At 60.9% G+C, this 57,194-nt stretch carries 54 protein-coding genes (1 of these 54 running past the window's edge); 42 read left to right on the top strand and 12 right to left on the bottom strand.

All coding sequences use genetic code 11. The features are described 5' to 3' along the window. The 3 genes from APH41_RS16715 to APH41_RS16705 form a co-directional block, all read right to left on the bottom strand. Positions 1–349, bottom strand: partial view of a hypothetical protein gene (locus APH41_RS16715; RefSeq protein WP_034128339.1) — the 5' portion only. It extends 134 nt beyond the left edge of the window; 349 of the gene's 483 nt are visible here — the first part of the coding sequence; the start codon lies at positions 347–349; its stop codon lies off the left edge, out of view. A 278-nt stretch (positions 350–627) separates the two neighbouring features. After that, entirely contained in the window at positions 628–852 is a 225-nt protein-coding gene (locus APH41_RS16710; protein ID WP_034128340.1) for a hypothetical protein, read from the bottom strand. A gap of 443 nt (positions 853–1,295) precedes the next feature. Beyond that, complete coding sequence (locus tag APH41_RS16705) at positions 1,296–1,601, bottom strand: hypothetical protein (protein WP_034128341.1); 306 nt, start codon at positions 1,599–1,601, stop codon at positions 1,296–1,298. A 457-nt stretch (positions 1,602–2,058) separates the two neighbouring features. Between APH41_RS16705 and APH41_RS16700 the strand changes: the two genes are divergently transcribed. Both APH41_RS16700 and rmuC read left to right on the top strand, forming a co-directional pair. After that, positions 2,059–2,382 carry a hypothetical protein gene (locus APH41_RS16700; RefSeq protein WP_034128342.1) on the top strand — a complete coding sequence of 108 codons (324 nt, stop codon included), beginning with the start codon at positions 2,059–2,061 and terminating at the stop codon, positions 2,380–2,382. A gap of 175 nt (positions 2,383–2,557) precedes the next feature. Next, positions 2,558–3,922, top strand: coding sequence for a DNA recombination protein RmuC (gene rmuC, locus APH41_RS16695; RefSeq protein ID WP_169918249.1), 1,365 nt, complete (start codon positions 2,558–2,560; stop codon positions 3,920–3,922). 107 nt (positions 3,923–4,029) lie between these two features. Here rmuC and APH41_RS16690 read toward each other — a convergent pair whose 3' ends face one another. The 3 genes from APH41_RS16690 to APH41_RS16680 all read right to left on the bottom strand — a co-directional run bounded on the left by APH41_RS16690 (position 4,030) and on the right by APH41_RS16680 (position 8,611). Continuing rightward, on the bottom strand, positions 4,030–7,500 hold the full coding sequence (locus tag APH41_RS16690; RefSeq protein WP_054899071.1) for a PAS domain-containing hybrid sensor histidine kinase/response regulator: 3,471 nt from the start codon (positions 7,498–7,500) through the stop codon (positions 4,030–4,032). Positions 7,501–7,619: 119 nt separating this feature from the next. Continuing rightward, positions 7,620–8,003: a YbaN family protein gene (locus APH41_RS16685; protein ID WP_019818414.1), complete on the bottom strand. Its 384-nt coding sequence runs from the start codon at positions 8,001–8,003 to the stop codon at positions 7,620–7,622. A gap of 20 nt (positions 8,004–8,023) precedes the next feature. Continuing rightward, positions 8,024–8,611 (bottom strand): YecA family protein, encoded by a 588-nt coding sequence (locus tag APH41_RS16680; protein ID WP_034128344.1) that lies wholly within the window; start codon positions 8,609–8,611, stop codon positions 8,024–8,026. Between the two features lie 276 nt (positions 8,612–8,887). Between APH41_RS16680 and recQ the strand changes: the two genes are divergently transcribed. Then, a complete protein-coding gene (gene recQ / locus APH41_RS16675; RefSeq protein ID WP_014719373.1) occupies positions 8,888–11,017 on the top strand; it encodes a DNA helicase RecQ in 2,130 nt (709 codons plus the stop codon). Between the two features lie 121 nt (positions 11,018–11,138). Beyond that, the gene (locus APH41_RS16670; RefSeq protein ID WP_003193007.1) at positions 11,139–11,573 is read left to right on the top strand and encodes a MarR family transcriptional regulator; all 435 of its coding nucleotides are present in this window, start codon (positions 11,139–11,141) and stop codon (positions 11,571–11,573) included. Positions 11,574–11,703: 130 nt separating this feature from the next. On the opposite strand, the gene APH41_RS16665 is transcribed toward APH41_RS16670, so the two are convergent. After that, positions 11,704–13,893, bottom strand: coding sequence for a patatin-like phospholipase family protein (locus tag APH41_RS16665; protein WP_034126768.1), 2,190 nt, complete (start codon positions 13,891–13,893; stop codon positions 11,704–11,706). Between the two features lie 83 nt (positions 13,894–13,976). Here APH41_RS16665 and APH41_RS16660 point away from each other — a divergent pair, with 83 nt between their 5' ends. Next, positions 13,977–14,264: a SelT/SelW/SelH family protein gene (locus APH41_RS16660; RefSeq protein WP_014719371.1), complete on the top strand. Its 288-nt coding sequence runs from the start codon at positions 13,977–13,979 to the stop codon at positions 14,262–14,264. A gap of 2 nt (positions 14,265–14,266) precedes the next feature. On the opposite strand, the gene APH41_RS16655 is transcribed toward APH41_RS16660, so the two are convergent. Together APH41_RS16655 and APH41_RS16650 are read right to left on the bottom strand one after the other, a co-directional pair. Continuing rightward, positions 14,267–15,148 (bottom strand): DMT family transporter, encoded by an 882-nt coding sequence (locus APH41_RS16655; protein ID WP_034126769.1) that lies wholly within the window; start codon positions 15,146–15,148, stop codon positions 14,267–14,269. A 101-nt stretch (positions 15,149–15,249) separates the two neighbouring features. Then, the gene (locus APH41_RS16650) at positions 15,250–15,999 is read right to left on the bottom strand and encodes an AraC family transcriptional regulator (RefSeq protein ID WP_054920192.1); all 750 of its coding nucleotides are present in this window, start codon (positions 15,997–15,999) and stop codon (positions 15,250–15,252) included. A gap of 137 nt (positions 16,000–16,136) precedes the next feature. Between APH41_RS16650 and APH41_RS16645 the strand changes: the two genes are divergently transcribed. Beyond that, positions 16,137–16,946, top strand: coding sequence for a UDP-2,3-diacylglucosamine diphosphatase (locus APH41_RS16645; protein WP_014719368.1), 810 nt, complete (start codon positions 16,137–16,139; stop codon positions 16,944–16,946). 179 nt (positions 16,947–17,125) lie between these two features. Here APH41_RS16645 and APH41_RS16640 read toward each other — a convergent pair whose 3' ends face one another. From APH41_RS16640 to phhA, 3 genes are all read right to left on the bottom strand, one after another. Next, complete coding sequence (locus APH41_RS16640) at positions 17,126–18,319, bottom strand: amino acid aminotransferase (protein ID WP_054920190.1); 1,194 nt, start codon at positions 18,317–18,319, stop codon at positions 17,126–17,128. Continuing rightward, the gene (locus tag APH41_RS16635; RefSeq protein ID WP_003192995.1) at positions 18,319–18,675 is read right to left on the bottom strand and encodes a 4a-hydroxytetrahydrobiopterin dehydratase; all 357 of its coding nucleotides are present in this window, start codon (positions 18,673–18,675) and stop codon (positions 18,319–18,321) included. Before APH41_RS16635 ends, APH41_RS16640 begins: the two co-directional genes overlap by 1 nt. 98 nt (positions 18,676–18,773) lie before the next feature. Then, positions 18,774–19,565 carry a phenylalanine 4-monooxygenase gene (gene phhA, locus APH41_RS16630; RefSeq protein WP_003192992.1) on the bottom strand — a complete coding sequence of 264 codons (792 nt, stop codon included), beginning with the start codon at positions 19,563–19,565 and terminating at the stop codon, positions 18,774–18,776. Positions 19,566–19,821: 256 nt separating this feature from the next. On the opposite strand from phhA, the gene APH41_RS16625 reads away from it, so the two are divergent. The 36 genes from APH41_RS16625 (at position 19,822) to APH41_RS16445 (ending at position 57,168) form a co-directional block, all read left to right on the top strand. Next, the gene (locus tag APH41_RS16625; protein ID WP_003192990.1) at positions 19,822–21,387 is read left to right on the top strand and encodes a sigma-54-dependent phenylalanine hydroxylase transcriptional regulator PhhR; all 1,566 of its coding nucleotides are present in this window, start codon (positions 19,822–19,824) and stop codon (positions 21,385–21,387) included. Between the two features lie 700 nt (positions 21,388–22,087). Next, complete coding sequence (locus tag APH41_RS16620) at positions 22,088–22,828, top strand: flagellar basal body rod protein FlgF (protein ID WP_003192988.1); 741 nt, start codon at positions 22,088–22,090, stop codon at positions 22,826–22,828. Positions 22,829–22,890: 62 nt separating this feature from the next. Next, positions 22,891–23,676 (top strand): flagellar basal-body rod protein FlgG, encoded by a 786-nt coding sequence (flgG, locus tag APH41_RS16615; RefSeq protein WP_003192986.1) that lies wholly within the window; start codon positions 22,891–22,893, stop codon positions 23,674–23,676. A gap of 53 nt (positions 23,677–23,729) precedes the next feature. Then, a complete protein-coding gene (flgH, locus tag APH41_RS16610) occupies positions 23,730–24,425 on the top strand; it encodes a flagellar basal body L-ring protein FlgH (RefSeq protein WP_034126774.1) in 696 nt (231 codons plus the stop codon). A gap of 6 nt (positions 24,426–24,431) precedes the next feature. Further along, positions 24,432–25,541 (top strand): flagellar basal body P-ring protein FlgI, encoded by a 1,110-nt coding sequence (locus APH41_RS16605; protein WP_161793221.1) that lies wholly within the window; start codon positions 24,432–24,434, stop codon positions 25,539–25,541. Positions 25,542–25,545: 4 nt separating this feature from the next. Then, entirely contained in the window at positions 25,546–26,805 is a 1,260-nt protein-coding gene (gene flgJ / locus APH41_RS16600) for a flagellar assembly peptidoglycan hydrolase FlgJ (protein WP_054898649.1), read from the top strand. A 10-nt stretch (positions 26,806–26,815) separates the two neighbouring features. Further along, positions 26,816–28,861 (top strand): flagellar hook-associated protein FlgK, encoded by a 2,046-nt coding sequence (flgK, locus tag APH41_RS16595; RefSeq protein WP_034126776.1) that lies wholly within the window; start codon positions 26,816–26,818, stop codon positions 28,859–28,861. Between the two features lie 14 nt (positions 28,862–28,875). Then, entirely contained in the window at positions 28,876–30,480 is a 1,605-nt protein-coding gene (locus tag APH41_RS16590) for a flagellar hook-associated protein 3 (RefSeq protein ID WP_034126777.1), read from the top strand. Positions 30,481–30,756: 276 nt separating this feature from the next. Beyond that, a complete protein-coding gene (locus APH41_RS16585; protein ID WP_054920187.1) occupies positions 30,757–31,686 on the top strand; it encodes a ketoacyl-ACP synthase III in 930 nt (309 codons plus the stop codon). A gap of 398 nt (positions 31,687–32,084) precedes the next feature. After that, positions 32,085–33,509 (top strand): flagellin, encoded by a 1,425-nt coding sequence (locus APH41_RS16580; protein ID WP_054920185.1) that lies wholly within the window; start codon positions 32,085–32,087, stop codon positions 33,507–33,509. 74 nt (positions 33,510–33,583) lie between these two features. Then, positions 33,584–33,934 carry a flagellar protein FlaG gene (locus APH41_RS16575; protein WP_054920183.1) on the top strand — a complete coding sequence of 117 codons (351 nt, stop codon included), beginning with the start codon at positions 33,584–33,586 and terminating at the stop codon, positions 33,932–33,934. Between the two features lie 80 nt (positions 33,935–34,014). Continuing rightward, a complete protein-coding gene (gene fliD, locus APH41_RS16570) occupies positions 34,015–35,406 on the top strand; it encodes a flagellar filament capping protein FliD (RefSeq protein ID WP_054920181.1) in 1,392 nt (463 codons plus the stop codon). A 139-nt stretch (positions 35,407–35,545) separates the two neighbouring features. Next, positions 35,546–35,950, top strand: coding sequence for a flagellar export chaperone FliS (fliS, locus tag APH41_RS16565; RefSeq protein WP_054898643.1), 405 nt, complete (start codon positions 35,546–35,548; stop codon positions 35,948–35,950). 25 nt (positions 35,951–35,975) lie between these two features. Further along, on the top strand, positions 35,976–36,272 hold the full coding sequence (locus APH41_RS16560; protein ID WP_034126783.1) for a flagellar protein FliT: 297 nt from the start codon (positions 35,976–35,978) through the stop codon (positions 36,270–36,272). Positions 36,273–36,441: 169 nt separating this feature from the next. Continuing rightward, positions 36,442–37,914 (top strand): sigma-54 dependent transcriptional regulator, encoded by a 1,473-nt coding sequence (locus APH41_RS16555; RefSeq protein ID WP_034126784.1) that lies wholly within the window; start codon positions 36,442–36,444, stop codon positions 37,912–37,914. Positions 37,915–38,024: 110 nt separating this feature from the next. Further along, positions 38,025–39,236, top strand: a complete 1,212-nt coding sequence (locus APH41_RS16550) for a PAS domain-containing sensor histidine kinase (protein ID WP_054898642.1) — start codon at positions 38,025–38,027, stop codon at positions 39,234–39,236. Positions 39,237–39,243: 7 nt separating this feature from the next. Next, on the top strand, positions 39,244–40,620 hold the full coding sequence (locus tag APH41_RS16545; protein WP_032897832.1) for a sigma-54 dependent transcriptional regulator: 1,377 nt from the start codon (positions 39,244–39,246) through the stop codon (positions 40,618–40,620). A gap of 261 nt (positions 40,621–40,881) precedes the next feature. Next, positions 40,882–41,211 carry a flagellar hook-basal body complex protein FliE gene (gene fliE / locus APH41_RS16540; RefSeq protein WP_003192959.1) on the top strand — a complete coding sequence of 110 codons (330 nt, stop codon included), beginning with the start codon at positions 40,882–40,884 and terminating at the stop codon, positions 41,209–41,211. A gap of 16 nt (positions 41,212–41,227) precedes the next feature. Further along, the gene (fliF, locus tag APH41_RS16535) at positions 41,228–43,003 is read left to right on the top strand and encodes a flagellar basal-body MS-ring/collar protein FliF (RefSeq protein ID WP_014719351.1); all 1,776 of its coding nucleotides are present in this window, start codon (positions 41,228–41,230) and stop codon (positions 43,001–43,003) included. Then, entirely contained in the window at positions 42,996–44,012 is a 1,017-nt protein-coding gene (gene fliG / locus APH41_RS16530; RefSeq protein WP_003192957.1) for a flagellar motor switch protein FliG, read from the top strand. Before fliF ends, fliG begins: the two co-directional genes overlap by 8 nt. 10 nt (positions 44,013–44,022) lie before the next feature. Beyond that, positions 44,023–44,787, top strand: coding sequence for a flagellar assembly protein FliH (gene fliH, locus APH41_RS16525; protein WP_054920178.1), 765 nt, complete (start codon positions 44,023–44,025; stop codon positions 44,785–44,787). Beyond that, on the top strand, positions 44,777–46,135 hold the full coding sequence (fliI, locus tag APH41_RS16520) for a flagellar protein export ATPase FliI (RefSeq protein WP_034126786.1): 1,359 nt from the start codon (positions 44,777–44,779) through the stop codon (positions 46,133–46,135). Before fliH ends, fliI begins: the two co-directional genes overlap by 11 nt. A gap of 3 nt (positions 46,136–46,138) precedes the next feature. Beyond that, positions 46,139–46,588, top strand: coding sequence for a flagellar export protein FliJ (gene fliJ, locus APH41_RS16515; RefSeq protein WP_003192954.1), 450 nt, complete (start codon positions 46,139–46,141; stop codon positions 46,586–46,588). Positions 46,589–46,771: 183 nt separating this feature from the next. Continuing rightward, positions 46,772–47,077 (top strand): STAS domain-containing protein, encoded by a 306-nt coding sequence (locus tag APH41_RS16510; protein ID WP_034126788.1) that lies wholly within the window; start codon positions 46,772–46,774, stop codon positions 47,075–47,077. Next, the gene (locus tag APH41_RS16505) at positions 47,074–48,792 is read left to right on the top strand and encodes a fused response regulator/phosphatase (protein WP_054920176.1); all 1,719 of its coding nucleotides are present in this window, start codon (positions 47,074–47,076) and stop codon (positions 48,790–48,792) included. Before APH41_RS16510 ends, APH41_RS16505 begins: the two co-directional genes overlap by 4 nt. A gap of 30 nt (positions 48,793–48,822) precedes the next feature. Beyond that, positions 48,823–49,170, top strand: a complete 348-nt coding sequence (locus tag APH41_RS16500) for an Hpt domain-containing protein (protein WP_014719347.1) — start codon at positions 48,823–48,825, stop codon at positions 49,168–49,170. Between the two features lie 84 nt (positions 49,171–49,254). Beyond that, positions 49,255–50,556, top strand: coding sequence for a flagellar hook-length control protein FliK (locus tag APH41_RS16495; protein WP_054920174.1), 1,302 nt, complete (start codon positions 49,255–49,257; stop codon positions 50,554–50,556). Positions 50,557–50,809: 253 nt separating this feature from the next. After that, positions 50,810–51,310: a flagellar basal body-associated protein FliL gene (gene fliL / locus APH41_RS16490; protein ID WP_019818373.1), complete on the top strand. Its 501-nt coding sequence runs from the start codon at positions 50,810–50,812 to the stop codon at positions 51,308–51,310. Between the two features lie 9 nt (positions 51,311–51,319). Continuing rightward, entirely contained in the window at positions 51,320–52,288 is a 969-nt protein-coding gene (gene fliM / locus APH41_RS16485; protein ID WP_014719344.1) for a flagellar motor switch protein FliM, read from the top strand. A 43-nt stretch (positions 52,289–52,331) separates the two neighbouring features. Continuing rightward, a complete protein-coding gene (gene fliN, locus APH41_RS16480) occupies positions 52,332–52,799 on the top strand; it encodes a flagellar motor switch protein FliN (protein ID WP_003192941.1) in 468 nt (155 codons plus the stop codon). Between the two features lies 1 nt (position 52,800). Continuing rightward, positions 52,801–53,235: a flagellar biosynthetic protein FliO gene (gene fliO / locus APH41_RS16475; protein ID WP_034126791.1), complete on the top strand. Its 435-nt coding sequence runs from the start codon at positions 52,801–52,803 to the stop codon at positions 53,233–53,235. Further along, positions 53,235–53,978, top strand: coding sequence for a flagellar type III secretion system pore protein FliP (gene fliP / locus APH41_RS16470; RefSeq protein ID WP_003192937.1), 744 nt, complete (start codon positions 53,235–53,237; stop codon positions 53,976–53,978). The genes fliO and fliP overlap by 1 nt, the downstream gene beginning before the upstream one ends. 4 nt (positions 53,979–53,982) lie before the next feature. After that, positions 53,983–54,252, top strand: a complete 270-nt coding sequence (gene fliQ, locus APH41_RS16465) for a flagellar biosynthesis protein FliQ (protein WP_003192936.1) — start codon at positions 53,983–53,985, stop codon at positions 54,250–54,252. Between the two features lie 4 nt (positions 54,253–54,256). Then, positions 54,257–55,042 (top strand): flagellar biosynthetic protein FliR, encoded by a 786-nt coding sequence (fliR, locus tag APH41_RS16460; RefSeq protein WP_034126792.1) that lies wholly within the window; start codon positions 54,257–54,259, stop codon positions 55,040–55,042. A 3-nt stretch (positions 55,043–55,045) separates the two neighbouring features. Further along, positions 55,046–56,182: a flagellar biosynthesis protein FlhB gene (flhB, locus tag APH41_RS16455; protein ID WP_054920172.1), complete on the top strand. Its 1,137-nt coding sequence runs from the start codon at positions 55,046–55,048 to the stop codon at positions 56,180–56,182. 782 nt (positions 56,183–56,964) lie between these two features. Next, positions 56,965–57,168 (top strand): cold-shock protein, encoded by a 204-nt coding sequence (locus APH41_RS16445; protein ID WP_054920168.1) that lies wholly within the window; start codon positions 56,965–56,967, stop codon positions 57,166–57,168. Positions 57,169–57,194: the final 26 nt, after the last annotated feature.

Here is a 57,194-nt window from a genome sequence, read left to right as displayed (position 1 = left end):
CAGGGCGTTGTTGTTCCACCAGTAACCAGGCGATGGCCGTGGCGTAGCGCAGGTTCACGGTCAACTCCAACTGAGGCGCGCTGAGGAACGCATGTTGGCTGGCCAGCCCGCGCACCAGGCTGGCGCGTTCCGGGTCAAGGGCCAGGTAGTCATCCCAGAGGGCGCGGTGACGTGGTTCGGTGATGCTGTAGAGGCCATGGCCGCGCCGGTCATGCAGCGCCGAGCCCAGTTCTGACTGGCTGGCGGCAATGCCCAGCAGCAGGGATTCGGCTGTCGAGCTGTGACGGCCGAGGTACATCAGCGTCGGCCGGATCACATAGCGACACAATTCACTGGCGGCAATACCCATACGAGCCTCAGTCCTTACAAAGAGTGGACGAGCCTGAGAAGGGGGGCTTGGCAGCAATGAATCGGATCTCAGGCCCGTCGTAAGCGGATCATGCCGCTTGACTTGAAGTGTAGTGTCATATTCCTGATGTAAAGGACTGTTTTTAAAACATCTTCTGCAATCGGTTATAACGTTTATATCGATTTGTACTTAGCGCCACGGACTCAAGGCCAAATTCCAGGCAATAAAAAACCCTGTTGTTCAAACAGGGTTTTTGAGGTTTCAGCGACGCGGGTCGATCAGGCGGTCAGTGCCTGACGGGTACGATCGATCACGGCCTGCAGCGGTTCTGCGCTGGAGTATTGATCGGGGTACAGGCGTTCGCTGTGACGAGCGATGCCGTGTTCGTTGACCAGGGTGAAGCTGAAGCAGCCTTTGCGAGCAGCCATGATCAGGCAGTTCATTGGGGCAAAAGCGTTGGTGAGGGCGCGAATGGCATCCTGAGTGTGGATTTGAGCGTTCATATTATTGGTGTTCCTACAAATGACACGGATAAGAACCGTGCAACGTTAAAACGTTCCAGTAACGCTGATCACCATTGATCAAACGAAGAACCCGACTGGAACAAAGCAGCCAGTTTGAAGCGCTATGGAATTAGGCGCGCTTGGGCTGGCAGGTAGGTACTTAGGAGGGCAGGCAACACAACAGGGGCAAAGGTTCTGGGCCCGGGGTGAAGATCCTGATCAATTTGCAGGTTGGTTCGGTCAGAGTATTGGAACTTCGCGACACCCTTTGCTTGTTCAAAGGCAGTGTCGTCGCAAGGAATACCTGGAAACCATCGAGGTGGCCGATCCCATGTGGTTCAGGGGACGTATTCGACCAGAATTGACTTTCAGCTTGGTACTAACGCCGCGGATAGTAACGGATTGAAACAGGGAAGGGAAGGCCGATTGCAAAAAAACTTCGATCAGCCGCCGAGCAACTCGCGATAGACCAGTACGGTCATGGACGCGGCCAGGGCGCACCCCAGCCCATAGGCGGCGAGCGTCAATCGCAAGGACTGGCCGGTCTCGATCATGTGGATCACTTCGCGCATGTCATTGATCTTTCCGTCACTGAGTTCGATGCACAGGACCACGGCGGTAAAGGCGGCTGACAGCAAGATAGCAATGGCGAACAGTGCGCCGTCCGGAGAGGGGAGCGCAGCATTGATTCCCAGGGAGGTCGCGCAGATGGCCAGTAGCAGCCCGGCGAATAACAGAATTCCTTTCATCGGCCCTACTGGTTTGCATTGTCGGTGGCGCAGTGTGGCGAGCCGAGGCGGATTTGAAAAGCCCTCGGGTTTGCCCGGTCAGTAACATGTTTAACCGGTGTTGAATCAAAAAACGCCGCCGATATAACCAGTCGATCGGGACTTGTGCACATTTGTGGCCAAGGGTGTAACCCTGCTCTCACTGGTGTGCAAGTGCGCCCATTTGCCTGTAATCAAAATTTAAGTCAATGAAAAATCTCGCTTTTTTTTATTGGTGAAAAAATCGTCAGTTTGACTGCGGCCCCCGTTCCATGGGGCTTTGCGCCTGTTCTAGGGGGGTTGTCCACTGAGTTATCCACAGCTTCTGTGGATTGTCCCGAGCGCTTGCTCTAGGACGGGCGTGCACGGTTTTTTCAGCTTTACCTGTACGAAAAAAAGAGTAGAGTGGCGCGCCTTCCGTTCTGCCCCACAGTGCTTTATGAAGTTTCGCTCAGTATCACCTTCTGTTACCGACACGCCCCAAACTGTTACCGCACCCAAGCGTTTTTCCTTGAAGGTCGCATTGTGGCTGCTCGACAGCCCGCGCCTGGGGCAGAGCACCAATATCAAGCATCTCGCCGGACGCTTGCTCAAGCAGCCCGCCCGCGAAGGCGTGGTGGCCGCTCAGAGCCGTCTTGGCCAACTGATGTGCCGCGAGTGCGGAAATGCCCGTGACCGGCGCATCGGCCACGATTTGTTGCGTTCGGCTGCTCGCGCCGGCGACCGTCGCGCCCAGCGCGAACTGGGCCAGGTCGAAGACTGAGCTGTCCTCCGGCCTTAGGCTTGGTTAACCTTGATCTTTTTCGGTGATGGCAGAAATGGCTATGGTGTTTGACTGGACCAGTATCGCCTTGGGTCTTGTGGGTGCAGCCGTGCCGCTACTGGCGCTGTGCTGGCAACTCCAGCGGCGTCTGACCGCACGCACCACCGGTTGGGAGCTGCTGGAAGAACGCCTGGCAACCGCGCAACTGGCCCAGGAAGGGCTCGCCGCGCAACTGGACGCCAGTCGCGATGAGATCAGTGACCTCAGCCAGGCCAATGCCGCCAAACAAGCCGACCTGGCGGCGCTGCGCCGTGAAGTCGAGTTGTTGCAGATCGACCGCGATAACGCCCGCGATGCCGCGCACGCCTGGAACCTCGACCGCAGCGCCAAGGAAACCGAACTGCGTCGCCTTGACGCCTTGGCCGCTGCCCTGAGCGCCGAATTGCGCGAGCAGCAAGAGAGTCATCAGCAACGACTCACCGACCTGCAAGGCTCACGGGACGAGCTGCGTGCGCAATTTGCCGAGCTGGCCGGCAAGATCTTCGACGAGCGTGAGCAACGCTTCGCCGAAACCAGTCAGGAGCGGCTGGGCCAACTTCTGGACCCGCTCAAGGAACGTATCCAGTCCTTCGAGAAGCGTGTCGAAGAAAGCTATCAGAACGAAGCCCGTGAGCGCTTTTCCCTCGCCAAAGAGCTTGAGCGCCTGCAGCAATTGAACCTGCGTCTGTCGGACGAAGCCACCAACCTGACTCGCGCCCTCAAGGGCCAGAAAACCCAGGGCAACTGGGGCGAGTTGATTCTTGAACGGGTGCTGGAGCACGCGGGCCTGGAGAAGGGCCGTGAGTACCAGACCCAGGTCAGCCTCAAAGGCCCGGATGGCGAGCGTTTCCAGCCCGACGTGCTGATCATGTTGCCGGGCGACAAGCAGGTGGTGGTCGACTCCAAGGTCAGCTTGACCGCCTATCAACAGTACGTTGCGGCGGATGACGAGGTGATTGGCCAGGCCGCCTTGAAGCAACACGTGCTGTCCCTGCGTAATCATGTCAAAGGCTTGGCCGGCAAGGACTACAAGCGCCTGGAGGGTTTGCACAGCCTGGATTTCGTCCTGCTGTTCGTACCGATCGAGGCTGCCTTTTCTGCGGCATTGCAGGCCGAGCCCAACCTGTTCCAGGAAGCCTTCGACCGCCATATTGTAATCGTCAGCCCCACGACCCTGCTCGCCACCCTGCGCGTGATCGACAGCCTGTGGAAGCAGGAGCGCCAGAGCCAGAACGCACGGGAAATTGCCGAGCGTGCCGGTTGGCTGTATGACAAGTTCGTGCTGTTTATCCAGGACCTGGACGAAGTGGGCAACCGGCTACAACAGCTGGACAAGGCCTACAGCGCGGCGCGCAACAAGCTGACGGATGGGCGTGGGAACCTGGTCAGCCGTACCGAGCAACTCAGGTTGCTCGGTGCCCGCGCCAGCAAGAGCTTGCCGGCGGATCTGCTGGAGCGGGCGATGACCGATTCGGATGGCGTGGCGCATCTCCCGGAATAAAAGGGGCTAAATTGTAGGAGCGAGCTTGCTCGCGAAAAACTCATAGGCGCCGCGTTTATTCAGGAAACACGCGTTATCATTGACGTTTTTCGCGAGCAAGCTCGCTCCTACAGGGGCAAATGTCTGCTCAATAGCGCCCGCAACGCCGCCGGCTTCACCGGCTTGGCCAAGTAATCCAACCCCGCCCCATGCACCTCGGCCACCATCTCCGGTCGCCCATCGGCACTGATCACTACGCCGGGAATCGGCTCGGCCAGTTGCGCACGCAGCCAGCCCATCAACTCGGTACCGGTTTCGCCGTGGTCCAGGTGGTAATCCACCAACGCCAGTTGCGGGCGGATACCCTCGGCCAGCAATGCCGCGCATTCGGCCTGGTTGGCGGCCGTCCAGACTTCACAGCCCCAGCGCGTGAGCAGGCTGCGCATGCCGATCAGGATGCTGTCTTCGTTATCCACACACAGCACGCGTGCGCCACTCAAGGGCAGGCCGGTTTCTGCGGGCGCCTTGGGTTGCACGCTGGTCTGGTTACGGGCCAGCGGTACGCACACGCTGAAGACGCTGCCTTTGCCCGGCCAGGAGCGCACGCTCAGGCGATGGCCCAGCACGCGGCACAGGCCGTCGGCAATCGCCAGGCCCAGCCCTAGGCCCTTTTCGGCACGGGTCTGGTGACTGTCCAGGCGCTTGAACTCTTCGAAGATCACCTTTTGTTTATCGGGCGCAATACCAGGCCCGCGATCCCAGACCTCCAGGCAGAGTTCGCCCTTGCGACGACGTACGCCCAGCAGCACCGGGCCGTCGGCATAACGGAAGGCATTGGTCAGAAAATTCTGCAAAATCCGCCGCAGCAGCTTGATGTCGCTGTCCACTCGCAAACGGCTGCCGCGCCAGCGGAAGCGCAAGTGTTGCTCTTGGGCCAGCGCCTTGAATTCTGCTCCCAGGGTGTCGAACAGCTCGTTGAGAACAAAGGGCTGGCGTTGTGGGTTGATCTTGCCGTTTTCCAGGCGCGAAATGTCCAGCAAATCGCTGATCAGGTCTTCGGCCGAGCGCAGTGAGCTATCCAGATGCTGCACCAACTGCCGTGCCTCGCCGGACAGGCCATCGGTCTGGTGGGAGAGGGCGGCGGAAAACAACCGCGCAGCGTTCAGCGGTTGCATCAGGTCATGGCTCACGGCCGCCAGGAACCGCGTCTTTGACTGGCTGGCGGATTCGGCCACGCCCTTGGCGTCGGTGAGGGCCACGTTCAGTTGCGACAGTTCATGGGTGCGCTCGGTCACCCGCTGCTCCAGGCCCTCATTGGCCTCGGTCAGCGCTTGTTCGGCTTCGCGGAACGCGGTGATGTCGGTGAAGCTCATGACAAACCCGCCGCCGGGCATCGGGTTGCCGATCAACTCGATCACCCGGCCATTGGGGAACAGGCGCTCGGAGGTGTGCGCACGCCCCTGGCGCATCCAGTGCAGGCGACGCGCCACGTGCACTTGCGCTTCACCGGGGCCACACAGGCCGCGCTCGGCGTTGTATCGAATGATGTCTGCAATGGGCCGGCCGACGCTGATCAAGCCGTCCGGGTAGTTGAACAGTTCCAGGTAGCGCCGGTTCCAGGCCACCAGCTTGAGCGACTGGTCCACCACGCTGATGCCCTGGGTGATGTTCTCAATGGCACCTTGCAACAGAGCGCGGTTGAACTGCAGCACTTCCGAGGCTTCGTCGGCGATACGGACCACGTCCTCCAGTTGCATTTCCCGCCCTTCAATCGCCGCTTTCACCACCGCCCGCGTCGATGAGGCTCCGAGTACGCCGGCCAGCAAGCGTTCGGTGTGGGCGATCCAATCGTTATCAGCATTCTGGTTGGGGTTGAAGCCTTTGCCCTGGCGATAGGCGAAGCGAATAAAACTCTGCTGGGCCCGTTCTTCCCCGACGAAGCGTGCCGCCAGGCTGAGCAGGTCGCTGATCTGCACCGACAGCATGGAGCGCGCACTCGCACGCTGGCTGATTTCCTGGCCGATAAAACGGCCTGCCTGCCAGTGCTCGGAAACCCGTGTGCGCGACAGCATCGACACCCACACGAAGAGGGTGAAGTTACCTGCCAGGGAGAACACGGTGCCCAGGGTCAGCGAGGTGACCGACAGCCCGAACGGGTGGGAGTGCATCCATGTCAGGCCGGGGAAAAGGTTGAGCGACCAGCCCAGACTTTTCGCCGTCACTGGCAAGACCAGCGTGTAGAACCACAGGAAAGTACCGGCGGCCAAGCCGGCAAACACCCCACGCCGGTTGGCCTGCTTCCAATAGAGGGCGCCGAGCATCGCCGGGGCCAGTTGGGTCACAGCGGCAAAGGCGATCTGGCCGATGGTCGCCAGGCTGGCGGTGGAGCCCAGCAAGCGGTAGCTCACGTACGCCAGCAGCAGGATGATCACAATGCTCACCCGGCGAACCGACAGCATCCAGTGACGGAAGACTTCGAATGGCCGCTCGGCGCTGGATCGGCGCAACAGCCAGGGCAGCAGCATGTCGTTGGAAACCATGGTCGACAAGGCGATGCTCGCTACGATGACCATGCCAGTAGCCGCCGATGCACCGCCAATGAATGCCAGCACGGCGAGGGCAGGATGGGCCTCGGCCATTGGCAGGCTGATCACATAGGAGTCTGGCAGCACCGAGCTGGGCAACAGCATCTTGCCGCCCAGGGCGATCGGCACCACAAACAGTGCCGCGAGGATCAAATAAGCCGGGAACACCCACTTGGCCAGGCGCAAATCCTGGGGGTCGATGTTCTCCACCACCGTCACATGAAATTGTCGGGGCAGGCAGATGATCGCCATCATGGCGACGCCGGTCTGTACCACCATCGAAGGCCAGTTGATGGTCTCTTTCCAGTATTCCTCAAGGCGCGGGGCGAGCATGGCCTGGCTGAACAGATCGCCGAAACCGTCGTACAAGCCGTAGGTGACAAACGCACCGACGGCGAGAAAAGCGAACAGCTTGACCAGCGACTCAAAGGCAATCGCCAGCACCATGCCGCGGTGGTGTTCGGTGGCGTCGAGGTTGCGTGTACCGAACACGATGGTAAACAGCGCCAATACCAGCGACACAATCAAGGCCGTGTCCTGGGCGCGGGTGCCGGTGGTGTCGGGGCCGGCGCCGATCAGCAGGTTCACGCCCAGCACGATGCCTTTGAGCTGCAGCGCGATATAGGGCAGCACGCCGACCAGGCAGATCAACGCCACCACCACCGCCAGGGACTGGGATTTGCCGTAGCGGGCGGCGATAAAGTCGGCGATTGAGGTGATGTTTTCCTGCTTGCTGATCAGGATCATCTTTTGCAGCACCCAGGGTGCCAGCACCAGCAACAGCACAGGTCCCAGGTAGATCGGCAAGAATGCCCACAGTTGTTCCGCCGCTTGGCCTACGGCGCCGAAGAAGGTCCAACTGGTGCAGTACACCGCCAGCGACAGGCTATACACCCAGGCACGCACGCGCGGCGGCAGCGGCGCATGGCGGCGGTCGCCGTAAAAGGCGATGGCAAACATAGTGGCCATATAGGCCAGGGCAACGGCGGCGATCAGCCCGCTGGACAGCGTCATGGTAACTCCGAGCATAAGAACACCCGGGCATTCCAGGCCCGGTTGGACAGTCTCGCATGATGCCTGGTGTTAGTCAGTGTCGACCAAGGTCGTGTGGGATCGAATGTCGCAGGCGGCGCTCAGCGTGGCGGCAGGGTTTTCTGGCGCAGGATGTAGATCGTCACCAGCACCGCACTGGTCAGCATAAAGCCCCGTGCCCATGGCAGTGGTACCAGGTAGCAGGAAATCGAGATGCTCAGCCACATCAAGCCGATGGCGTAGACCTTGCCTTTGAGCGGGATGCCATTGCCGTCCAGGTAATCGCGCACCCAGGGCCCCAGGCGCGGGTGTTCCACCAGCCAGTGGTAGAAGCGCGGGGAGCTGCGAGCGAAGCAGGCGGCGGCGAGTAGCAGGAAGGGTGTGGTCGGGAGTACCGGCAGGAAAATACCGATGACTCCCAGCGCTACGCTTAGCCAGCCGATGGCCAGCAGCGCATAGCGCAGGAGCAGTGGACGGTTGCCCATGGGTTCCACGGGCAAGCGACTCAGTGGTGACGTGGCTTGAGGATCGCCGGTTTTTCGTCAGGCGCGTTGCACAGCAGGTACAGCGCGGTCAGGGCTTCCGGGATCTGCACGATCATGTCGTCCATCAGGTTGGCGTCGGCGGCGATGTCGGAGAACTCTGCCTCCTCTTCGAACAGGCCCGAACCGACCATGATCGGCAGCAGCATTTCGCTGACTTCCTCTTCGGCGGTTTCGAACCAGGCGGCTTCGCGCAGAAATACGCCTTCCATGAAACCGATGCACCAGCCGCGCAGGTCGGAGTCATCCGGATCGTCGCCCAGGTCCAGCTCGCACGGCAGCTCGAACTCTTCGTCGGAGGCCAGTTGGCGCGCGATGTGGGCCTTGAGGGCGATCAGGGTGGATTCGATTTCTTCGCGATGGGCGGCGTCGCTGTAATGAGGCTCTTCAGCGAACAGCGCGTCGATCCATTCACGGTCCGGGACGGGGTCGGAGCAGATCGACAGGGCGGTCAGGTAGCCGTGGGCGGCCACGTAGTCCAGCGCCTCGTCATGCAGCTCATCGGCGTCGAGGAAGGCTTGCAGGCGGGTTAGTTGCTCAGCGAAGGACATTGAAGGGCTACCTTGGGAATAAACGATGCTGAATTCTAGGCTTTCTTGAGCGCCCAGGCCAGCCGCACGGCATATTTGCCCGGTTTTAGCCTGGTGCGTCTATTCGTCAGTCGCGCCCTTTGGTGGATAACGCTCGGGTATACTGCCGCGTTTTGTGATGCCCCTGCAGGCCCAGCGCCAATCCGGGAAAACTTCGCTTACGGATTATTTTTCGTGAGCGCGGATATTTTCGGCCAGCCTGTATTGAGGGATTTCGGCACCATTTTGGAGTTTTACATGCTCGAGCAGGCTCAACGCGTCCTCAAGGACATCTTCGGCTACGACAGTTTTCGTGGCCGCCAGGGTGCGATCATTGAGCGCGTGGCCAGTGGCGGCGATGCCCTGGTGCTGATGCCTACCGGTGGCGGCAAGTCGCTGTGCTTCCAGGTGCCGGCGCTGTTGCGCAATGGCCTGGCCGTGGTGGTGTCGCCGCTGATCGCGTTGATGGACGACCAGGTCGCCACCCTTGAAGAACTCGGTGTCGCCGCCGCGTCGTTGAACTCCACCCTCAGCGCCGAGCAGCAGCGCGACCTGGCTGCACGCATCAAGCGGGGCGAGGTGAAAATGCTTTACCTTGCGCCGGAGCGCCTGGTGCAGCCACGCATGCTGGCCTTTTTGCAGAGCCTTGAGATCGCTCTGTTCGCCATCGACGAAGCCCACTGTGTGTCGCAATGGGGCCACGATTTCCGCCGCGAATACCTGCAGCTTGGCCAATTGGCAGAACTGTTTCCCGATGTGCCGCGTATCGCCCTGACCGCCACCGCCGACAAGCGCACCCGCGAAGAGATCGTCGAGCGCCTGCATTTGCAGAACGCCGAGCGCTTCCTGTCGAGTTTTGACCGGCCCAATATTTTCTACCGCATCGTGCCCAAGGAGCAGCCGCGCAAGCAGTTGCTGGCGTTCCTGTCCGAGCGGCGCAGTGACGCGGGCATCGTGTATTGCCTTTCGCGCAAGAAAGTCGACGAGGTCGCGGCGTTCCTCTGTGAACAAGGCTACCCGGCGCTGCCTTACCATGCCGGCCTGCCCAATGAAACCCGATCAGCGCACCAGAAACGCTTCCTGAACGAGGAAGGCCTGATCATGGTGGCGACCATTGCCTTTGGCATGGGCATCGACAAATCCAACGTGCGTTTCGTGGCGCACATGGATCTGCCCAAGTCCCTTGAGGCCTATTACCAGGAAACCGGGCGTGCCGGCCGCGATGGCCTGCCGGCGGATGCCTGGATGGTCTACGGCCTGCAAGACGTGGTGATGCTCAAGCAGATGCTGCAGAACTCCGAGGGCGACGAGCGCCACAAGCGCCTGGAGCAGCACAAGCTCGATGCCATGCTTTCGTTGTGCGAAGAGACCCGCTGCCGCCGCCAGACCCTGCTGGCGTATTTTGACGAAGACATGCCTGAGCCCTGCGGCCACTGCGATAACTGCATCGACGGCGTGCAAACCTGGGACGCCACCGAACCGGCGCGCCAGGCGTTGTCGACGATCTATCGCACCGGCCAGCGTTATGGCGTGGGCCATCTGGTGGATGTTCTGCTGGGCAAGGACAACGAAAAAATCCGCAGCTTCGGCCACGAAAAACTCTCGGTGTACGGTGTCGGTAAAGCTCGCGCCGAAGGTGAGTGGCGTTCGCTGTTTCGCCAGATGGTTGCCCGTGGGCTTGTCGACATCGATATCGAAGGCTACGGCGGGCTGCGGCTGAATGACAGTTGCCGGCCGTTGCTCAAGGGCGAAGTGAGCCTGGAACTGCGCCGTGACCTCAAGCCGCAGACCACCGCCAAAAGCAGCAGCACCAGCCAGGCCAGCCAACTGGTGCGGGGTGAAGAGCGCGAACAATGGGAAGCCTTGCGCACCCTGCGGCGCAAACTGGCGCAGGAGCACAGCGTGCCACCCTACGTTATCTTCCCCGACTCCACCCTGCTGGAGATGCTCCGCGAGCAGCCCACCACCATGGCCGAGATGGCCCGGGTCAGCGGTGTGGGCGCGCGTAAACTGGAGCGCTACGGCCAGGCCTTCCTGGAAGTGCTCGGCGGTCAGGCCGAAGCGCCGAAGGAAATCGCCGATATTCGCCACGAACTGATCAGCCTGGCCCGTGCCGGCATGACCCCGATCCAGATCGCAGGCCAACTGCAATGCTCGGAAAAAAACGTGTACACCTTGCTTGCCGAAGCCATCGGCAAGCAGCAATTGTCCCTGGAGCAGGCCCTTGATTTACCTGAGGATTTGCTCGGTGAAATCCAGGACGCCTTTCTCGATGGAGAAGGCGAATTGCCAGCTGTCACCGAAATTGCGCCGTTGTTTACCGGGCGTGTTCCGGAAGGCGTTTTGTACTGCGTGCGTGCCGCTTTGCAGTCTGAATTCGAAATTTAGTGTGCCAATTACGACAATGTAACGAATCAGTACATAGCGGGCCTTGCCTATGGGCAGGCCTCATGCTTAGCTGACTAATAATTAGCCATACTTTATTTTCAGTCTTAAACACGAGTTTTTTATGCCGTTAACCGATCAACACCGTTTTGGCATGCAGTTGGCGCAAATGTCGCGAGGTTGGCGCGCCGAACTGGACCGCCGCCTGGCGGGGCTGGGCTTGTCCCAGGCGCGCTGGTTGGTGCTGCTGCACCTGGCCCGTTTTGTCGAAGCACCCACCCAGCGTGAATTGGCCCAAAGTGTCGGCGTGGAAGGGCCCACCCTGGCTCGTCTGCTCGACAGCCTCGAGGGCCAGGGCCTGGTGCAACGCCAGGCCGTAGTGGAAGACCGTCGTGCCAAACGTATCCTGCTGTGCGACACCGCCCAACCGTTGATCGACCAGATCGAAACCATTGCCACGGCGTTGCGCCATGAATTGTTCGTGGGCGTAAATGAAGAAGACCTGCGGGTGTGCATGCGGGTGCATGAGCACATCCTGGCGAACCTGGAAAAGTCCTGATCTGCAAAATGTAGGAGCGAGCTTGCTCGCGAAAAACGCCAACGATAACGCGGGCTTCCTGAATAAACGCGGCGTCTGTGGGTTTTTCGCGAGCAAGCTCGCTCCTACAAAAGTCCTTGGCAATCCTTTCCTAGAACGTCTGGCCCAGGTTCAAGTACACCGCCTTCTGATTATCATCATTGAACCCATAGCTGAAATTCAGCGGCCCCAGTGGTGTATCAAACCCCAGGAAAATACTCGCGGCGTTGATATAGCCGCTGTCGAACTCGTTATCGTTGTTCCACGCCCGGCCCCGTTCCAGGGATGCACCCAGGTACAACGGGAAGTCCAGCGGCAGGTAAGAGCGTGGGGTGAGCCTGCGGAAGTACACCGCGCGCATGAGGCTGATGTTCTGCCCCGAAATCGCATCCTGGCGGAAGCCCGACAATTGCCGTGCGCCCCCCAGCAGGAAGCTGGAAATCACCACATCCGAATTATCCAGTGTGCGACCGTAACGACCGCCCAGTATCAAGGTGTCCGGCCCGTGGCTCATGGCCTTGTCCAGCTTGAATTCCCACTGGCGATAGCGCTGGTCGGAGCCCAAACCGGGTTCGAACTCGCGAAAGGCCAGGCCGATGTCTTCGCCGCTGTGGGGGAAGTACACGTTGTCCAGGGAGTCGAAGGAATATTTGAGTTCATAGAAGCCTTCGCTGAAGCTCACGCTCGGCAGGTCGCGGTCGCCAATGCGCACGTCCGCCTTGCCCCAGGCTTCGCCCACGCCAAAGCGGATCTCGCCGCTGTTGCCGATCTGCCGGCCCACATTCAAACCAAAGCCATAGCGTTCCAGGCGGTATTCGGAGATGGGGTCGTTGTCCAGGATCAGCTCGACATTCTGTGCCTCGGCCCTGATATAGGGGGCCACAAAGTAGCGTGAGCCGGTGTCCATGGGCTGGTAGAACTCGCTGTAGAGCTCCTGCCGGTCACCAATCTGCACCCGTGTGAGCCATTCCGCGCCGAGGCGGTTGATGCCGTTCACACGGTAACTGGCGCCGAGGTTGAAGGCGCTATCACCGCGCATGTCATCCGAGAGGTTCAAGCCCAGTCGCAGGTAGTCGGTGCCGCTGCGCTTGCCGCGTGCGCTGATCACTAGGGTGTTGTCCTGGCCCTTTTTCACTACGCGGTATTGCACCTGCTCGAAGTAATCCAGGCCGTACAGGGTGCCCATGTCCGATTGCAGGCGGCCCAGATTCAAAGGTTCTCCCAGGCCCTGGCGAATGTAGTAGCGGATGACGTCATCGCTGACCTTGGAGTCGTTCTCCACCTGGATCGCGGTGATCACCGGGGTGCGTTCGCCCGGCGTGCGCGCGGCTACCAGGTCGGCGTCGATGGGTTCGGCAGGGCGCAGGTGTGCCAGGCGTACGTCGAGGGCACGGGTGGCGCGGTAGCCAGCGTCGATCATGTCCTTGGCGCGGCCAAAGTCGGTGACGCCATACGCGGCCAGCGGTGGTTGGATCAACACATCCTTGGGGTTCAGGGCCTTGAGCTGCTCTTCGGAGTTGCGCCGGGTCATCAGGGTGATGGACTGGTTGAGCACATCCACCACGGTTGCCAATTGCTTGCGCGAGCGTAGCGGGGTGCCGATGTCGACCACGATGGCGATATCGACGCCCATCTCCCGCGCCACATCCAACGGAATGTTGTCGGTCATGCCGCCATCTACCAGCAGGCGGCCATCCAGCTCCACCGGGGCGAACACCGCGGGGATCGACATGCTGGCGCGTATCACCTGGGGCAGGTGGCCTTTGCTGAACACCACTTTTTCGCCGGTGGTGATGTCGGTGGCCACGGCGCGGAATGGGATCGGCAGCTTGTCGAAATTACGTGTGTTGCTGCTGTGGGCGAACATGCTTTCCAACAGCAGTGCCAGGTTCTGGCCCTGGATCACGCCCAGCGGCAGGCCGAGGCTGCCATCGTCGCGGAAACTGAGTTTTTGTTTGACCAGGAAATCCCGGTCATCCTGTTTGCGCCGAAACGGTACGTCTTCACGTGGTGGCGCGTCGGACAGGGCCTGCTGCCAGTCGATACCCAGCGCCAACTTCTCCAGCTCGTCGATCTTGTAGCCTGACGCGTACAACCCGCCAATCACCGCGCCCATGCTGGTGCCGGCAATCGCATCGATATGAATACCTTGCTCTTCAAGCGCCTTGAGCACACCGATATGCGCCAGGCCACGGGCAGCCCCGCCGGACAGCACCAGGCCGATTTTCGGGCGGGGGGCTTCTACCGCGTCGGCAAGTAGGGGGACAAGGCACAGGAACAGGCAAGACAGCAGGCGGCGCATCATCAATCTCGTGGCTGGGCGACAAAGGCCGCTATTATAGCCACCCGATCCGCTGAGCCTGTTACGCCAGGAGCCGCTTAATGATGTCTGCATGCAAACCCGAGATCGTTATCACCTATTGCACCCAGTGCCAGTGGTTGCTGCGCGCCGCGTGGCTGGCCCAGGAGCTACTCAGCACCTTTGCCGATGACTTGGGGCGCGTGGCACTGGAACCGGCCACCGGCGGGGCCTTTCGCATTACCTGCGATGGCGTGCAGATTTGGGAGCGCAAGGCCGATGGCGGTTTTCCCGAGGCCAAGGTGCTCAAGCAGCGAGTGCGCGACCAGATCGACCCGCAGCGCGACCTCGGGCATAACGACCGTACCGTCTGAAGTCAGGCCGGCGCCGGTTGCTTGGCCTGGCTGGCGCTGCCCATCAGGCCGGAGAGCACGATGGCGACGATGATCAAGGCGCCGCCCAGCAGCATGCGCAGGGTCGGGGTTTCGGCAAACAGCAGCCAGGCCACGGTGATGCCGTAGACGGGCTCCATGGCAAACACCACCGAAGCGGTGCGCGCCTTGATTACGGCGAGGCTGGCGACAAACAGGCTATGGGCCAGGCCGGTACAAAACACCCCCAGCAGCCCGATCCACAGCCAATCTATCCCTCGCACATCCGCCAACCCCGGCGCGGCCACGGGCAGCAGGAGCGCGGCGACCACGACGTTCTGGCACAGCGCGGCCTGTACCGCAGGAATGCGCCCGGAACTGGCGCGATTATTCAGCGACAACAACGAGAACAACAGGCCCGAGACGATGCCCCACAGCAGGCCGCCCGTGGCTTCGCTGGCGAGGTTGAAATCCGGGGTCACAAGCACCAGGCCAACGGTGACCAGCACCACCAGCAGCACTTCATTGGCCCGAATACGCTCGCGGAAAATCAGCCCCTCAAGGATCACCGTAAAGGCCGGAAAGGCGGTGAACCCCAAGGTCGCCACGGCCACGCCGGCGACTTTGACGGCGATAAAGAACGTCACCCAATGGGCAGCCAACAACACGCCGCTGACCAGCAGCCGGCGCCAGTCACGCATCTCCAGTTTTTTCCAGGGAGCGTTGCTGGCAAAGCGCGCAAAGACCGCCAGCGCCAGCACGGCAAACGCCGCCCGGCCAAATACGATGATGGCGGGGGAGGCCGCCGCCAGCTTGCCGAACACGCCGGTGAGGCCAAACATCAATGCGCCGATATGCAGGGCGCCGAGGGCTGAGCGGGGAGTCATTGCGATCCTTGATCCAACAGGGGGGTGACAGCCTCGCAGTCTAGAGGGTTGGCGGGTGGGCGTCTGTCGCGGGTGGGGTGATTTTTAGCGCAAGACTCTTGCTAGCCCGCTCGACGCAATGCACCGGGCGAGGCGCCAAACGCCCGAAGCATGGCCGCGCAAAATGCACTTTGCGAGGCGTAGCCGACGCGCTCGGCAATCTCGCCGATGGGTAGGGAGGTTTCGCGTAAAAGCCTGAGCGCCAAGTGCAAGCGGCGACTGCGTAGATAGTCCATCGGCGTTTGCCCGCACTCCGCCATGAACCGCGCATGCAGGCGCGGCACGGACAAATCGGCAATCCGCGCCAGGTCGGCCACCTGGAGCGGACGCGCCGCATGGCGCTCGATATGGCTATTGAACGCGGCATAAGGCAGACGCCGGCCAGGCAGCGGTTGAGCTTGAGGGTGGTTGAGGCTGGCCAGTAACAACACAGCGCCTTGCTGGACGATCAGTGGGTCGTGCACCGGGCTCTGTGCCAGCCACTGCACCAACTGGTGTTGCCGGGCATCCAACACGAGGCGCGCGGGTTGGTCGAGCAAGCGGCGGCTGGCGTCGGCATGTTCGCCCAAGGATTGCACCACCCAGTGCTCAGTCGGTACATCCAGCACCAGGCAGCGGCTGCCATCGCGGCTGATGCAGGCGTGGTGGGTGGAGAAGGGCAGCACCATCACGCTGCTTTCGCGCACCTGGCTGCCACGGCCATCGACTTCCAGGTCCAGGTGCCCGGAAAGGCCGAACACCAACTGCGCATGGTCATGGCTGTGGGCAATGGGCGCTTCGAGGTAGTGGCGTAGCGTGAGGGTCGGGCTCATCGCGGTCTCCAGGGCGGCAAGCCGTCAGTCTACAACGCTTGGCGGGCCGCAGGCGCTGTCATCAGACTGACGCACGCTTGTCATGGGCTATTAATCGCCAAGGCGCAAGCTCGCCAAAACAGCGTCGAGGGATACCCATGACCCGTGCCGAGTTCACCAAGCCCAGCCGCAAGCAACGGGTGCGAACCCTGTGGATTTCCGACGTGCACCTGGGCACTCGGGATTGCCAGGCCGAACACCTGTCGCACTTTCTCAAGGGCTACCATGCCGACAAGGTCTACCTGGTCGGTGACATCATCGACGGTTGGAAACTGCGCGGCGGCATGTATTGGCCTCAAGCCCACACCAACGTGATCCGCCGCTTGCTGACCATGGCCAAGCGTGGCACCGAGGTGATCTATGTCACCGGCAACCATGACGAGTTCCTGCGTCGCTATTCCAAGCTGATCCTGGGCAATATCCAATTGGTCGATGAGGCTGTGCACGTCACCGCCGATGGCCGCCATTTGCTGGTGATTCATGGCGACCAGTTTGATGTGATCACGCGCTATCACCGCTGGCTCGCTTTCCTCGGCGACTCGGCCTACGAGTTCACCCTGACGCTGAACCGCTGGCTGAACCACTGGCGTGCGCGGTATGGCTACGGTTATTGGTCGCTGTCGGCGTACCTGAAACACAAGGTCAAGACGGCGGTGAGTTTTATCAGCGATTTCGAAGAGGCGATTGCCCACGAGGTGACCAAGCGGGAATTGCACGGGGTGGTGTGCGGGCATATTCACCATGCCGAGATTCGCAAGGTGGGCGAGGTGGATTACCTCAACTGCGGGGATTGGGTGGAGTCGTGCACGGCCTTGATCGAGCACTGGGATGGGCATATCGAGTTGTATCGGTTGGCGGATGCGCAGGCCAAAGAGGCACTGCTAAAGGCTGAAATGGTCGCTGGCTGAACCTGTGGCGAGGGAGCTTGCTCCCGTGACGGCCTGACAGCCGACGCTGATCTACCTGACACCCCACGATTCAAATGTGGGAGCGGGCTTGCCCGCGATGGCGGCGGGTCAGGCAATTAATCTGCAACTGAACCACCGCCATCGCAGGCAAGCCAGCTCCCACACGTAATCCTGTTTCTTCAGTTGGAAACGTCGGCGATGGCTTGAGCCAGCAACGTCAAGCGCGTCGCATCAACCCCAGCCACGTTAGCCCGCCCCGAACTGACCATATACACACTGTGCTTCTCGCGCAGTTGCTTGACCTGCTCGGCACTCAAGCCGGTATAGGAAAACATCCCACGTTGCGCGCCGATATGTGCGAATTTCTCGGCCAGGCCATGGGGCGCAAGCGCTTCCACCAATCCGGAGCGTAACTGAGCGATCCGCGAACGCATGGCCTCGACTTCCTCGCTCCACTGCTTTTTCAACTGTGCATCACCGAGGATGGTCGCCACCACGGCGGCACCGTGATCCGGCGGTGTCGACCACAGGTTGCGAGCGATATTCGCCAGTTGGCTACGCACATCGGTGAGCTTTTCAGCATCCGCCGCACACACGATCAATGCACCCACGCGGTCGCGATACAGGCCGAAGTTCTTCGAGCAGGAGCTGGTGATCAGCACTTCCGGCAGCTCGGCGGCAAACAGGCGCACCGCCCAGGCGTCCTGCTCCAGGCCATCGCCAAAGCCCTGGTAGGCGAAGTCGATCAGCGGCAGCAACTGGCGTTCACGCACGATCTGTAAGACCTGGCGCCAGTCATCCTGGGACAGGTCAAAGCCGGTCGGGTTATGGCAGCACGCGTGCAGCAATACCACGTCGCCCTTGGGCACGCTGGACAGGGTTGCCAGCATCGCCGTCACATCCAGGCGGTTGTCGCTGCCCACGTAAGGGTAATGACTGACCTTGAGCCCGGCCTTGGCAAAAATGGTTTCGTGGATCGGCCAGGTCGGGTTGCTCAGCCACACGCCACGGCCCGGCAGGCTGTGGGCGATAAAGTCGGCGCTCAAGCGCAGGGCACCGGTGCCGCCTGGGGTTTGCGTGGCGCCAGCACGGCGGTCGCGCAGCAAGGCTGAGTCGGCGCCGAGCACCAGTTCGCTGATCAGGCTGCCGAAGGCTGCATCGCCATGGCCACCGATATAGGTTTTGGTCACTTGAGTGTCGACCAGGCGCTGTTCCGCCAGCTTCACCGAGTGAGGAATCGGCGTGAGGCCTTGGTCGTCCTTATAGACACCTACGCCCAGGTCGAACTTGTTCGGGTTGGCATCCTGGGCATACAGGTCCATCAGCCCTAGGATCGGGTCGCCGGGCACGCGGTCGATGGCATCGAAATGCATTACTTGCGGCCCTCGGCGGTCTTGGCCACTTCGTCGGTGCGCGCGGCCATGATGAAGTCGTTGCGGTGCAGGCCCTTGATGGAGTGGCTCCACCAGGTCACGGTGACTTTGCCCCACTCGGTGAGCAGGCCTGGGTGATGGCCTTCGGCTTCGGAGATTTCACCCATGGCGTTGGTGAAAGCCAGGGCAAATTTGAAGTTCTTGAACAGGAAAACCTTTTCCAGCTGCATCACGCCGTCGCGCACTTCGATGTTCCAGTCAGGGATCTGCTTGATCAGCACCGGCAGTTCTTCATCGCTGACTTGCGGGGCATCGGCGCGGCAGGCTTCGCAGTGGGCTTGGTTCAAGGTGGTCATGGAAGGTGTCCTGAATTCGAATGATTGAAGGTCAGTGGCGTTACCCTAAAGCAACGCGGGGCCAGGGAACAGACTCACCTGGCCTTAAAACGCAAGGTTCACGCGGCTTTGGGCTTGGGTGGGAATTTCGGTGCGTGCAGACCCAACTGCATACCGCGCTCCACCATGCCCATGATGTCCTCCTGCGCTACGTCGAACAGGCGCTTGAGCTCGGGCAATACGAAGTACAAAGGTTGCAGGATGTCGATGCGATAGGGGGTGCGCATCGCTTCCAGCGGATCAAATGCCTGGTGCTCGGGCTCGTCCGACAGGCAATACACACTTTCTTTAGGCGACGACAGAATACCGCCACCGTAGATACGCCGGCCCTGGGGCGTGTCCACCAGGCCGAACTCGATAGTCATCCAGTACAGGCGTGCCAGGTACACCCGTTGCTCCTTGGTGGCCGCCAGGCCGAGCTTGCCGTAGGTGTGGGTGAATTCAGCGAACCAGGGGTTGGTCAGGAGCGGGCAGTGGCCAAAGATCTCGTGAAAAATATCCGGCTCTTGCAGGTAGTCCAATTCTTCACGGGTGCGAATAAAAGTCGCCACCGGAAACTGCTTGCTGGCCAGTAATTCAAAAAAGGTCTGGAAGGGGATCAGCGCCGGCACGCGGGCGACTTGCCAGCCGGTGGTGTCGGCCAGCACCTTGTTGATTTCGCCCAACTGGGGAATGCGGTCCAGAGGCAGGCCGAGCTTGTCGATACCGTCCAGGTATTCCTGACAGGCGCGGCCCTCGATCACTTTCAATTGGCGAGTGATCAGGGTGTTCCACACCGCATGTTCTTCTGGCGGGTAGTGGATAAAACCTTGCGCATCGGGCTCGCGGGCCACGTAGTGCGTCTGCTTCATACGGCTCTCCTGCTAGGCATTCGTTCTTGTTATGTCCTGGGATGCTCCTATTGATAACCGGATAGGCGCCGGATTCCATCAGCCTTAACGGAGTGGTGTAGGAAAAATTACCGATTATCGTAAAGTATTCGTTACGACAGGCCCGCTCGTCGCAGCTATGGGCTGGGAAAAGCCACCGCGCTGTCACATAATCTTGACGACTATCTGCGCCCGCCGACAAAAAGCCGCGGCGCCTACTCCCTTTTCGAGTCTTTCCATGCGTATCAAAGTGCACTGCCAAAACCGCATCGGCATCCTGCGGGACATCCTCAACCTGCTGGTGGAGTACGGCGTCAACGTCGCCAAGGGCGAAGTCGGCGGCGAGCACGGCAATGCCATCTACCTGTTCTGCCCCAACCTGGTGAACATGCAGTTCCAGGCGTTGCGCCCGCAGTTCGAGGCGATTGCCGGAGTATTCGGGGTCAAGCGGGTAGGGCTGATGCCCAGCGAGCGGCGGCATATGGAACTCAACGCATTGCTCGGCGCCCTGGAATTCCCGGTGCTGTCCATTGATATGGGCGGCTCCATCGTGGCCGCCAACCGTGCGGCGGCGCAGTTGCTTGGCGTACGGGTAGATGAAGTGCCGGGGATTCCCCTGTCGCGTTATGCCGAGGATTTTGACCTGCCGGAACTGGTGCGCGCCAGCAAGTCACGAATCAATGGCCTGCGGGTCAAGGTCAAGGGTGACGTATTTCTGGCGGACATCGCGCCCCTGCAATCCTCCGAGCACGACGACAGCGAAGCCATGGCCGGCGCCGTGCTCACCCTGCACCGTGCCGACCGGGTCGGTGAGCGTATCTATAACGTGCGCAAGCAAGAGCTGCGCGGTTTCGACAGCATCTTCCAGAGCTCCAAGGTCATGGCCGCAGTGGTGCGTGAAGCGCGGCGCATGGCGCCGCTGGATGCGCCGCTATTAATAGAAGGCGAAACCGGCACCGGCAAGGAGCTGTTGGCCCGGGCCTGCCACTTGGCCAGCCCGCGGGGGCAGTCGCCGTTGATGGCGCTCAACTGCGCGGGGTTGCCCGAGTCGATGGCCGAGACTGAACTGTTTGGCTATGGCCCCGGCGCATTTGAAGGGGCGCGGGCCGAAGGCAAGTTGGGCCTGCTTGAGCTGACGGCGGGCGGTACCTTGTTTCTGGATGGCGTGGGAGAAATGAGCGCGCGCTTGCAGGTCAAGCTGCTGCGCTTTCTGCAGGACGGTTGTTTTCGCCGGGTGGGCAGTGATGAAGAGGTGTACCTGGACGTGCGGGTGATCTGCGCGACCCAGGTAGATTTGTCGGAACTCTGCGCCCGGGGTGAGTTTCGTCAGGACCTTTATCACCGGCTGAATGTGCTGTCGCTGCATATCCCGCCGTTGCGCGAATGCCTGGATGGCCTCGCGCCGTTGGTCGAGCACTTTCTCGACCAGGCCAGTCGGCAGATCGGTTGTCCTCTGCCCAAGTTGGCCCCCGCCGCTATGGACAAGCTCAGCCACTACCACTGGCCGGGCAACGTGCGGCAGCTGGAAAACGTGCTGTTCCAGGCGGTGTCGTTGTGCGAAGGCGGCACGGTCAAGGTTGAGCATATTCGGTTGCCGGATTATGGCGTGCGTCAGCCGCTGGGCGATTTTTCCCTGGAGGGTAGCCTGGAGGATATCGTCGGGCGCTTTGAAAAGGCGGTGTTGGAAAGCCTGTACGCCGAACACCCGAGCAGTCGCCAGTTGGGCAAGCGCCTGGGGGTGTCGCACACCACCATTGCCAACAAACTGCGTGATTACGAAGTGCTCAAGGCTGATCGTAGTTAAAACGGTGGGAGCTGGCTTGCCGGCGATAACGGACTGTCAGTTGGCATATCAGGGCCTGCCCAACCGCTATCGCAGGCAAGCCAGCTCCCACATTGGTTGGGTATTGCCCACGGAATCAACGCCCAGCATCAATCCTCTGTGGGAGCGGGCTTGCCCGCGAAGGCGGCGTGTCAGTCAATGAGTCTGTCACTGAACCACCGCTATCGCAGGCAAGCCAGCTCCCACATTGGTTGGGTATTGCCCACGGAATCAACGCCCAGCATCAATCCTCTGTGGGAGCGGGCTTGCCCGCGATGGCGGCGTGTCAGTCAATGAATTTGTGACTGAACCACCGCTATCGCAGGCAAGCCAGCTCCCACATTGGTTGGGTATTGCCCACGGCATCAGCGCCCGGCATCAATCCCCTGTGGGAGCGGGCTTGCCCGCGATGGCGGCATGTCAGTCAATGAGTCTGTCACTGAACCAACGCTATCGCAGGCAAGCCGGCTTTGATCTGTACCGGATTTAAGGCCGGTGTTTGCCGCAGGCGGCAGTAGTCCGCCGTTTTTTCGACTGTTTCTCCCCTACCAATTTCACATACCTCCACGAAACCCCCGCCGCGCCTGGATTTGCGCCTCTTTTAAAAAGTTGGTTCGCAAATTGCTTAAGCCTCCTCAGTACAGCGGTGGGCGGCAAGCGTCCGTCAGAAAGAGGATAGAGCGTGGACAAGTACCTTTATGTGGCAATGACCGGCGCCAGCCAGAATGCACTGGCGCAGAAGGCCCATGCCAACAATCTGGCGAACATTTCCACCAACGGCTTCCAGCGCGACCTGGAACAGGCGCGTTCGATGCCGGTGTTCGGTGACAGCTTTCCGGCGCGGGCGTTTGCCATGACCGAACGTCCGGCTACCGACTTTTCACCGGGCGCGATGATCGAGACCGGTCGCGACCTGGACGTAGCCGTCAGCGGCGACGGCTGGATGGCGGTGCAGACCCCGGATGGCGGCGAAGCCTACGTGCGCAGCGCCAGCATGAACGTGGATGCCCTGGGCGTGCTGCGGGCCGGCAACGGTATGCCGATCATGGGCAACGGTGGCCCGATCGCCGTGCCGCCCCAGCAGAAAATCGAAGTGGGTTCGGACGGCACTATCAGTATCCGCGCCATGGGCGAAGGCCCGCGGGTGATGGCGGAAGTGGACCGTATCAAGATGGTCCAGCCTGACCTCAAGAACATGACCAAGGGCCTGGACGGCACCATCCACACCAAGGATGGCCAACCGGCCCAGGCTGACGCGAACGTGCGGCTGACCTCGGGTTTCCTGCAGGCGAGCAACGTCAATGCCGTGGAAGAAATGACCGCAGTGCTGGCGCTGGCCAAGCAGTTCGAGCTGCACATCAAGATGATGAACAGCGCAAAAGAAGACGACCAGGCCATGACGCGCGTCATGCAGATGAGCTGATCCAAGCCCATTAACTAATTTGCAATGCAGCGCCAACCATCCGGCGCACGAAGGAGAACAGCATGCTTCCGGCTCTATGGGTTGCCAAGACAGGCCTGTCCGCCCAGGACACCAACCTGACGACCATTTCCAACAACCTGGCAAACGTGTCGACCACGGGCTTCAAACGTGACCGCGCCGAGTTCCAGGACTTGCTCTATCAGATCAAGAAGCAACCGGGCGCCCAATCGACCCAGGACAGCGAACTGCCGTCGGGCCTGCAACTGGGTACCGGTGTGCAGATCGTCGGCACCCAGAAAAACTTCAGCGCCGGCAACCTGCAGCAAACCGGCCAGCCCCTGGACATGGCGATCAACGGCCGGGGCTTTTTTCAAGTGCTGCAACCGGATGGCACCACTTCTTACACCCGTGACGGCACCTTCCACCTGGACTCCAACGGCCAGATCGTGACCGCCAACGGTTTCGCCCTGGAGCCTGCTGTCGTGGTGCCGCCCGACGCCAAGACCTTCACCGTCGGCAACGACGGCACCGTGTCCATCACCGTCGCTGGCAACCCAGCGTCCCAGGTGATCGGCAACCTGCAAACCGCCGACTTCATCAACCCGGCCGGCCTGCAGGCCATGGGCAACAACCTGTTCCTGGAAACCGCCTCCAGTGGCGCGCCGCAAATCGGCACCCCTGGCTTGAACGGCTTCGGCACAACGCTGCAAAGCACTCTGGAAACCTCCAACGTCAGCACCGTTGAGGAGATGGTCAACATGATCACCACCCAGCGCGCCTACGAGATGAACTCCAAGGTGATTTCCACCGCCGACCAGATGCTTTCGTTCGTTACGCAGAATCTGTAATCAAGTCTATGGGGCGCCCTTGAGGGTGCCTGCAACACCGTGAGGTTAGGGTCATGAATCGCTATGTTTGTGTGTTGGCATTGAGTGGGATCGCCGTGCTTGCGGGCTGTGTCGCCCCCACGCCAAAGCCCAATGACCCGTACTACGCGCCGGTGTTGCCACGCACACCGCTGCCGGCGGCGGCCAACAATGGCTCGATCTACCAGGCCGGTTTCGAGCAGAACCTGTACAGCGACCGCAAGGCGTTTCGGGTCGGTGACATCATCACCATCACCCTGAACGAGAAGACCCAGGCCAGCAAGAACGCCAACTCGCAGATCGGCAAGAACAGCAAGACCAGCATCGGCCTGACCTCGCTGTTCGGCGGCGGCCTGAACACCAACAACCCGCTGGGCGGTGGTGACCTGAGCCTGGACGCCGGCTACAGCGGCGACCGCGCCACCAACGGCAAGAGCGCGGCCGGGCAGGGCAACAGCCTGACCGGTTCGATCACCGTGACCGTCGCCGATGTATTGCCCAACGGCATCATTGCCGTGCGCGGTGAAAAGTGGATGACCCTCAACACCGGCGACGAGCTGGTGCGCATCGCCGGCATGGTCCGCGCCGATGACATCTCCACCGACAACACCGTGCCGTCGACGCGCATTGCCGATGCACGCATTACCTACTCGGGCACCGGTTCGTTTGCCGATGCGAGCCAGCCGGGCTGGTTCGACCGCTTCTTCCTCAGCCCGCTGTTCCCTTTCTAGGTGGCCATTTTGAAGTTCAAACAGCTGATGGCGATGGCGCTTTTGCTGGCCTTGAGTGCTGTGGCCCAGGCCGAGCGCCTGAAGGATATCGCCAGTATTTCCGGCGTGCGCTCCAACCAGTTGATCGGCTATGGCCTGGTCGTGGGGCTCAACGGCACGGGTGACCAGACCACCCAGACGCCGTTCACCCTGCAAACCTTCAACAACATGCTCTCCCAGTTCGGCATCAAGGTGCCGCCAGGCTCGGGCAACGTGCAGTTGAAGAACGTCGCGGCGGTGTCGATCAGCGCCGATCTGCCCGCGTTCGCCAAGCCGGGGCAGGTGGTGGATATCACCGTGTCGTCCATGGGTAACTCCAAGAGCCTGCGGGGCGGCACCTTGCTGATGACGCCGCTCAAAGGTATCGACGGCAACGTCTACGCCATCGCCCAGGGCAACCTGGTGGTCGGCGGTTTTGACGCCGAAGGCCGCGACGGCTCGAAGATCACCGTCAACGTGCCGTCGGCCGGGCGTATCCCCGGTGGCGCCACGGTTGAACGCACCGTGCCGAGTGGTTTCAACCAGGGCAACAGCCTGACCCTGAACCTCAACCGCTCCGACTTCACCACCGCCAAGCGCGTGGTCGACAAGATCAACGACATGCTCGGCCCTGGCGTGGCTCAGGCCATCGACGGCGGCTCGGTTCGCGTCACTGCGCCTTTGGACCCAAGCCAGCGCGTGGACTACCTGTCGATCCTGGAAAACCTTGAAGTGGACCCAGGCCAGGCCGTAGCGAAAGTCATCATCAACTCGCGCACCGGCACCATCGTGATCGGCCAGAACGTCAAGGTTTCGCCAGCGGCGGTGACCCACGGCAGCCTGACGGTGACCATCACCGAAGACCCGATCGTCAGTCAGCCTGGGCCGTTGTCCGGTGGCCAGACGGCCGTGGTCCCGCGCTCGCGGGTCAATGCCCAGCAAGAAGCCAAGCCGATGTTCAAGTTCGGCCCCGGCACCACCCTGGACGAGATTGTCCGTGCGGTGAACCAGGTGGGCGCTGCGCCCGGCGACTTGATGGCGATCCTCGAAGCTTTGAAGCAGGCCGGCGCGTTGCAAGCCGACCTGATCGTGATCTGAGGCCATGGCCATGGATATGCGCAAGAGCGGCATCAGCAGCACGGCGGACTCGGGGTCTTACTCCGACCTGAACCGGCTTAACCAGCTCAAGGTCGGTGACGACAAAAACAGCGAAGGCAACCTGCGCAAAGTGGCGCAGGAATTCGAGTCGCTGTTTTTGAACGAGATGCTCAAGTCCATGCGTTCGGCCACCGAGGCCCTGGGCAAGGACAACCCGCTGAACACCCCGGCCGCCAAGCAGTACCAGGAAATGTACGACCAGCAACTGGCAGTGTCGATGTCCCGCGAAGGTGGCGGTATCGGCCTGGCCGATGTGCTGATGCGCCAGATGCAGAAGAACAAGCCGGTGGAGGCCCAGGCCGCCACCTTGCAAGGCCCGGCGGCGGACGCGCCGGTGAAGAAAGTCGATGTGCCGACCGAGATTGCCGCCGGTACCCAGGCCGAAGGCCCGTTGGGCCGCTCCAATGGCCAGCGGCCTTTGTGGGCGTATCGCGTGGCCGTGCCTGAGGGCGCCAGCACCCATGCCAACGACATGGAACTGATGAACCAGCGTCGTATCGCCTTGCCCAGCAAGCTGGCCGACCGCCTGCTGGCGGGTATCGTGCCGAACGCTCCGGTCGAAGCCAAATCCGCGCCCCTGCGTAACAGCGCTGCCGACGACACGGTCATCAACAGCAGCACGCGTAGCTTTGCCGTGCCGAGCGGGCGCATGCAGGTGTATGGCCGCGCCATTGCCCAGCCACCGCTGGCGCCGGCCAAGAAAGCCTTCAGCTCCCAGGATGAATTTGTCGCCACCATGTTGCCGATGGCCAAGGCCGCTGCCGCACGGATTGGTATCGACCCCAAGTACCTGGTGGCCCAGGCGGCACTGGAAACCGGTTGGGGCAAATCAGTCATGCGCGCCGAGGACGGCAGCAGCAGCCACAACCTGTTCGGCATCAAGGCCGGGCAGAGCTGGCAGGGTGGTCAGGCCCGGGCGATCACCAGCGAGTTTCGCGATGGGGCGATGGTCAAGGAAACGGCGCAATTCCGTTCCTACAGCTCCTACCAGGACAGCTTCCACGACCTCGTGACCCTGCTGCAAAGCCATGATCGCTATAAAGAAGTTGTGAAATCAGCCGACAACCCGGAACAGTTTGTACGCGAGTTGCAAAAAGCCGGTTATGCAACCGACCCGGATTACGCCAGCAAGATTTCGCAGATCGCAAAAAACATGAACAGTTACCAGAACTACGCTGCCGCTGGCGCAACCACACATTTATAAGGTCTGAACCATGAGTTTGCTCAGTATCGGGATGTCAGGGCTCAATGCCGCTCAAGGATCGTTGTCGGTCTTGAGTAATAACATCGCCAACGCCAACACCTCGGGTTATTCGCGCCAGCAGACCACGCAAAATGCGAGTGCCAACAACCCCTACGGCGGTGTGTACATTGGCAGCGGCACCACGCTGGCGGATGTGCGTCGGGTCTATAACGAGTTCCTGGATGCGGCCTACCAGAACAGCACGGCGCTCAATAACGATGCCAAGGCTTATTCCAGCCAGGCCAGCGCCATCGACAAGACTTTGTCGGACAAGACAACCGGCATGTCTTCGGTGCTCAGCGCGTTTTTTGCCGCTGTGCAGACCTCCGCGGCCAACCCCAGCGACGTGTCTGCCCGGCAAGTGCTGCTGACCAGCGCCCAGACCCTGAGTAACCGTTTCAACGCCATCTCCAGCCAATTGACTCAACAGAAAGAGTCGATCAATGGCCAGTTGAGCACCATGAGTGACCAGGTCAACCAGTTGACCTCCTCGATTGCTTCGCTCAACAAGCAGATCACCCAGGCCCAGGGCTCAAGCAACAGCGCCCCGGCCAACCTGCTGGATGCCCGTAACGAGGCGGTGCGCTCGCTCAATGAACTGGTGGGTGTGACCACCAGTGAACAGAATGGTGTGTTCAGCGTCAGCACCGGCACGGGCCAATCCCTGGTATTGGGCGACCGGTCCAACACCCTCTCGGCAGTGCCGAGCGCTAGCGACCCAAGCCAGTACACCATTGCGCTCAATGCCGGCGGCGGTACGGCGATCGACTTGGGCAACGTGCTCAGTGGGGGCAGCATCGGCGGCCTGTTGCGTTATCGCAGTGATGCCCTGATGCCGGCCATCAATGACTTGGGGCGTATCGCCCTGGCGACAGCCGATACCATCAACAGCCAACTGGGGCAGGGCCTGGACTTGAACGGTGACTTCGGCTCATCGCTGTTCAAGGACATCAACAGCGCGGCGGCCATTGCCCAGCGCAGTCAGGGCGCGCTGGGCAACAGCACGGGCTCCGGCAATTTGAATGTGACCATTGCGGACACCAGCAAGCTGTCGACCTACGACTACAAAGTGACCTTTACCAGCGGCAACAACTACACGGTGGTGCGCTCCGACGGCAAGGCCATGGGCGCGTTCGACACCAATACCGCGCCGCCGCCGGTGATCGATGGGTTCACCCTGGCGCTGGATGGCAAGGGGCCGATGGCGGCGGGCGATAGTTTCAAAGTCAGCCCTACCGCCAGCGGTGCGACCAACATCGGCACGACTTTGACGGACGCCAATAAAATCGCGTTCGCCGGGCCATTGCTGGGCGAGGGCAGCAAGACCAACCAGGGTACCGGCACCTTTACACCGCCGACCCTGACCCTGCCTATCGATATTCATGGTGGCGCCGATACCGCGCAACTGCGTACCGGCATTGAGCACTCGATGCCAGTGAAGATGGTATTCGGCAAGCCGGCCGCCGACGGCACCCAGGGCTACACGCTCAACGATGCCCAGGGCAACCCGATTGGCACCGGCACCATCGTGCCGGGCCAAGGCAACAAAATCACGGTCGATGTACCGATGCGGGATGCCAACGGCACGCTGCTGGTGCCGGCCAAAAGCTTCAAGTTCGATACCACGGTCGCCGGGTCGCCCGCCGCTGGCGACAGCACCACGTTTTCCTTCAACGCCTCGGGCAAGTCGGATAACCGTAACGCCCAGGCGTTGCTCGACCTGCAAACCAAAGCCACCGTCGGCCTGTCCGATGGCAGTGGCGGCGGAGTGAGCCTGGTGGCGGCCAACAGTCGCCTGGTGTCGACCGTCGGAGCCAAGGCCGCGTCGGCCAATACCGACACCACGGCCACGGGCGCCTTGCTCAAGGCCAACCAGGATGCGCGCAACTCCGTGTCCCAGGTCAACCTCGATGAAGAGGCGGGCGACATGATCAAATTCCAGCAGTACTACACCGCCTCGTCGCAGATCATCAAGGCTGCGCAAGAAACCTTCAGCACGCTGATCAATAGTCTTTAAGGGAGTCTGGGACGATGCGTATTTCCACTGCACAGTATTTTGAAACCAGTGCCGCCAAGTACACGGACAACTATTCCAGCGTTGTGAAGGCCCAGGAGCAGGCCAGTTCCGGTGTGCGCGTGCAAACCGCAGCGGATGACCCGGTGGCGGCGGCGAGGTTGTTGTTGCTGCAACAGCAGAAGGACATGCTCGGGCAGTTCAACGGCAATATCACCAGTTTGAAGAACTCGTTGACCAACGAGGAAAGCGTATTGGGTGCAATCAACGAGGCACTGCAGGCGGCCAGTACCTTGGCCATTGAAGCGGGCGGTTCGCGCAGCGATGCCGACCGCAAGTCGATTGCCGGCCAGATCGGTGCGCTTGAAGACCAGGTGCTGGGCTTGCTTAACAGCAAGGATTCCTCGGGCAACTATCTGTTTTCCGGCTCCAAGACCTCGACGCCGCCCTATAGCCGTAACAGCGACGGCACCTACACCTATCAGGGTGATGAAACGCCGCTGAGCCTGCAGGTTTCCGATTCCCTGAGAGTCAGTGCCGGTGACACCGGCAAGAGCATCATGGACGGTGCCGTTAACTCGGGCCGCACCCAGGCGACCTGGATCGCACCTGCAATCGTGCCGCCGGCGACGGCGCCAGTGCCCAATGATCATAAAGTCTCAGTGTCGGCCGGCCTGGTGACTTCAGGCTCGGATTACACGAATAAATTCGCCGATGGCGAGCCTTACAAGCTGACCTTTACCAGCAGCACTCAGTACAAGGTCTCCGACAAGAACGGCAACGACATCACGTCGGAAATCCCTGGCAACGGCACCTTTGATTCCACCAAGGAAGGCGGCTCCACCGTGAGCCTGCGCGGCGTGAATTTTGATATTGCGGTGGATCTCAAGGATATGGCGACGGGGCCGGACGCCGATGCGCTGGTCAAGGACCGTTCGTTCAGCCTGGCCGCCAAACCCGACACCTTCAGTGTTTCGCGCACGCCCAGTAATGCCTCCACTGCGCAGCTGACGAATGCGCAGGTGAGCAACCCGGCCACCTATGCCAGTACGTTCCCGGCTAACAGCGGGGCGGTGATCAAGTTCACCAGTGGCACGGCGTATGAAGTCTATGCCCAGCCCTACAGTGCCGACAGTAAAGCGATCGCAACCGGCGACACCGGTGGCGGTACGACCGTGACGGCAGCAGGCGTGACCTTTGATGTCAGCGGCACACCGCAAGCCGGCGATCAGTTTGCGGTCGCTGCCAGCACTGCCAAGACCCAGAACGCGCTGGATACCCTGAGCCAACTGCGCAAGGCGCTGGAGCAACCGGCCGACGGCAACCCGGCGGCGATGGTCAAGCTCAAGGATGCGCTCGACGCTTCCATCAGTAATTTTGCCAATTCACGTGCCCAGGTCGACAACGTGCGCGGTTCTATCGGGGCCCGCGAAGCTGCACTGGATATCCAGTCGGCGGAAAACATCAGTATCGGCACTGCAAACAAAAGCACCATGAGCGATCTGGCGAACATTGACATGGGCGAGGCGGCGATCAACCTCACGTTGCAGCAAACCATGTTGCAGGCCTCGCAACTGGCGTTCGTTAAAATCTCCCAACTGAACCTGTTCAGCCGCATGTAATCGTCGCAATGAACAACGGCCTCCCCTGGCGACAGGGGAGGCCGTTGTCGTTTCTGGCCTGGAAATGTTGCCGGTTTTTGCACAAAGCGCGCAAAATTGAGTGACCTGTGAGTCATAAAGCGCATCTTCACTGTATCGTGTGAAAAGGATAAGTCGTCACAGGGCCTTTATCGGGCGGCTTTCAGCGAGATTTTCATGGGGTTATCCCCTTTATTGTCAGCACTCCCGGCGTAGTCCGAGGGGTGTTCTCCAGCTATTTAGTATTGGGAAGCCACAATGATTGGCATAAAAAGCATCGCCAGTTACGTGCCGGCAGACGGGATCGATAACTACGCCCAGGGTGCCAAATTCGCCAAGGATGAAGAGTTCATCATCGGCAAGATCGGTTCGGCGTTCCTGCCGCGCAAGGAAGCTGCACAGGAGACTTCCGACCTGTGCGTCGAAGCCGTCAATGCATTGTTTGTCAATAACCCGGATTTGAAGCGCGAGTCCATCGACGCGCTGATCGTCGTCACCCAGAACGGCGATGAAGAGGGCTTGCCCCACACCGCCGCCATCGTCCAGGACAAATTGGGCCTGCCGACTCACGTTGCCGCCTTCGATATTTCCCTGGGCTGCTCCGGCTACGTCTACGGCATCTACGCGATGAAAGGCTTCATGGAAGCCGCCGGCCTGAAAAACGGCCTGCTGATCACTGCCGACCCGTACTCCAAGATCGTCGACCCGGAAGATCGCAACACCACCATGCTGTTCGGTGATGCCGCCACCGCCACCTGGATGGGCGAGGACGCGCCGTGGTTGCTGGGCAAATCCAAGTTCGGTACCGACGGTTCCGGCGCGCCGCACTTGAAGGTCAGCGATGGTGTGTTCTTCATGAACGGCCGCCAGGTGTTCAACTTCGCCTTGCTCAAGGTGCCGGCACACTTGCACGAACTGCTCAATGAGTCGGACCTCAAGGCAGATGACATTGATGCGTTCTGCATCCACCAGGGCAGCGCGGCCATCGTTGACGCCGTGGCGCGCCGCTTTGAAGAAGCGCCGGTGGACAAGTTCATCAAGGACATGGTCGAGACCGGCAATACCGTGTCATCGAGCATTCCGTTGCTGCTGGAAAAGCACGTGATGGACGCCACCTGGAAGCGCGTGGCAATCAGCGGCTTTGGTGTGGGGCTGTCGTGGGGCTCGGCGATTCTCTATCGTCCGTGATGCTTTAGCGGCTTCATGAAAAACGCCGATGATCGAATGATCATCGGCGTTTTTTTTGCGCCCCCTTTTTAGGAGCGAGCTTGCTCGCGAAGAACCTGAGGGCGCCGCGTGCATTCTGAATGCCCGCGTCATCGTTAACGTTCTTCGCGAGCAAGCTCGCTCCTACCTGGGGGGGCGTCTTGAAGGCGGAGTTTTGGCGCCAGTAACCCGTGATTACTGGCGTTTCACGCCTCTATAAGCCGTTGAAATACAAGGGCTGGCACAGGGCTAGTAAAAAAAATCAAAAAAACCCTCAAGCAACCGGCTACCACGACGATAACTATTACGTAGGTTCTCAGGCCACACCCGGCGGTTGCCAGGGCCGGAAGCCGCAGTATCCATCCAACGAGGATTTCGTCATGGCTTTAACAGTAAACACCAACATTGCTTCCATCACGACTCAGGGCAACCTGAACAAAGCTGGCGGCGCCCTGGCCACTTCCATGCAGCGCCTGTCTTCCGGCCTGCGTATCAACAGCGCTAAAGACGACGCTGCCGGCCTGCAGATCGCTAACCGCCTGACCAGCCAAATCAACGGCCTGGGCCAAGCTGTAAAAAACGTGAACGACGGCATCTCCATCGCTCAGACCGCTGAAGGCGCGATGCAGGCTTCGACCGACATCCTGCAAAAAATGCGTACCCTGGCCCTGTCCTCGGCTACCGGCTCCCTGAGCGCCGACGACCGTAAGTCGAACAACGACGAATACCAGGCCCTGACTTCGGAACTGACCCGTATCTCGCAAACCACTACTTTCGGTGGCCAGAAGCTGCTGGACGGTTCGTACGGTACCAAGGCTATCCAGGTTGGCGCCAACGCCAACGAAACTATCAACCTGAGCCTGGAAAACGTTGCGGCTAACAACATTGGTTCGCAGCAGATCAAAACCAAGGCCATCGCGCCTAGCGCAACTGGCCTGGCTGGCGGCGACATCACTGTTACCGGCAACGGCCAAAGCAAAACCGTCACTTACGGTGCAGGCGCATCGGCTAAAGACATCGCTGCGGGCCTGAACGGTTCGATCGGTGGCCTGACCGCTACCGCCAGCACTGAAGTCAAGCTGGAAGTAGGCGCTGCAACTCCGTCGAACTTCAAGCTGGCTGTAGGTAGCGGTACTGCTGTCGATTTCGTCGGTGTAACCGACCTGGCCGGCCTTGCTGACCAACTGAAGTCCAACGCTGCCAAACTGGGCATCAGCGTTAACTACGACGAAGCCAACAAAACCCTGTCGGTTAAGTCGGATTCCGGCGAAAACCTGTCGTTCTCGGGTGCTGATACCAACGCCCAGGCGAACATCAAGGTTGGCGCAAAAGACGGTGCTGGCGCATTCGCCACCCCAGCCGCTCTGGGTGCTGCTGCAATCGTTGTGACCGGTCAGGTTTCTCTTGATTCGGCTAAGGGCTACTCCCTGAGCGACGCTGCTACTGGTGTTTCGGACTTGTTCGCGGGTGCAACCGTTTCGTCGACTAAAACCACCATCGCTAACACCGACGTGACCGACGCTACCAACGCCCAAAACGCCCTGGCAGTAATCGACAAAGCCATCGGCACCATCGACGGCGTTCGTTCGGGCCTGGGTGCTACCCAGAACCGTCTGACTACTACTGCAGACAACCTGCAGAACATTCAGAAGAACTCCACCGCTGCACGTTCCACCGTTCAGGACGTCGACTTCGCTTCCGAAACCGCCGAACTGACCAAGCAACAAACCCTGCAGTCGGCTTCCACCGCGATCCTGTCGCAGGCTAACCAGCTGCCATCCGCTGTACTGAAGCTGCTTCAGTAATCAGCGCGCTTGGTAACTAACGGAAGGGCGCGTTTACGTGCCCTTCCGTTTTTTCGGTTTAGAGGAGATTGGACATGGACATGAGTGTAAAGCTGAACCAGTCTTATCCGCCGGTTGCCCCCCAAGGCGCGCCTCCCAAGGTGACCGCCGATCAAAGCAGCAGCAAGGCCCAGGAAGTGGCGGCAACCGGCAAAGAGCCTGAGCGCGCGGAACTGGAAAAAGCAGTAACCGACATTCGCGAATTCGTCCAGGCTGCCCAGCGCAGCCTGGATTTTTCCATTGACGATTCGACCCACCGGGTCGTGGTCAAGGTCATTGCCACCGACAGTGGTGAAGTGATCCGTCAGATTCCGTCGGAAACGGCGTTGAAGCTGGCACAAAACCTTTCCAGCGCAAGCAACGTGTTGTTTGACGACAAGGTGTGAGCTGGCATGAAATTTGTTGCTGTCAGGTCTTGAGGCGCAATAAGTCAAGATAACGGCAGCCACCGAACAGGAGATAGATGATGGCGGGTTCAACGGTAAGTGGTATCGGTTCGAACATCGATACGCAAGCGATCGTGAAGTCCTTGGTGGACGCCGAAAAGGTGCCCAAGCAGACGCAGATCAATACCGCGTCCCAGAAGGCGACCACCACGCTGTCTTCGATCGGCAAGATTCAAGCTGCGTTGGATGCATTCCGTGGTGCCTTGGACACCATGTCCAAAGACAGCAGTTTCACTGGGCTGACGGGCTCGTCGTCGGATGAGAAGACGGCGACCATGACCGCCAGTAATACGGCTTCCAACGGTAGTTTTCGGCTGATCGTCGACCAGTTGGCCCAGGCTTCCAAGTTGTCCACCAAGAACTTTTCCGGCGGCACTTCCGCCGTGGTGAACGCTACGGATAAGCCGACCACCTTGACCATCTCTCAATCGGGCAAGGATTACAGCGTCAATGTTCCAGCTGGCGCGACCTTGCAGCAGGTGCGGGATTCGATCAATACCCAGTTTGGTACTTCCGGGCTCAGTGCCAACATCCAGACCGACTCCAATGGTTCCCGATTGATCCTGACCTCTACCACCATGGGGACCGGTTCCGACCTTACGCTTTCTGGCACCTCCGGCTTGGATGTGGGTTCAACGGTCGTCGATGTGCCCAAGGATGCGCTGTACAGCATTGATGGTGTTGCGTCTGTGTCCAAGACCAACAGTATTGAGGGAGCGCTCAGTGGTGTGAACATCAAGTTGGTGGCGCCTTCGACTTACAAGACGGGCACCTCTGGCGATAAAAACGCTACGCTGATCACCGTCAGTACCAACAACACGGCGCTCAAGTCCGGAGTCAAAGGCTTCATTGATACCTACAACGCCTTGATCACCGCAATGAACGCCGAAACCAAGGTCACCAAGAATCTTGACGGCAGCACGACGGCTGCGGCATTGACAGGTGACTCGACCATGCGTTCGCTGCAGGCGGCGATCCGGAATGAGTTCAACACGCTTTCGGGGACCGGCACTTTCAAGTCGTTGGCTCAATTCGGCGTGAGCACAAGCTCTACTACCGGCTTGCTGACAATCGATGACAAAAAGTGGGACGCTGCCGTCAAGACTAATGCAGCCGATATCAACAGTATGTTCAGCGGCAAAGACGGCATGTTGGCGCGCATGAAAAGTGCAACGGATGACTTTGCCAAGGCCTCTACCGGGGTTCTGGCTACGCGTTCTACGTCGTTGACCGATAGCCTCAAGGACATCGCAAAGCAGCAGGAAACCCTGAACGAGCGCATGGAACTGCTGACCAACAGCCTCTCCGCCAAATACAACGCCATGGACACCCTGGTTGCCCAACTGCGCCAGCAAAGCACCAGCGTCATGACCACGCTCAATGCCTTGAACAACCCTAAAACCAATAACTGATCGCCACTCACGCAAAAGGCCAGGCAACCTGCCTGGCCTTTTCGTACCGAAAGACGACCGGTGTTAAAGCTTTTTGCGGCCCAGTCGACATATTGGTTACTAGAATCCTTTTCGCTGTCGCCTGTCACGAGGTAGAAACATGAACCCCATGCGAGCCCTTCGCCAATACCAGAAGGTCAATTCCCACGCACAGATCTCCGAAGCCAGCCCGCATCGCCTGGTGCAGATGCTGATGGAAGGCGGCCTGGATCGCATGTCCCAGGCCAAGGGCGCCCTGGCGCGTGGTGACATCGCACAGAAGGGTTTGATGCTCGGCAAGGCCATCGACATCGTTATCGGGCTGCGCGATGGCCTGGATGCTGAAAAGAGTGATAACCCGGCTTATGTTCAGCAGTTGGAAAGCCTTTATGTGTACATGACCAACCGGTTGATGGAGGCTAACCAACAAAACGACGCCGAGATCATCGACGAAGTCGCTCGCTTGATGATTACCGTAAAAGAAGGCTGGGATGCTATCGGCGCGCCACAAGGCGCAGCAGAATAAGGCCACGGGCCTTGAGGAACTCGTCATGAGCCACGCACTGCAACGCATTGATGAAACCCGTGAAGCCCTGGTCGACGCGCTGGCTGCGCGCAACTGGGATGCCATCAGCGAGCTCGACCTGGGCTGCCGCAGTGTGATCGATCAGGTGCTGAGCGAAGCGCCGGTGGATGAGGATGCGCTGCGTGGAAAGCTGGAAAGCCTGTTGGCGGTTTACCAGCAGTTGCTTGAGGTGACGACCGGCGAGCGCCAGGCGATTTTCGAAGAGATGTCGCAGATCAACCAAGCGAAAAATGCGTCAAAGGTTTACCATCTGTTCGGTTGAAAGGGCGCAGTTAATCCGAACGGCGCGTCATATATTTGACTATGCCATCATTTTTGACTTAACTAGTGCTGTTTTCAGATTTCAGACGTCTAGAAGGTAAGAAATCTTACAGACGTCTTGATTGCCCTCATTCCGGGGCAGGAAGTTTTACTAGGGAAGTTGCTATTGCATGTGGCGTGAAACCAAAATTCTGCTGATCGATGACGATAGCGTCCGCCGCCGCGATTTAGCGGTGATTTTAAATTTTCTCGGTGAAGAAAATTTGCCCTGCGGCAGCCACGATTGGCAGCAGGCGGTCAGCTCGTTGTCGTCGAGCCGTGAAGTCATTTGTGTATTGATCGGGACGGTAAACGCTCCTGGCGCAGTTCTGGGCCTGTTAAAGACACTGTCTACCTGGGATGAGTTCCTTCCGGTGTTGCTAATGGGCGATATTTCTTCCGTGGACCTGCCGGAAGACCAGCGCCGCCGCGTGCTATCCAACCTGGAAATGCCGCCCAGCTACAGCAAATTGCTCGATTCCCTGCACCGTGCCCAGGTCTATCGCGAGATGTACGACCAGGCCCGCGAGCGCGGCCGTCACCGTGAACCCAACCTGTTCCGCAGCCTGGTCGGCACCAGCCGCGCCATCCAGCACGTGCGCCAGATGATGCAGCAAGTGGCCGATACCGACGCCAGCGTGCTGATCCTCGGCGAGTCGGGCACCGGCAAGGAAGTGGTCGCGCGCAACCTGCACTATCACTCCAAGCGTCGCGACGGGCCCTTTGTGCCGGTCAACTGCGGGGCGATCCCGGCAGAGCTGCTGGAAAGCGAATTGTTCGGCCACGAGAAGGGCGCCTTTACCGGGGCGATCACCAGCCGTGCCGGGCGCTTTGAGCTGGCCAATGGCGGCACACTGTTCCTCGACGAAATCGGCGACATGCCGTTGCCGATGCAGGTCAAGCTGCTGCGCGTATTGCAGGAACGCACCTTCGAGCGCGTGGGCAGCAACAAGACCCAGAGCGTGGACGTGCGCATCATTGCCGCCACCCACAAGAACCTCGAAAGCATGATCGAGGTCGGCAGCTTCCGCGAAGACCTGTACTACCGCCTCAACGTATTCCCTATCGAGATGGCCCCGCTGCGCGAGCGCGTGGAAGACATCCCGTTGCTGATGAACGAACTGATCTCGCGCATGGAGCACGAGAAGCGCGGCTCCATTCGTTTCAACTCCGCGGCAATCATGTCCCTGTGCCGCCACGGCTGGCCGGGCAACGTCCGCGAGCTGGCCAACCTGGTGGAGCGCATGGCGATCATGCATCCGTACGGGGTGATCGGCGTGGTCGAGTTGCCGAAGAAATTCCGCTACGTCGACGACGAGGACGAGCAGATGGACAGCCTGCGCAGCGACATGGAAGAGCGCGTGGCAATCAACGGCCATACTCCAGACTTCGGCGCTAGCGCGATGTTGCCGCCCGAAGGCCTGGATCTCAAGGACTACCTCGGCAACCTGGAGCAAGGCCTGATCCAACAGGCGCTGGATGATGCCAACGGCATCGTCGCCCGGGCCGCCGAGCGCCTGCGTATCCGTCGCACCACCCTGGTGGAGAAGATGCGCAAGTACGGTATGAGCCGCAAAGAAGGTGATGAACAGGCGGATGATTGACGCCTGTTTTTCAACTACCTGATTTATAGGTGGTTTTTTTTCGGCACGGGTATTGCTACAGCCCTCGCAACGTTCCGTTTAACTGACGGTCAGCCAAGCGAGAGAGCATCATGCCCCACGCCGCCCAACTATCTTCGGCCCCTGCCATCCAGGGGCTGGTTTCGCCTGTAGAACCGCCGACCCGCCAGGGCCTGGAGCACGCGCTCTCGCAGTTCAACCAGATGTCGAACCAGCTGACCGACTCCTACAGCCTGCTTGAGGCCCGGGTTTCCGAGCTTAAAGGCGAACTGGCGGTGGTTAGCGCCCAGCGAATGCAGGAGCTGGCCGAGAAAGAACGCCTGGCCAACCGTCTGCAAAACCTGCTGGACCTGTTGCCCGGTGGCGTGATCGTCATCGACGACCAAGGCCGCGTTCGCGAAGCCAACCCGGCGGCCTGCGACCTGCTTGGCTTGCCGCTGGAAGGCGAGCTGTGGCGTGAAGTCATCACCCGCTGTTTCGCCCCCCGTGAAGACGACGGCCACGAAGTCTCCCTCAAGGACGGGCGCCGGCTGTCCATTGCGACCCGTTCCCTGGACGCCGAGCCGGGCCAGCTTGTGCTACTCAATGACCTGACAGAAACCCGGCACCTGCAAGATCAGTTGGCTCGCCATGAGCGGCTGTCGTCCCTGGGGCGGATGGTCGCTTCCTTGGCGCATCAGATTCGTACGCCGTTGTCGGCGGCATTGATCTACGCCAGCCATTTGACTGACGAGCAATTACCAGCGGCCACCCACCAACGCTTTGCCGGGCGCCTCAAGGAGCGCCTGCATGAGTTGGAACACCAAGTACGTGACATGCTGGTATTTGCCCGCGGCGAACTGCCGCTGACCGATCGCGTTACCCCTGCCGGTTTGATGCAGTCGCTGCAAGCGGCAGCGGCGACCCATGTGCAGGAGGCCAACCTGCGCTGGCAGTGCGACAGCCACCAGGGCGAATTGCTGTGCAACCGCGACACCCTGGTGGGCGCGCTGCTCAACCTGATCGAAAACGCTACCCAGGCCAGTGGCCCCGGGGCGCGCCTGAAAGTGCACCTGTATAGCCGCGGACAAACCCTGCGCCTGTGCGTCAGCGACAGCGGCAGCGGTATCGCCCCGCAGGTGCTGCAGCGCCTGGGCGAGCCGTTTTTTACCACCAAGACCAACGGCACTGGCCTGGGCCTGACCGTGGTCAAGGCAGTGGCCCGTGCCCATCAGGGACAATTGCAGCTGCGTTCGCGCCTGGGGCGTGGCACCTGTGCATTGATGACCTTGCCGCTGTTTTCCAGCGCGGCAAGCGCGGAGTAAGAGGATGATGGCTATCAAGGTTTTATTGGTGGAAGACGATCGCGCCCTGCGTGAAGCATTGGCTGACACGCTGCTGTTGGCGGGCCATGACTACCGTGCGGTCGGCTCTGCCGAGGAAGCCTTGGAGGCGGTCGAGCAGGAAACCTTCAGCCTGGTGGTCAGCGACGTCAACATGCCCGGCATGGACGGCCACCAGTTGCTCGGCCTGCTGCGGGTGCGCCAGCCGCAACTGCCGGTGCTGCTGATGACCGCCCATGGCGCGGTGGAGCGGGCGGTGGATGCCATGCGTCAGGGCGCGGCGGATTACCTGGTCAAGCCGTTCGAACCCAAGGCGTTGATCGAACTGGTCGCCCGGCATGCCCTGGGCGTGATGCCCGCAGCCGACGGCGATGGCCCGATTGCCTTTGAGCCGGCCAGCGCGCAATTGCTGGAACTGGCAGCGCGGGTGGCGCGCAGTGATTCCACTGTGCTGATTTCCGGCGAGTCCGGCACCGGTAAAGAAGTGCTGGCGCGTTATATCCACCAGCAATCGGGCCGTGCCAAACAACCGTTCATTGCGATCAATTGCGCGGCGATCCCCGACAACATGCTGGAAGCCACCTTGTTTGGCCATGAAAAGGGCTCGTTCACCGGCGCCATCGCGGCCCAGGCCGGCAAGTTCGAGCAAGCCGACGGCGGCACCATTCTGCTCGACGAAATCTCGGAAATGCCCCTGGGCCTGCAAGCCAAGTTGCTGCGGGTATTGCAGGAGCGTGAAGTGGAGCGCGTGGGCGCACGCAAGCCGATCCAGCTGGATATCCGCGTGGTCGCCACCACCAACCGCGACTTGGCGGGTGAAGTGGCGGCGGGGCGCTTCCGTGAAGACCTGTTCTACCGGTTGTCGGTGTTCCCGCTGGCCTGGCGCCCATTGCGTGAGCGCCCGGCGGATATCATTCCCCTGGCCGAGCGCCTGCTGAACAACCACGTCAAAAAAATGAAGCATGCCCAGGCGCGTTTGTCGCCCGAGGCCCAGGCGTGCCTGGTCAGTTACCCATGGCCGGGCAACGTGCGCGAGCTGGACAACGCGATCCAGCGTGCGCTGATTTTGCAGCAGGGCGGTTTGATCCAGCCCCAGGATTTCTGCCTGGCCATGGGCAATGGCGCTGCGCCGTTGCCGAGCCTGGCCCCGGCTCCAGTGGTCGCCGAGGCGGAATCAGCCGGTGCCCTGGGCGATGACCTGCGCCGCCGTGAATTCCAGATGATCATCGACACCCTGCGCGCCGAGCGTGGCCGCCGCAAAGAAGCGGCCGAACGCCTGGGCATCAGCCCGCGTACCTTGCGCTACAAGCTGGCGCAGATGCGCGACGCCGGTATGGATGTGGAAGCCTATCTGTTCGCCACCTGACTTCGCGCCCATACCGTTTTTTTGTAGGAGCGAGCTTGCTCGCGAAAAACGTCAACGATAACGCGTGCTTCCTGAATGCTCGCGGCGTCCATGAGTTCTTCGCGAGCAAGCTCGCTCCTACCAAAAACGTGCGGTAACAAGTTCGACAAGCTTTGTCGCCTTTTCTTACGAGTTGCTCCAGAGCTGGCACCCTTGTTGCTACCACCCCTAGTAACCGCTGCGTAGTGTCAAAAAATTGCGGGTCGTCGGAGAGAGAAGGTCATGAGCCAGGGTATTGAGTTCAATCGGTTGATGTTGGATATGCGCGCCATGCAAATGGATGCCATGGCTCAACCGAAATCCGTCGCGCCAGCGCCGGAATTGGGCCAAAGCAATTTTGCCGACATGCTCGGTCAGGCAATCAATAAAGTCAGCGATACCCAGCAGGCGTCCAGCCAGTTGGCGACGGCCTTCGAGATCGGTAAAAGCGGCGTGGACCTCACCGATGTGATGGTCGCCTCGCAAAAGGCCAGTGTGTCCTTCCAGGCCTTGACCCAAGTGCGTAACAAGCTGGTTCAGGCGTATCAAGACATCATGCAGATGCCGGTTTAAGGACGAGATTTAAGTCATGGCTGAAGCAGTCTCCGACAACCTCCCCGCCAAGGCCGACGGCAAACCGCCGTTGTTTGGCCTGTCGTTCCTGGAAAACCTCTCGGAAATGACCATGCTGCGTCAGGTGGGCCTGATGGTGGGCCTGGCCGCCAGCGTGGCGATTGGTTTTGCCGTGGTGCTGTGGTCGCAGCAACCCGATTACCGCCCCCTGTACGGCAGCCTGTCGGGCATGGATTCCAAGCAGATCATGGAAACCCTCGCCGCCGCCGACATCGCCTACACCGTGGAGCCCAACTCCGGCGCCTTGCTGGTCAAGGCTGATGACGTAGCCCGCGCGCGGATGAAACTGGCCGCCGCTGGCGTGGCGCCGTCCGACAGCAACATTGGTTTTGAAATCCTCGACAAGGACCAGGGTCTGGGCACCAGCCAGTTCATGGAAGCCACCCGCTATCGTCGTGGCCTGGAAGGCGAACTGGCGCGCACCATTTCCAGCCTCAATAACGTCAAGGCCGCCCGTGTGCACCTGGCGATTCCGAAAAGCTCGGTGTTCGTGCGTGACGAACGCAAGCCCAGCGCCTCGGTCTTGGTCGAGCTGTTTGCTGGCCGCTCCCTGGAGCCTGGCCAGGTACTGGCGATCGTCAACCTGGTGGCAACCAGTGTTCCCGAATTGAGCAAGTCGCAAATCACCGTGGTGGACCAGAAGGGCAACCTGCTGTCCGACATGGCCGAAAACTCCGCGCTGACCCAGGCCGGCAAGCAGTTCGACTACAGCCGCCGCATGGAAAGCATGCTCACCCAGCGCGTGCATAACATCCTGCAACCGGTACTGGGCAACGACCGCTACAAGGCTGAAGTGTCGGCCGACGTGGACTTCAGCGCCGTCGAGTCCACCTCCGAACAGTTCAACCCGGACCAGCCGGCCCTGCGCAGCGAGCAGTCCACCAGCGAACAACGCACCGCCAGCAATGGCCCCCAAGGTGTGCCAGGCGCCCTGAGCAACCAGCCACCCGCGCCGGCCTCGGCACCGCAAACCACTGGTGGCGCCGCCGCCACGGCTGGCGCGATCCAGCCTGGCCAGCCGCTGTTGGACGCCAACGGCCAGCAGATCATGGACCCGGCCACCGGCCAGCCGATGCTTGCGCCATACCCTGCGGACAAGCGTAACCAGTCCACCAAGAACTTCGAACTCGACCGTTCCATCAGCCACACCAAGCAGCAGCAGGGCAAGATCAATCGCCTGTCGGTGTCGGTGGTGGTCGATGACCAGGTCAAGGTCAACCCTGCGGACGGCGCGGTGACCCGTGCGCCTTGGACGGCTGACGAACTGGCGCGCTTCACTCGTCTGGTGCAGGACGCTGTTGGCTTCGACGCCAGCCGTGGCGACAGCGTCAGCGTGATCAACATGCCGTTCTCCGCCGAGCGCGGTGAAGTGATCGCTGACCCTGCGTTCTACACCCAGCCGTGGTTCTGGGACATCGTCAAACAAGTGCTGGGCGTGTTGTTCATCCTGGTGCTGGTGTTTGGTGTACTGCGCCCGGTGCTCAACAACATCACCGGTGGCGGCAAGAAGCAACTGGCACTGGCCGGTGGCGACGTCGAGTTGGGTGGCATGGGCGGCCTGGACGGCGAACTGGCCAACGACCGCGTCAGCCTTGGCGGCCCGCAAAGCATCCTGTTGCCAAGCCCGAGCGAAGGCTATGACGCTCAGTTGAACGCAATCAAGAGTCTGGTGGCAGAAGACCCGGGCCGTGTGGCTCAGGTCGTGAAAGAGTGGATTAACGCTGATGAATGATCGAGCCGCTGTGGCCAAGCTGTCCCGGGTCGACAAAGCCGCCGTGCTGCTGCTGTCCCTGGGTGAAACCGACGCTGCCCAAGTGCTGCGCCACATGGGCCCTAAAGAGGTCCAGCGAGTGGGCGTGGCCATGGCGCAGATGCGCAATGTGCACCGCGAGCAAGTCGAGCAGGTGATGAGCGAGTTCGTCGAGATCGTCGGCGACCAGACCAGCCTGGGCGTCGGATCCGACAGCTACATTCGCAAGATGCTCACCTCGGCCCTGGGCGAAGACAAGGCCAACGGCCTGATCGACCGCATCCTGCTGGGTGGCAACACCAGCGGCCTGGATAGCCTCAAGTGGATGGAGCCGCGGGCAGTGGCCGACGTGATCCGCTACGAGCACCCGCAGATCCAGGCGATCGTGGTGGCCTACCTGGACCCGGACCAGGCCGGCGAAGTGCTTGGCCACTTCGACCATAAAGTGCGCCTGGACATCATCCTGCGTGTGTCGTCGCTGAACACTGTGCAACCGGCGGCGCTCAAAGAACTCAACACCATTCTGGAGAAGCAGTTCTCCGGCAATTCCAACGCCTCGCGCACCACCCTGGGTGGCATCAAGCGCGCAGCCGACATCATGAACTTCCTCGACAGCTCGGTCGAAGGCCAGTTGATGGACTCGATCCGCGAGATCGACGACACCCTGTCCGGCCAGATCGAAGACCTGATGTTCGTGTTCAACAACCTGGCCGATGTCGACGACCGTGGCATCCAGGCGCTGCTGCGCGAAGTGTCCTCGGACGTGCTGGTGCTGGCGCTCAAGGGCTCGGACGAAAACGTCAAAGAAAAGATCTTCAAGAACATGTCCAAGCGCGCCTCGGAGCTGTTGCGCGACGACCTGGAAGCCAAGGGCCCGGTGCGCGTCAGCGACGTGGAAACCGCCCAGAAAGAAATCCTCACCATTGCCCGCCGTATGGCCGAAGCCGGAGAAATCGTTCTCGGCGGGAAGGGCGGCGAAGAAATGATCTAAGGCGCCTTGCATGTCGACTAAAGATGAGGCGCCCAGCGATCTGATTCGCGCGCGGGATGTCGGCGGCTTCGACATCTGGTCGCTGCCCAGTTTCGACCCCCATGTGCCGGAGCCCGAGCCTGAACCGGTTGAAGAACCTCCGGCAGAGATGGAAGAAGTGCCACTGGATGAAGTCCAGCCACTGACCCTCGAAGAGTTGGAAACCATTCGCCAGGAGGCCTACAACGAAGGCTTCGCGGCGGGGGAAAAAGACGGCTTTCGCAGCACCACCCTCAAGGTTCGCCAGGAGGCCGAAGCGGCGCTGGCCACCAAGTTGGGTAGCCTGGAGCGCCTGATGGGCAACCTGTTCGACCCTATCGCCGAACAGGACTCGCAGCTGGAAAAATCCATGGTTGGCCTGGTGCAGCACATCGCGCGCCAAGTGATCCAGCGCGAACTGGTGCTCGATTCCAGCCAGATCGAAGGCGTGATGCGCGAAGCCCTCAAGCTGCTGCCCCTGGGCGTCGGCAATGTGCGGCTGTACATCAACCCGCAAGATTTCGAACAGGTCAAAGCCCTGCGCGAGCGTCATGAAGAAACCTGGCGCATCGTCGAAGACGCTTCGTTGCAGCCCGGTGGTTGCCGTGTCGAAACCGAGCACAGCCGCATTGACGCGACGGTGGAAACCCGTATCAGCCAGATCATGGCCAAGTTATTTGATCAACTGCATGAACAGGCCCTGCATCCCGCCGAGCCTGACCTGAGCGTTGACCTGGACGCCACCGATGCGCCTTGATCGCACCAGCTTCGCCAAGCGCCTGGGCAGCTACGCCGAGGCCACTGAGTTGCCGGGCCAGCCGGTCCTCGAAGGGCGCCTGTTGCGTATGGTCGGCCTGACTCTCGAAGCCGAGGGCCTGCGCGCCGCAATGGGCAGCCGCTGCCTGGTGATAAACGACAACAGCTACCACCCGGTGCAAGTCGAAGCCGAGGTGATGGGCTTTTCGGGCAGCAAGATTTTCCTGATGCCGGTCGGCAGCCTCACCGGCATTGCCCCCGGCGCCCGCGTGGTACCGCTGGCCGACACCGGCCGACTGCCCATGGGCATGAGCATGCTGGGCCGCGTACTCGACGGTGCCGGCCGTGCGCTGGACGGCAAGGGCGGCATGAAGGCCGAAGACTGGGTGCCGATGGACGGCCCCACCATCAACCCGCTCAAGCGCAACCCTATCAGCGTGCCGCTGGACGTGGGCATTCGCAGCATCAACGGTTTATTGACGGTCGGTCGCGGCCAGCGTCTGGGCCTGTTCGCCGGTACCGGCGTGGGTAAGTCGGTATTGCTGGGCATGATGACGCGCTTTACCGAGGCCGACATCATCGTGGTGGGGCTGATCGGCGAGCGGGGCCGCGAAGTGAAGGAGTTCATCGAGCACAGCCTCGGTGAAGAAGGGCTCAAGCGTTCCGTTGTCGTCGCTTCTCCGGCAGACGATGCACCGCTGATGCGCCTGCGTGCGGCGATGTACTGCACGCGCATTGCCGAATATTTTCGCGACAAGGGCAAGAACGTCCTGTTGCTGATGGACTCCCTCACGCGTTTCGCCCAGGCCCAGCGCGAGATCGCTTTGGCCATCGGTGAGCCGCCCGCGACCAAGGGTTACCCCCCGTCGGTATTTGCCAAGCTGCCCAAGCTGGTAGAGCGTGCCGGTAATGCCGAAGCCGGCGGTGGCTCGATCACCGCGTTCTACACCGTGTTGTCTGAAGGCGACGACCAACAGGACCCGATTGCCGACTCGGCCCGGGGCGTGCTCGACGGCCACATCGTGCTGTCGCGGCGCCTGGCGGAAGAGGGGCATTACCCAGCCATCGATATCGAAGCGTCCATCAGCCGGGTGATGCCGGCGGTGGTCACGCCGGAGCATATGGCCCGTGCCCAGCAGTTCAAGCAGCTGTGGTCGCGCTACCAGCAAAGCCGTGACCTGATCAGCGTCGGCGCCTATGTGGCCGGTGGCGACCGCGACACCGACCTGGCCATCGCCTTGCAGCCGCAACTGGTGACCTACCTGCGCCAGGGTCTCAACGACAAGATCACCATGGGCGAGAGCCAGTCGCACTTGCAGTCCATCTTCGCCCCGGCGCCGGGCGGCTAAGCCATGGCCAACAGCCGCGCCGCACGCCTGGCCCCGGTGGTGGACATGGCCGAAAAGGCCGAGAAAGCCGCCGTACAGCGCCTGGGTTACTTCCAGGGCCAGGTGCGGTTGGCCCAAAGCAAGCTGGGCGACCTGGAGCGTTTTCGTGGCGAGTACCAACAACAGTGGATCGAGCGCGGCAGCCAGGGTGTTTCCGGCCAGTGGTTGATGGGGTACCAGGGCTTTCTCAATCAGCTTGAAACCGCCGTCGGCCAGCAACGCCAGAGCCTGGCCTGGCACGAGGCCAACCTCGACAAAGCCCGCGAGGCCTGGCAACAGGCGTTTGCCCGGGTCGAGGGGCTGCGCAAGCTGGTGCAGCGCTACATCGACGAAGCGCGAGCCATCGAAGACAAGCGCGAGCAAAAACTGCTCGATGAATTGTCCCAGCGCCTTCCCCGCCCAGAACAGTTCTAACCGGCACCACAAATCCAGTGTGGGAGCTGGCTTGCCTGCGATGGCGGTGGTTCAGTTAAAGATTCAGTGGCTGACACGCCGCCACCGCAGGCAAGCCAGCTCCCACAGTTGATTGACTGTGTTGCTCAGATGCTCTTCAACTGCTACACCTTGTGTCTAGTGCAATGACAAGGAAGCAGTCACATGTCAGTCGAGTCAGAAGTATCCCTGGACGGGAAGAAGTTGACGATCGCAATCAAGGGCCGGTTCGATTTCGGCAGCCACCAGGCGTTTCGGGAAGCCTACGAGCGTTTCTACAAGGTCCCCGAGACCTATATCGTCGACCTCAAGGATGCCACCTATATGGACAGTTCAGCCCTCGGCATGCTGCTGTTGCTACGGGATCACGCCGGCGGTGATGACGCCGAAGTCAGAGTGATCAACAGCAGCAACGACGTGCGCAAGATCCTCGCCATCTCCAACTTCGACAAACTGTTCGATATCAATTGAGCGCCCTGGCCCCTGTCCTGGAGGCGCTGACCATCCTGATCGCCGAAGACAGCGCCGCCGACCGCCTGTTGCTGGCGAGCATCATCCGCCGCCAGGGCCATCAGGCGCTGACTGTCAGCAATGGCGCCGAAGCGATTGAGGTGTTTGCCCGCGAGCGTCCGCAACTGGTGTTGATGGACGCACTGATGCCGGTCATGGATGGCTTTGAAGCCGCGCGGCAGATCAAGCAACTGGCGGGGGAGGCGCTGGTGCCGATCATCTTCCTCACGTCGCTGCGCGAAAGCGAAGCCCTGGCCCAGTGCCTGGACGCCGGCGGCGATGACTTTCTGCCCAAGCCCTATAACCCCTTGATCCTGGCGGCCAAGATCAACGCCATGGACCGCCTGCGCCGCCTGCAAGCCACGGTTTTGCAACAGCGTGACCTGATCGCCAGGCATCACGAACACCTGATGCATGAGCAGCGGGCGGCCAAGGCGGTGTTCGACAAGGTCGCCCATTCCGGTTGCATCAACGCCGCGCCGAATATCCGCTACCTGCAATCGCCTTATGCGTTGTTCAACGGTGACCTGTTGCTGGCGGCCTACACACCGTCCGGCGATATGCACGTGCTGCTAGGGGATTTCACTGGCCATGGCTTGCCGGCCGCTATCGGTGCCATGCCCCTGGCCGAGGTGTTCTACGGCATGACCGCCAAGGGCTACGGCCTCACGCAGACCCTGCGGGAAATGAACGCCAAGCTCAAGCGCATCCTGCCGGTAGACATGTTCTGCTGTGCCACCTTGCTGTGCCTGAGCGCCCAGCGGCGTGCGGTGGAGGTGTGGAACGGCGGCATGCCCGAAGGCTACGTGCATGAAGTCGCCACGGGCAGGCGCACGCCATTGATGTCGCGGCACCTGCCGTTGGGGGTGTTGTCGGCAGAGGCGTTCGATGACAGCACCGAGGTCTGGCCCATGGCGTTGGGCGACCGGGTATTCCTGCTCTCCGACGGCGTGCTGGACACCGCTGACGCCAACGATCAACTGTTCGGTGCCGAGCGCTTGCAGCAGGTGTTCGCCGCCAACCGTGAGCCCGACCGCCTGTTCGAGGACATCGAGCAGGCCCTGGCGGCCTTTCGCGGCCAGGCGCGCGATGACGTCAGCATGGTCGAGATCACGTTGCAGGCGGGCCAACCCTTGCGGGCGGCAGAACCGATGTATGCCGACAGCGGCCAGTCGTGCCCGCTGGATTGGTCGGTGAGTTTCGAATTCCGCGCCCAGACGCTCAGGACCTACAACCCGCTGCCGTACCTGCTGCAACTGCTGTTGGAGATCCACGGCCTGCGCGAGCAGAGCGGGGCGCTTTACAGTGTGATGGCCGAGTTGTATTCCAACGCGCTGGAGCATGGCGTGCTGGGCCTGGACTCACGCCTCAAGCGCGATGCCCAAGGGTTTGCGCAGTATTATCGCCAGCGCCATGAGCGCCTGGCGCAGTTGGACAGCGGCTATGTGCGCGTGCATATGCAGGTGGTGCCCACCGACAAGGGCGGCAAACTGACCTTGCGCCTCGAAGACAGCGGGCAGGGTTTTGATGTGGAGCAAGAGCTGGCGCGCCCCGTGGACATCGACCGTCTGTCTGGTCGGGGACTGAGCCTAGTGCGTCAACTGAGCAGCGCTGTAGGCTGGTCCGATGGCGGGCGCACTGTCTACGTGGAGTTTTGTTGGGCGGCTCTGGCATAATCCGCCGATTCTTGATCAAGGAGCGAGCAAGTGGCTGAGATTCATATGGACCCCGAGGTGTTGTCGGGTTTGCAGGAAGTCATGGAAAGCGAATACCCCACGCTGCTGGACACCTTTCTGCATGATTCTGAAGAGCGCGTGCAAGCGCTGCGCAAGGCGCGGGACGACGCCAAGACGTTGGGGCGCATCGCACACAGCTTCAAGGGCAGCAGTGGCAACTTGGGGGCGCTGCGGTTGGCAACGTTGTGTGAGCGGTTGGAGACCGAGTCCTTCAAGTCTGCTTCCGACTTGGGGGCGTTGGTGGATCAGATTGATCGTGAGTTTGCGCTGGTTCGGCCTCTTTATGAGCATGAACGGGAGCGGTTTTCTGGGGTTTGATATTTTATCGGCCTGACTTGGCCCGACTCTTGCTCTACCTCCACAGACTGCATCCCCGACCCCATGCAGTGGAGACCCTAACTTATGCCAGTCGCCCCCAATTCGCTTCTTCAGGCTGCCGCTGCGGCCAAGCCTCAAGCGCCGGCCGCCACGCCTGCGTTAGCGCCTGCGGCTCCGCGGGACAAGGGCGCTGGCTTCGCTCAAGTGTTTGCCAAACAAGCTGCCAAGCCGCAGGCCAAGAGCGACGACGCGCCAGCCAAACCGGTGCGCGACAAGGCTTCTGATCCCAGCGCCAAACCGGCCGCCGGCGACGATAAACCTGCCGCCAGCGCGCCAGCGGTTGCCGATAGCGGCAATCCCTTGCCTGCCAAGCCGGCCAAAAGCGACGACAGCGCTGACACTGAGGGTGAGCAACCTGCCGACCCGTCCCTGGCGTTGCAACCGGTTGCCGACCCGGCGCTGGTTGCCACCGTGACGCCTGTGGCGGTCCCCGTACCGGTACAAGCGCCTGCCGTCACGGCCGCAGATGACAACGCCCAGCCGCTCATCGCGGTAACCGAGGAGCCCAAGCAGCCAACCTTCGACCCTGAGGCCGACCCGCTGGATTCGATGCCGGCCGTGCGCCTGGCGATGGAGCAGGGCGGTCATGTCTCGGCCAGCAGCCAGGCGCCGCAGAAAGCCGCGCCCACCACCCAGGACCAGCCGACCGCCGCGCAGAGCTTTGCCGCCGGCCTGGCCAACATGGTCGACCAGCAAGCCACCAAGGACAGCACCGATCAGGGAGGCGACAAGGCCTTCGGCGCGCTGATCGATGACGGCCTCAAGGACCTCAAGAACGCCAGCAGCGACACCCGTGTGGATGACTTCGCCAACCGCCTGGCGGCGCTGACCCAGGCGGCCACGCCGAAAACCGCGAATGCCTTGCCGCCCGTCCCCAATGCGCCCCTGGCCATGCACCAGAGCGGCTGGACCGAGGAGGTGGTCAACCGCGTGATGTATCTGTCCAGCGCCAACCTCAAGTCGGCTGAGATCCAGTTGCAGCCCGCTGAGCTGGGGCGCCTGGACATCAAGGTCAACATGACGGCGGACCAGCAGGCCCAGGTCAACTTCATGAGCGGCCATGCGGTGGTGCGTGAAGCGCTGGAAAGCCAGTCTGGCCGTTTGCGCGAGATGTTTGCCCAGCAGGGCATGGGGCAGGTGGATGTGAATGTCTCCGACCAGTCGCGGGGCCAGGACCAGCAACAGCAGAGCCAGGCGCGAGGCGTCAGTAGCAGCGGCAGGCGCGCTGACAGCGGCGACGCCGGTGGCCCTGTGGATGTGGCCGAAGTGGCAGCGCCCGTGAGCCAGAGCGTGATCGGCTCCAGCGCCGTCGACTACTACGCCTGACTTCCTGCTCAAACCCGGTCAGTGGCTGATCGTTCCCACGCTCTGCGTGGGAATGCCGCCCCGGACGCTCCGCGTCCCGAAGTCGGCGATGTTTTCGACCATTGCACACGGTGACGCGAAGCGTCACAAGATGCATTCCCACGCAGAGCGTGGGAACGATCATCTTCCTGCGCCTGCCAGACAACTCTGGCATAACACTTGCTCTTGCCTTGCCATAGATCTACGAATCCCCGAATAGTGACGGATTATTGGCATGGCGAAGAGCGACGACGCAGCAACTCCCCCCGCAGGCAAAGGCAAGCTCAAGCTGATCCTGTTGATTGTGCTGGGCCTGCTCCTGGCGATCGGTGCCTCGGTGGGCGGCACCTGGTACATCATGCACAGCAGTGCGAGTAAACCGGCGCCCACCGCCGAAACTGCCACGAACGTCAAGCAACCGGCAATCTTCGAGCAGATGCTTCCGGCCTTTGTCGCCAACTACAACCAGAATGGTCGTCAACGCTACCTGCAGGTGAGCATCACCTTGCTGGCGCGCAACCAGGCGGACCTCGATGCCCTCAAGGTGCATATGCCGGTGATCCGCAACAACCTGGTGATGCTGTTCTCCGGGCAGAGCTTCGACAGCCTGGCCACGCCAGTCGGCCAGGAAATGCTGCGCCAGAAGGTCACTGCCAGCGTGCAGGAAGTGGCCCAGAAAGAACTCGGCAAAGTCGTGGTCGAGCAGGCGCTCTTCACTAACTTCGTATTGCAGTAGGATCACGACATGGCCGTGCAAGACCTGCTGTCCCAGGATGAAATCGACGCGCTGTTGCATGGCGTGGACGATGGTCTGGTACAGACCGAAATGGCTGCCGAACCCGGCAGCGTCAAAAGTTATGACCTGACCAGCCAGGATCGCATCGTGCGGGGACGCATGCCGACCCTGGAGATGATCAACGAACGCTTTGCCCGCTACACCCGCATCAGCATGTTCAACATGCTGCGCCGCTCGGCGGACGTGGCCGTGGGCGGCGTGCAGGTGATGAAGTTCGGTGAGTACGTGCACTCGCTGTACGTGCCCACCAGCCTCAACCTGGTCAAGATCAAGCCGTTGCGTGGTACCGCGCTGTTCATCCTCGACGCCAAGCTGGTGTTCAAGCTGGTGGACAACTTCTTCGGTGGCGACGGCCGTCACGCCAAGATCGAAGGGCGTGAATTCACCCCCACCGAACTGCGGGTGGTACGCATGGTGCTGGAGCAGGCCTTCATCGACTTGAAGGAAGCCTGGCAGGCGATCATGGAGGTCAATTTCGAGTACATCAACTCGGAAGTGAACCCGGCCATGGCCAACATCGTCGGCCCCAGCGAGGCCATTGTGGTGTCGACCTTCCACATCGAACTCGATGGCGGTGGCGGCGACCTGCACGTGACCATGCCTTACTCGATGATCGAACCGGTGCGCGAAATGCTCGACGCCGGCTTCCAGTCCGACCTCGACGATCAGGACGAACGCTGGGTCAAGGCCCTGCGCGAAGACCTGCTGGACGTCGACGTGCCGCTGAGCGCCACCGTGGCCCGCCGCCAGTTGCGCCTGCGCGATATTTTGCACATGGCGCCTGGGGACATCATCCCCGTCGACTTGCCGGAAGAGCTCATCATGCGCGCCAACGGCGTGCCGTCGTTCAAGGTCAAGCTCGGTTCCCACAAGGGCAACCTGGCGCTGCAAGTGGTTGAGCCGATCAACCGCCGCTGATTCAACCCCAATTCATGATTGTTTGCTGCGCCGAGGACATGTAATGGCTACCGAACACGAAAACACTTCCGCCGAAGACCAGGCCCTGGCTGACGAGTGGGCTGCGGCCCTGGAAGAAACCGGCGATGTTGGCCAGGACGACATCGACGCGCTGCTGGCCGCCGACGCCGCCACCGCGCCGGCCGGCAACCGCCTGGCCATGGAAGAATTCGGCAGCGTGCCGAAGAACAACGACCCGGTGAGCCTCGATGGCCCGAACCTGGATGTGATCCTCGACATCCCGGTGTCGATTTCCATGGAAGTGGGCAGCACCGAAATCAACATCCGCAACCTCTTGCAGCTCAACCAGGGCTCGGTGATCGAACTGGACCGCCTGGCCGGCGAGCCATTGGACGTGCTGGTCAACGGCACCCTGATTGCCCATGGCGAGGTGGTGGTGGTCAACGAGAAGTTCGGCATCCGCCTGACCGACGTGATCAGCCCGAGCGAACGCATCAAGAAGTTGCGCTGAGATGAAGTACTCGATGGCGGGACTGTTGCTGGCGCTGCCATTGAGCGCCTTGGCGGCTGAGCCGGTGGCGCAGGTGGCTGCGGCGCCAGCGGTCGGCAGCGTCGGCGGGCAGTTGACGCAACTGGTGCTGGGCCTGTTGCTGGTGATCGGCCTGATCTTCCTGCTGGCCTGGTTGATGCGCCGCGTGCAGCGCATCGGCCCGGGCAACGGCCAGGTGATAGAGCTGGTGGGCTCGCGCGCCCTCGGCCCGCGTGATCGGCTGGTGCTGGTGCAGGTGGGCGAAGAGCAGATCCTGCTCGGCATCACCCCCGGCCGCATCACCCCGCTGCATGTACTCAAGACCCCGGTGGACGCGGTCAAGACCGAAGCCGCCACGCCAGAATTCGCCCAGCGCCTGATGGAGTTGCTGGGCAAGGATCAGAAGGATAAGAAGTAATGCGCGTTTTGTTGACGCTCATGCTGTTGCTGGCCGCGCCGATGGCCCTGGGCGCCGACCCGTTGTCGATCCCGGCGATCACCCTGGGCACCAACGCGGCGGGCGCCCAGGAATATTCGGTCAGCCTGCAGATCCTGCTGATCATGACGGCGCTGAGTTTCATCCCAGCGTTCGTCATGCTGATGACCAGCTTTACGCGGATCATCATCGTCTTCTCGATCCTGCGCCAGGCCCTGGGCCTGCAGCAGACGCCGTCGAACCAGATCCTCACCGGCATGGCACTGTTTTTGACGCTGTTCATCATGGCGCCGGTGTTCGACAAGGTGAACCAGCAAGCCCTGCAACCTTATCTGGCGGAAAAGCTCACAGCCCAGGATGCCATCGACAAGGCCCAGGGCCCGATCAAGGACTTCATGCTGTCGCAAACCCGCTCCAGCGACCTTGAGCTGTTCATGCGCCTGTCCAAGCGCACCGACATCGCCACCCCGGACCAGGCGCCGCTGACCATCCTGGTACCCGCGTTCGTCACCTCCGAATTGAAGACCGCGTTCCAGATCGGTTTCATGATCTTCATCCCGTTCCTGATCATCGACTTGGTGGTAGCGAGCGTGTTGATGGCCATGGGTATGATGATGCTGTCGCCGCTGATCATCTCGTTGCCGTTCAAGATCATGCTGTTTGTGCTGGTGGACGGTTGGGCGCTGATTATTGGCACCTTGGCCGGCAGTTTCGGAGGGGTATAGCGCTATGACGCCAGAAGTCGCCGTCGACCTGTTCCGCGAAGCGCTGTGGCTGACTACCCTGATGGTCGCCGTGCTGGTGGTGCCGAGCCTGTTGGTCGGCCTGCTGGTGGCGATGTTCCAGGCGGCCACCCAGATCAACGAACAAACCCTGAGCTTCCTGCCGCGCCTGCTGGTGATGCTGGTGACCCTGATTGTCGCCGGCCCGTGGTTGGTGCAAACCTTCATGGAATACATCCTGCAGTTGTACGGCAGTATTCCGCAGTTGATCGGCTGAGCCGATGCAATCCTTGCTGGCCTTGACCGACACCCAGATCAGTACCTGGGTAGCCTCGTTCATCCTGCCGCTGTTTCGCGTCACGGCGATGCTGATGGCCATGCCGGTGTTCGGCACCACCCTGGTACCGCGTCGTGTGCGCCTGTATTTCGCGGTGGCGATCACCGTGGTAATCGTGCCTGGCCTACCGCCGATGCCGCCGGTGAACGCTCTCGACCTGAGCGCCTTGCTGCTGATTGCCGAACAGATTCTGATCGGTGCCATGCTGGGGTTTTCCCTCATGCTGTTCTTCCAGGCTTTTGTGATCGCCGGGCAAATCATCTCGATCCAGATGGGCATGGGCTTCGCGTCCATGGTCGACCCCACCAACGGCGTGTCGGCGGCGGTGATAGGGCAGTTCCTGACCATGCTGGTGACCTTGCTGTTTCTGGCCATGAACGGTCATCTGGTGGCGTTCGAAGTCTTGACCGAAAGCTTCACCACCTTGCCGGTGGGCTCGGGGTTGGTGGTCAACCATTTCTGGGAGCTGGTGGGGCGCCTCGGCTGGGTACTGGGGGCTTCGCTGTTGCTGGTGCTGCCGGCGATCACTGCGCTGCTGGTGGTCAATATCGCCTTCGGCGTGATGACCCGTGCGGCGCCGCAACTGAATATCTTCTCGATTGGTTTCCCGCTGACCCTGGTGTTGGGTATGGGGATTTTCTGGGTCGGCCTGGCTGACATTCTCAATCAGTATCAACCGCTGGCCACCGATGCCTTGCAGTTCTTACGTGACCTGGCACGGGCGCGCTGAGCCATGGCCGAGAGCGAGAGTGGTCAGGACAAAACAGAAGACCCCACGGAGAAACGTAAAAAGGACTCCAGGGAAAAGGGCGAGATCGCGCGCTCCAAAGAGCTCAACACCTTCGCCACCATGATCGCCGGTGCAGGCGCCTTGCTGATCTACGGCGGTGGCCTGGCGCTGGACCTGCTGGAGATGATGAAGCACAACTTCAGCTTGCCGCGCGAAGTGTTGCTCAACCCCGATGCCATGGGCCAGTACCTGCTGCACTCGGGCAAAATCGCGCTGCTGGCGGTGCAGCCGATCCTGATCACCTTGTTGCTGGCCGCGCTGATCGGTCCAGTGGCCCTCGGCGGTTGGCTGTTTGCCGCGGGCAGCATGGCGCCCAAGTTCAGCCGCATGAACCCGGGTGCGGGGCTCAAACGCATGTTTTCCGCCAAGGCCCTGGTGGAATTGCTCAAGGCCCTGGCCAAGTTTTTCCTGATTCTGTTCGTGGCGCTGGCGGTGTTGTCGTCCGACATCGACGATTTGCTGCGCATCGCCCATGAGCCGCTGGAATCAGCGATCATCCACAGCGTGCAGGTGGTGGGCTGGAGTGCGCTGTGGATGGCGGCCGGGCTGATCCTTATCGCCGCCGTGGATGCGCCGATCCAGTTGTGGGAAAGCCACAAGAAACTGCTGATGACCAAGCAGGAAGTGCGCGACGAACACAAGGACCAGGAAGGCCGCCCCGAGGTCAAGCAACGCATCCGCCAACTGCAGCGGGAAATGTCCCAGCGCAAGATGATGGCCTCGGTGCCCGACGCCGACGTGGTCATCACCAACCCGACTCACTACGCCGTGGCCCTCAAGTACGACCCGGAGAAGGGCGGCGCACCGATGCTGCTGGCCAAGGGCAGTGACTTCACCGCGTTGAAAATCCGCGAAATTGCGGTGGCCAACGACATTCTGTTATTGGAGTCGCCAGCATTGGCGCGCTCGATCTTCTACTCCACCGATCTGGACCAGGAAATCCCCGCCGGCTTGTACCTGGCCGTTGCACAGGTACTGGCCTACGTTTACCAAATCCGTCAATACCGCGCCGGCAAGGGCAAGCGGCCTGATCCGCTCAAGGATTTGCCGATCCCGCCGGACCTGCGTCGCGATTCTTGAACGCTGCTGCTCACTGTAGGAGCGAGCTTGCTCGCGAAAAACTCACCGTCGTCGCGTTCATCCTGGCTCCCCGCGTTATCGTTACCCATCTCCGCGAGCAAGCTCGCTCCTACAGTGGTGTGCCGTTTACCTGTCAACTTTGACAGTAGCCATTACGGCGCCTTCACTGTTTGATACAGCGATGAGACGTGCAGCTCTGCACGACTCGGGAGGCGGTGATGGATAGGGGTACGGTCAGGTGGTTTGATGCGGTCAAAGGCATCGGCTTTATTGCCCGGGATCGCGATGGCAACGAGGTTGCCGTCCAGTCGACAGGCGCTCAACACGGTAACGTTCCTCCCACCCCTCCCAAACCGCGAAAACCCCGCAAGCGCAAGAAACCCTCGGATGCATGAATCTTCTGCTGTTCCGCCGCTACCACCCATCGGTAGCTCACGTCTACCTGTCAACTCTGACAGTAGCCAAAGGATGCTTCCCGTTGTTTTATGACTGAACCAAGCACTGCGCGTATGTAGTAAACGAGATGCAGGGAGAGCGGGATTGAAGGTGGCTACAGGGACTGTCAAATCCTATGACCGGGTCAGGGGCGATTGGCTGATCGAATTGGATGATGAGGCAGAAGAGGTATTTATCAATCGCAAGGATTGGCGTTGCACAGCGCTGTCGGTGGGTAAGCAACTGAGGTTTCAAATGGTCCATCGGCCCAAGGGCATCTATGCGTTGCCCGTCAGGGGGCATCACCGGGGTTGGTTGGGGTCTGAGTGAGGGTAAGGAGAGCAAAAATGGCAACGGGTACTGTGAAATGGTTTAACGCGGAGAAGGGGTTTGGCTTTATTGCCCCGGAGGATGGGGGGGATGACGTTTTCGTCCATTACTCGGCAATCCAGTCGCAGGGGCAAAAAAACCTGGATGAAAACCAAAAAGTAGAATTTGACATCACGCAAGGGCCAAAAGGCCCTCAGGCTGAGAATGTGCGGCCAGTTTAAAAACTGGATCACATGTGGGAGCTGGC

Source organism: Pseudomonas sp. NBRC 111138 (assembly GCF_001320835.1).
GTDB classification, from domain to species: Bacteria; Pseudomonadota; Gammaproteobacteria; order Pseudomonadales; family Pseudomonadaceae; genus Aquipseudomonas; species Aquipseudomonas paracarnis.
Note: the sequence above shows the minus strand (reverse complement) of the source record. Positions and strands in the feature narration are given on the sequence as shown.

Excerpts from the sequence above, each read along its gene's own strand:
- APH41_RS16710 (WP_034128340.1), bottom strand. The coding sequence starts at position 852 with ATGAACGCTCAAATCCACACTCAGGATGCCATTCGCGCCCTCACCAAC.
- APH41_RS16705 (WP_034128341.1), bottom strand. The coding sequence starts at position 1,601 with ATGAAAGGAATTCTGTTATTCGCCGGGCTGCTACTGGCCATCTGCGCG.
- APH41_RS16700 (WP_034128342.1), top strand. The coding sequence starts at position 2,059 with ATGAAGTTTCGCTCAGTATCACCTTCTGTTACCGACACGCCCCAAACT.
- APH41_RS16690 (WP_054899071.1), bottom strand. The coding sequence starts at position 7,500 with ATGACGCTGTCCAGCGGGCTGATCGCCGCCGTTGCCCTGGCCTATATG.
- APH41_RS16685 (WP_019818414.1), bottom strand. The coding sequence starts at position 8,003 with ATGGGCAACCGTCCACTGCTCCTGCGCTATGCGCTGCTGGCCATCGGC.
- APH41_RS16680 (WP_034128344.1), bottom strand. The coding sequence starts at position 8,611 with ATGTCCTTCGCTGAGCAACTAACCCGCCTGCAAGCCTTCCTCGACGCC.
- recQ (WP_014719373.1), top strand. The coding sequence starts at position 8,888 with ATGCTCGAGCAGGCTCAACGCGTCCTCAAGGACATCTTCGGCTACGAC.
- APH41_RS16670 (WP_003193007.1), top strand. The coding sequence starts at position 11,139 with ATGCCGTTAACCGATCAACACCGTTTTGGCATGCAGTTGGCGCAAATG.
- APH41_RS16665 (WP_034126768.1), bottom strand. The coding sequence starts at position 13,893 with ATGCGCCGCCTGCTGTCTTGCCTGTTCCTGTGCCTTGTCCCCCTACTT.
- APH41_RS16660 (WP_014719371.1), top strand. The coding sequence starts at position 13,977 with ATGTCTGCATGCAAACCCGAGATCGTTATCACCTATTGCACCCAGTGC.
- APH41_RS16655 (WP_034126769.1), bottom strand. The coding sequence starts at position 15,148 with ATGACTCCCCGCTCAGCCCTCGGCGCCCTGCATATCGGCGCATTGATG.
- APH41_RS16650 (WP_054920192.1), bottom strand. The coding sequence starts at position 15,999 with ATGAGCCCGACCCTCACGCTACGCCACTACCTCGAAGCGCCCATTGCC.
- APH41_RS16645 (WP_014719368.1), top strand. The coding sequence starts at position 16,137 with ATGACCCGTGCCGAGTTCACCAAGCCCAGCCGCAAGCAACGGGTGCGA.
- APH41_RS16640 (WP_054920190.1), bottom strand. The coding sequence starts at position 18,319 with ATGCATTTCGATGCCATCGACCGCGTGCCCGGCGACCCGATCCTAGGG.
- APH41_RS16635 (WP_003192995.1), bottom strand. The coding sequence starts at position 18,675 with ATGACCACCTTGAACCAAGCCCACTGCGAAGCCTGCCGCGCCGATGCC.
- phhA (WP_003192992.1), bottom strand. The coding sequence starts at position 19,565 with ATGAAGCAGACGCACTACGTGGCCCGCGAGCCCGATGCGCAAGGTTTT.
- APH41_RS16625 (WP_003192990.1), top strand. The coding sequence starts at position 19,822 with ATGCGTATCAAAGTGCACTGCCAAAACCGCATCGGCATCCTGCGGGAC.
- flgG (WP_003192986.1), top strand. The coding sequence starts at position 22,891 with ATGCTTCCGGCTCTATGGGTTGCCAAGACAGGCCTGTCCGCCCAGGAC.
- flgH (WP_034126774.1), top strand. The coding sequence starts at position 23,730 with ATGAATCGCTATGTTTGTGTGTTGGCATTGAGTGGGATCGCCGTGCTT.
- flgJ (WP_054898649.1), top strand. The coding sequence starts at position 25,546 with ATGGCCATGGATATGCGCAAGAGCGGCATCAGCAGCACGGCGGACTCG.
- flgK (WP_034126776.1), top strand. The coding sequence starts at position 26,816 with ATGAGTTTGCTCAGTATCGGGATGTCAGGGCTCAATGCCGCTCAAGGA.
- APH41_RS16590 (WP_034126777.1), top strand. The coding sequence starts at position 28,876 with ATGCGTATTTCCACTGCACAGTATTTTGAAACCAGTGCCGCCAAGTAC.
- APH41_RS16585 (WP_054920187.1), top strand. The coding sequence starts at position 30,757 with ATGATTGGCATAAAAAGCATCGCCAGTTACGTGCCGGCAGACGGGATC.
- APH41_RS16580 (WP_054920185.1), top strand. The coding sequence starts at position 32,085 with ATGGCTTTAACAGTAAACACCAACATTGCTTCCATCACGACTCAGGGC.
- APH41_RS16575 (WP_054920183.1), top strand. The coding sequence starts at position 33,584 with ATGGACATGAGTGTAAAGCTGAACCAGTCTTATCCGCCGGTTGCCCCC.
- fliD (WP_054920181.1), top strand. The coding sequence starts at position 34,015 with ATGGCGGGTTCAACGGTAAGTGGTATCGGTTCGAACATCGATACGCAA.
- fliS (WP_054898643.1), top strand. The coding sequence starts at position 35,546 with ATGAACCCCATGCGAGCCCTTCGCCAATACCAGAAGGTCAATTCCCAC.
- APH41_RS16560 (WP_034126783.1), top strand. The coding sequence starts at position 35,976 with ATGAGCCACGCACTGCAACGCATTGATGAAACCCGTGAAGCCCTGGTC.
- APH41_RS16555 (WP_034126784.1), top strand. The coding sequence starts at position 36,442 with ATGTGGCGTGAAACCAAAATTCTGCTGATCGATGACGATAGCGTCCGC.
- APH41_RS16550 (WP_054898642.1), top strand. The coding sequence starts at position 38,025 with ATGCCCCACGCCGCCCAACTATCTTCGGCCCCTGCCATCCAGGGGCTG.
- APH41_RS16545 (WP_032897832.1), top strand. The coding sequence starts at position 39,244 with ATGGCTATCAAGGTTTTATTGGTGGAAGACGATCGCGCCCTGCGTGAA.
- fliE (WP_003192959.1), top strand. The coding sequence starts at position 40,882 with ATGAGCCAGGGTATTGAGTTCAATCGGTTGATGTTGGATATGCGCGCC.
- fliF (WP_014719351.1), top strand. The coding sequence starts at position 41,228 with ATGGCTGAAGCAGTCTCCGACAACCTCCCCGCCAAGGCCGACGGCAAA.
- fliG (WP_003192957.1), top strand. The coding sequence starts at position 42,996 with ATGAATGATCGAGCCGCTGTGGCCAAGCTGTCCCGGGTCGACAAAGCC.
- fliH (WP_054920178.1), top strand. The coding sequence starts at position 44,023 with ATGTCGACTAAAGATGAGGCGCCCAGCGATCTGATTCGCGCGCGGGAT.
- fliI (WP_034126786.1), top strand. The coding sequence starts at position 44,777 with ATGCGCCTTGATCGCACCAGCTTCGCCAAGCGCCTGGGCAGCTACGCC.
- fliJ (WP_003192954.1), top strand. The coding sequence starts at position 46,139 with ATGGCCAACAGCCGCGCCGCACGCCTGGCCCCGGTGGTGGACATGGCC.
- APH41_RS16510 (WP_034126788.1), top strand. The coding sequence starts at position 46,772 with ATGTCAGTCGAGTCAGAAGTATCCCTGGACGGGAAGAAGTTGACGATC.
- APH41_RS16495 (WP_054920174.1), top strand. The coding sequence starts at position 49,255 with ATGCCAGTCGCCCCCAATTCGCTTCTTCAGGCTGCCGCTGCGGCCAAG.
- fliL (WP_019818373.1), top strand. The coding sequence starts at position 50,810 with ATGGCGAAGAGCGACGACGCAGCAACTCCCCCCGCAGGCAAAGGCAAG.
- fliM (WP_014719344.1), top strand. The coding sequence starts at position 51,320 with ATGGCCGTGCAAGACCTGCTGTCCCAGGATGAAATCGACGCGCTGTTG.
- fliN (WP_003192941.1), top strand. The coding sequence starts at position 52,332 with ATGGCTACCGAACACGAAAACACTTCCGCCGAAGACCAGGCCCTGGCT.
- fliO (WP_034126791.1), top strand. The coding sequence starts at position 52,801 with ATGAAGTACTCGATGGCGGGACTGTTGCTGGCGCTGCCATTGAGCGCC.
- fliP (WP_003192937.1), top strand. The coding sequence starts at position 53,235 with ATGCGCGTTTTGTTGACGCTCATGCTGTTGCTGGCCGCGCCGATGGCC.
- fliQ (WP_003192936.1), top strand. The coding sequence starts at position 53,983 with ATGACGCCAGAAGTCGCCGTCGACCTGTTCCGCGAAGCGCTGTGGCTG.
- fliR (WP_034126792.1), top strand. The coding sequence starts at position 54,257 with ATGCAATCCTTGCTGGCCTTGACCGACACCCAGATCAGTACCTGGGTA.
- flhB (WP_054920172.1), top strand. The coding sequence starts at position 55,046 with ATGGCCGAGAGCGAGAGTGGTCAGGACAAAACAGAAGACCCCACGGAG.
- APH41_RS16445 (WP_054920168.1), top strand. The coding sequence starts at position 56,965 with ATGGCAACGGGTACTGTGAAATGGTTTAACGCGGAGAAGGGGTTTGGC.